The organism is Paenibacillus sp. YPG26 (genome assembly GCF_023704175.1).
In the GTDB taxonomy this organism is placed as follows: domain Bacteria; phylum Bacillota; class Bacilli; order Paenibacillales; family Paenibacillaceae; genus Fontibacillus.
On sequence record NZ_CP084530.1, the window covers coordinates 182,501 to 240,171 of the forward strand.

The following is a 57,671-nucleotide window of genomic DNA, read 5'->3' on the forward strand; positions in this document are numbered from 1 at the left end:
TAAAGTTGTTTGTCTTGCTGTAAATGCTGCTGAAGTCTCTGAGTCAGAGAGAGATTTAATTGAGTTGGTCATTGAAGCTGCACAGGAAGACAGAGACACACATGCCCTATCGCTCAAAGGGGATGAGCAAGAGCAGAATGCCCAGCTTGGCAGCTGGCTTCAAACCCAACTGGAGAATGGCAGCTTAGATGAGGAGATCCCTGATCCCATTGTTCTGAAGTCACGTTTAACCGGAACGATGGTGCCTTTTCTGCTTAGCTCCGAGAACCGGTCTCATGATAAAATTTCTTACGTCCAGTTAGATAAGCTGCTTCGCAGCTATTTTGACGGTAATGTAACTTTAGTTCCTTTGCAGGATAAAGAGTGGTTGATCCTTGTGGGGGAAGCCCTTCTGAACGGGTTTCGTGAAGAAAGCGACGAGGGACAGGATGCAGAGCGGGCTATGCTGTACGATCTGTGCCAGGGCATATATGAACTCGTCTCTAATGAGTGGGGGGGAACCTTGCATTTAGCTGTACTGGAGCCCATTATACCGGTTCAGGTACTGGTATCATCATTATCTCTGCTAAGAGAAACGCTGCAGCTTGGACGGTTGTTCCATTTTACAGAGCATATTCATCTGCCTTGGTCCTTACATTTGGAACGCCTCGTGTATAGTATCCCGGATGAACAGCGGCGTCGGTTTCTTGAACAGACCGTGCCGCATACGAGCTCCACGGTTTTTGCGGATAATGAGACATTATCGACACTGGAGACTTTCTTTCAGCTGGACTGTAATGTTAGTGAGACGGCCAAGCGGTTATACATTCACCGGAATACCCTGCTTTATCGTATGGATAAGATCAAACAAGAGACCGGCCTGGACGTTCGAAGCTTCCGTGATGCTGTTCTTATGAAGCTTACTCTATTATTGTATAAAGTGACGAAAAGAAAATAGCTTTTTTGTGCAGTTTGTGTATAGCGGTCACTAGGCCTATAGTTTAATATAAGAATATAAAATGTATCCGATTACATTCACTGTATGGATTGAGCTTAAGGACTTAACGTAATTATATTGGAGACCTTATGAATAGGTAATTCCGGTATGCAATCTTGAGTTCATTTCATATAATTATAAATTTTGCTTAGGGGGCAATTACTTATGGCTGGTGTACGCTTAGAACACATTTACAAGAAATATGCTGGAGCTGACAAGGCTACTGTTGTTGACGTTAACTTGGATATTAAGGACAAGGAATTCCTGGTACTGGTAGGTCCTTCCGGTTGCGGTAAGTCCACAACACTTCGTATGATTGCAGGTCTTGAAGAGATCTCTGAAGGTAAATTGTACATTGGTGACCGCGTTGTGAACGATGTGGCACCTAAAGACCGTGACATCGCGATGGTATTCCAATCCTACGCATTGTATCCACATATGAACGTATATCAAAATATGGCGTTTGGTCTGAAGCTTCGTAAAGTGAAAAAAGAAGAAATCGACCAACGTGTACGTGAAGCAGCAAAAATCCTTGATATTACTCACCTTCTTGAGCGCAAACCTAAAGCGTTGTCCGGTGGTCAGCGTCAACGTGTGGCCTTGGGTCGTGCGATTGTCCGTGATCCACAAGTCTTCCTTATGGATGAGCCTCTCTCCAACTTGGATGCTAAACTTCGTGGCCAAATGCGCGCGGAGATCACTAAGCTGGTTAAACGTCTTGAAACTACTTGTATCTACGTAACGCATGACCAAATCGAAGCAATGACGATGGGTGACCGTATCGTAGTTATGCAAGATGGCCTTATTCAACAAGCAGCTTCTCCTGAAGAGCTGTACAACCAACCGCGCAACATCTTTGTTGCTGGTTTCATTGGTTCCCCAACAATGAACTTTGTTACAGGTACTCTTGCTGAATCCAATGGAGCAGTTCGTTTCAAAGCTCCTGGTCTTGATGTTGAGTTCCCGCAAGGCAAAGCAGCGATCCTCAAAGAAAAAGGATACTTTGGCAAAGAAGTTATCATGGGTATTCGTCCTGAGGACATTCACGAAGAGCCTGTATTCCTTGAAGCTTCTCCGAACACAATCTTCAACGCAAGTGTATTCTTGACTGAGAATATCGGTCACGAGATGCAACTGCACTTGAACGGTGTTGGTAATGACACTGTAATCGCTCGTGTAGATGGACGTTCCAGAACACGTGAAGGTGACAAAGTTAAGCTTGCTATTGATATGAACAAAATTCATATCTTTGATAAAGAATCGGAATTGAACGTATTCTTCTCTTAAGAAGTATGATCAAGCCGAAACCGCCCTTCGGGGCGGTTTTTTTAATATGCAGGACTTTTCAAGTATGTACAATATTCAGGATTCTTAAATTAAGCGCAGATCATACGAGGGGCCACTTCATGTCTTCTGTCAAAGAGGGGGCAATGATTGATTTACCGGGCAATATCCATTACGATAAATACAGTGTGGAAGCATGAGTAAGCATTTACATTAGAAATATGATTAGCAGATGCAGCATGAGATAGCAATAGGGAACGTGATGTGGGCAGGTAGGAGCATAACGTAGGCGATACGCAACATGAGTATATAAGTTATTCTACCAGTAAGCAGCATGAGTAGCGGAAGAGTAAGAAGTGTGAGTAAGGATTGGGAGTACACAGTGTGAGTAAGAGAGTAAGGATTGGGAGTACACAGTGTGAGTAAGAGAGTAAGGATTGGGAGCACACAGTGTGAGTAAGAGAGCAAGGATTGAGAGTACACAGTGTGAGTATGCAGTAGGAGTAATCGGTACGAGTAAGAAGCATGAGTAAGCGGTATGAGTAAGAAGTAAAAAGTAATCGGTGGAAGTAAGATGTAAGAAGTAAGCATTTGAGAATAGAAGTAACCAGTAAGAAGTAAAAGGTTTGAGAGCAAGATCAAGGAGTTAAATATCTGCAGTGGATGGCCGACAGGTAGAAAGGGAGAGCACGTATGGCTAAAAAAGTAAAGGTATCGGAGCTCGTGAACCAATTTGGGCTAGAAGTACTTTCCGGTGAGCAAGGCTTAAAACGCACGATCACTGTGGATGATCTATACCGTCCTGGCTTGGAGCTGGCGGGATATTTCGAATATCACCCCTCAGAGCGGGTGCAGATTCTTGGTAAGACTGAACTGGCTTTTATTCATATGCTTCCAGAGAAGGAGCGCCGGGACCGGATTGAGAAGCTGTGTCTGAGTCCGATAACGCCCTGCATCATTATCACTCGGGGATTGGATGTACCTGAGGAGATGATTCAGATTGGTGAGGAAAAGGAGATCCCGATCCTCCGCAGCAATATGGCAACAACCATTTTGTCCAGCCGGATCACGGGGTTCCTTGAGCGTAAGCTTGCACCTACAGCAACGATTCATGGTGTCCTGGTTGATGTATATGGGGTGGGAATGCTCATCACGGGTTCGAGCGGTATTGGTAAAAGTGAGACAGCGCTTGAGCTTGTCAAACGTGGACACCGCCTGATTGCGGATGATGCTGTTGAGATTCGTCAGACTTCGGATAACCAGCTTCATGGAACAGCTCCTGAATTGATCCGCCATTTGCTGGAGATCCGCGGTGTCGGGATTATCAATGTGATGACCTTATTCGGTGCGGGTGCGATCCGGAATAACAAGAGGATTACGCTTGTGGTTCGTCTGGAAGCCTGGCAGCAGGAGAAGCAGTATGACCGTCTTGGACTGGATGAAGAGACCACCCGGATCATTGATACGGATGTGCCGCTTGCGACAATTCCGGTAAGACCGGGCCGTAACTTGGCCGTTATCATTGAAGTAGCGGCAATGAACTTCAGATTGAAGCGTATGGGTTATAACGCAGCCCTGCAGTTCACCACGAAGCTCACCGAGACCATTGCAGAAGATGTAGATGATTTGGACTAGGAGCGTGTAAGGATGGAGACGTTGTTATTAGATCCGGTCGCTTTCTCCATTGGGAGTCTTCAAATCCGGTGGTACGGCCTGATTCTTGGCGCGGCAGCTCTGATTGGCATGCTGCTTGCCATACGGGAAGGAAAGCGATTTGGTATTTCACCTGACTTTTTCATGGATCTCGTGCTGCTGGGGGTTCCCTCCGCGATTATTGGAGCACGGATTTACTTTGTGGCCTTCAAGTGGGAGGATTACAAGGATCATCCGCTGGATGTGTTCAAGATCTGGGAGGGCGGCATCGCCATATACGGGGCACTGATCGGTGCCATTATATGCGCGGTCATTTTTGTCCGCCGTAGAGGGTACAATTTCTGGCGGATCGCAGACATTTGCGCACCGGGACTAATTGTCGGCCAGCTTATAGGCAGATGGGGGAATTTCGTTAACCAGGAAGCTTATGGCGGCCCTACAACGGAGGCGTTCCTGCGGGATCATCTGCACCTTCCTTCTTTTATTGTAGAACAAATGAATGTACAGGGGACCTATCACCACCCTACCTTTTTATATGAGTCATTATGGAATTTGGTGGGTCTCCTTCTGCTATTCGTGCTGCGCCGTCAAAAGTTTCTTCGTGCGGGTGAACTGTTCCTGTCCTATTTCATCTGGTATTCCATCGGGCGTTTCTTCATTGAACGGGTACGGACGGACAGCTTGGCCTTCCAGGGCCCAGAATGGTTAGCGTCATTCATGGATGCTCTATGGGCACCCATGAGGGCGATGGGATTCGAGCCTGGCGCGCTGGATCCTGCGTATGGGAACATTAGAATCTCGCAGCTGCTGGCTGTTCTTATTACCGTGATAGCCATTATTCTGATCATATACCGCCGTAGAGCTGGTCTGGCTGCAGCCCGTTATAGTGATCCTATTATATCCACCAAGGCACCGGCTGAGGATCACCTACCGGAAGCGCCGCTTGAGGCTGAGCCTGGAGCACGCGGTGAATCTGCTTCACAGGGCAGAAAAAAAGACTAAAGCCTAGATAGAGATACAAAGCTAAGAATCAAGACGGAGGATAAGAAGGAGTAGCCAAAAAGATGATTGAAACTGTACTGTTTGATTTGGATGGAACGATTGTAAATACGAATGAGCTGATCATCACTTCATTCCTTCATGTAATGGATAAGCATTATCCTCAGCCTCCCTTTACCCGGGAGCAGATTATCCCCCACATGGGGCTGACGCTGGAGCAGCAGCTCCGGCAGTTCACAGGCAGAGATGATGTGGCTGAGCTTGTAACTGACTATAGAGCTTACAATGCGCTTCATCATGACGCGCTGGTCAGGGAGTTCCCGAATGTGCATAAGGTAATCTCCAGGCTTCACACGGAGGGAATTACACTTGGGGTCGTTACAACTAAGATGAGACCATCAACAATTCTGGCTCTGGAGACCTTCGATCTGTTGAAGTTCATGAAGGAGATTGTAACTTTGAATGACGTGGAGAATCCGAAGCCGCATCCGGAGCCGGTCCTTACGGCGATCGAGCGTCTTGGTGCGAATCCGGAGACAACACTCATGGTGGGCGACAGCCCGGCTGACCTGCAATCCGCACGCGCTGCTGGCGTCCGGTCCGCAGCGGTTGCTTGGTCACTCAAGGGTGCCGAAGTGCTGAAGAAGTATGACCCCGACTATATACTCAATGACATGACCGATTTATACGGCGTGCTTGGAATGGAGTCTGAAGGCTAGTGAGGAAGGTAACCCGTTACCCGGTAGAGGGGCCAAATGCGCTTTGGCAGCTGTACCGGACGGTAAGTCCTTGGAAAGGCATCTGGAATTTCATTGTGATTCAGCTAACCCGCTACTGTCCAATCCTGCCGCTGAAGAACTGGATGTATCGCCGGTTATTGCGGATGAGTGTGGGCGAGCAAACAGCCTTTGGGCTGATGGTTATGGTGGATGTGTTTTTTCCTGAGAAGATTACAATCGGACGTAATTCTGTAATTGGCTATAACACAACGATTCTGGCCCATGAGTATCTGATCAAAGAGTACCGCCTGGGTGACGTTGTCATTGGGGATGAGGTGCTGATTGGAGCCAACACAACGATTCTGCCTGGTGTCACTATAGGCGACGGAGCGGTGGTAGCCGCAGGCTCGGTTGTACATAAGGATGTTGAGGCTGGCAGCTTCGTGGGCGGGAATCCGCTGCGCGTGCTTAAGCGGAACAATCCGGAGGGGAATTGAGGTTGAACAGATGAGGGTACTGTCCTGGAGCGGACGGTACCCTCTTTTGGCATACATGAAGTTATGTGTGGAGCTAGAGATTATTGGATTGGGACAGATATGGGCTGCCGAATCTCTTGTCCCGGATAATGAGTGACAGGAATGGTGAGCGGCTGCGAGTAGGATTTGGTGCGTGCGAGCAGATGAAATCGTTTTGTGAAAAATAGGAGTAAATAGAAACACAGCCAATTGCTAAATAAAGCCTTTTACCGATATACTCAAAAGGGAAGTTTTGGGGAATAGATCTGGATTGACGCTATAATTGAAGTATGATAAACTATCCCATATTCTTTAATTTGGTAGCATGGTAGCACTGTACCATGATAAAGCATAAATGATGAAAGCTGATATGAGGTGAACAGGTTGTCTAAACCGAAGGGATTTGAAAAACCAGCCGGCGTCCGGGACTATCTGCCGTATGCGGTAGAACGTCTTCGTGCCATTGAGCGCAGTGTACTGGACTGCATGTCAGGCTGGGGATATCGTCAGATTATGACGCCTACAATGGAATATTACGATACGGTGGGTGTGGCCAGCTCCACATCGGATCAGAAGCTGTTCAAGCTGCTGAATAACAGGGGAACCACGATGGTGCTCCGTTCCGATATGACGGCGCCGATTGCGCGTGTGGTGTCCTCTTTATTGAAGGAAGAGCCGCTGCCGATTCGTCTGTCTTATCATGCGAATGTATACCGGGCGATCGAAGAAGAGGCCGGCCGGGAGTCGGAATTCTTCCAGACTGGTGTAGAGCTTGTGGGTGATGATTCACCCGAAGCGGATGCCGAGGTGGTGGCTCTTGCGGTAGCTTCCTTGCAGGCAGCCGGGGTAACCACCTTCAAGATTGCCCTTGGGCATGTCGGCTTCTTAAATGGGCTGCTGGAAGAAGCGGTGCCTGGTGATGAGGAAGCCCGCGAAGGGCTCAAGCAGGGGCTTCTCCGGCGGGATTACGTAGGTTACCGGGAATCCTTGTCGAAGCTTGCCGTCTCTGATGCGCAGAAGGAAGAACTGAAAGGCATCCTGCGTCTTCGCGGCGGCAAGGAGGTGTGCAGCGAGGCACGTGGTCTCAGCCAAAGCAAGTTGGCGCAAGACTCCATCGATCATCTGTGCAAGGTCTGGGAGGCGCTTGAGGACTACGGTGTGGCTGAGCACGTCCTGATCGATCTTACGATGATCGGGGACTTCTCTTATTACACAGGACTTATCTTCGAGGGTTATGCGGCAGAGCTTGGATTCCCGGTATGCAGCGGCGGTCGTTATGACAACCTGCTTCAGCAGTTCGGGCGTCCTGTTCCGGCAACGGGCTTTGCGCTTAAGACGAACCGGATTCTTGATGGTGTGAACGGAATCCAGGCTGTGCAAAAGCTGCCTGTTCTGGTGCAGTATAATGCTCAAGGACGGAAGTCAGCTCTTCAGGAAGCCGCACGGCTGCGTAGTGAAGGCAAGGCGGTTGTAACTCGGCATGTTCATACGGAAGACGAGCTGCGCACGGTGCAGGAGGCCGCGGAGAAGTACGCGGATATCGTAAATTTTGTGGATTAACAACAGGTTAGGATTGTTGGAGAGAGGCGGGCTGATCTCAATTGGCTGAAATTATAAAAGTAGCGATGCCGAAAGGCCGTATTTATAAAAAAGCATCAGCATTATTCCGGGAAGCGGGGCTGAACATCCCGCTGGACGTGGATGACACGCGCAAGCTGGTTATTCCGCTGCCGGAGGTAGGCATGGAGTTCATCCTGGCCAAGCCGGTCGATGTCCCGACCTACGTGGAGTATGGCGTAGCCGACATCGGGATTGTCGGCAAGGATGTGCTTATGGAAGAGAAGCGGGACGTGTATGAGCTGCTGGATCTCGGGATTGCCCGCTGCCGGATGTCTGTCATTGCCCTTCCGGACTGGAAGCCGGGCATTCAGCAGCGCGTGGCGACCAAGTATCCGAATGTGGCGTCCCAATATTTCAGGGAGCAGGGTCAGCAGGTGGAAGTCATCAAGCTGAACGGATCCATCGAGCTGGCTCCGCTGATTGGGCTAGCGGATCGGATTGTGGACATGGTAGAGACCGGACAGACGCTGCGGGAGAACGGACTTGTGGAGATGGAGAGTATCTTCGAGATCACCAGCCGCCTTGTGGCGAACCGGGTTAGCTACCGGATGAAGAATGCGGAGATTCAGCGTGTATGCGATGCCCTGCAAAAGGTTATAGGCGGGTAGGCGAGGAGTAACGAGGAGGATAAGCGGATGAGAATATTACCAGCACAGGAATTTGATCTGCGGCGTGAAGTGGAGTACGGCTCGCCTGAGCAGAACGAAGCTGTGAAGCAAATTGTATCTGATATCAAAAAAGAAGGCGATGCCGCGCTTCTGCGTTATACCGTGCGCTTTGACGGTATGAAGCTTGAGCCCGCGGACCTCAGAGTCACACGGGAAGAGCTGGAGGCGGCTTACGAGAAGGTTGAGCCTTCTTTTGTTAAAGCCATTGCCGCAGCTGCGGCTAACATTCGCGCCTTTCATCAGAAGGAGAAGCGGAATTCCTGGATGGACCTGCAGCCGGATGGCAGCATTCTGGGTCAGATTATTCGCCCGCTGAAGCGCGTAGGTGTGTATGTCCCTGGCGGTAAGGCAGCTTACCCTTCCTCGGTACTCATGAACGTCATCCCGGCCCAGGTTGCAGGTGTGCCGGAGATCGTGATGGTCACGCCGCCGGCTACAGGCGGCAAGGCGGGCATCGACCCGTATATTCTTGTGGCGGCCGCGGAAGCTGGCGTAAGCGAAATCTACCGGGTCGGCGGAGCCCAGGCGATCGCAGCCTTGGCCTACGGCACCGATACGATCGAGCCGGTGGACAAGATCTGCGGCCCGGGCAACATCTTCGTCGCGCTGGCGAAGCGCGAGGTGTACGGCGCTGTCGATATCGACAGCATGGCTGGTCCGAGCGAGATCGCCGTGCTGGCCGATGGCAGCGCGAACGCGGCCTATGTGGCCGCCGACCTGCTGTCCCAAGCCGAGCATGACGAGATGGCCTCGGCCATTCTCGTGACCACTTCGGCGGACTTTGCAGAGGCGTGCGCAGCTGAGGTGCAGCGCCAGCTGGCAGAGCTGCCGCGGCGGGAGATTGCCGCAGCTTCGATAGACAGCTATGGCGTGATCCTGGTGGTGGATTCCATAGAGGAGGGAATCCAGGTGATTAACCGGCTGGCGCCGGAGCATTTGGAGCTCATGATCGAGGAGCCGATGGCTTACCTGGGACTAGTGGAGAATGCCGGGGCGATCTTCCTGGGTCCGTACAGTTCGGAACCGGTAGGGGATTATTTTGCGGGACCGAATCATATTATTCCGACCAACGGCACAGCGAGATTCTCCTCGCCAGTGGATGTGGATGACTTCATTAAGAAATCCAGCATGATCTACTATAGCAAGCAGGCTCTCCTGGAGAATGGGGAGACCATTATGGAGCTGGCAAGACGGGAAGGGCTCGAGGGTCATGCCCGGGCCATCGAAATCCGGCTTCAGCAGGAAGCCAAGACAGATAGAAAGGCAGGCGAATAAATAATGACAACAGCAAACGAGTCAAACGGTGCACGTGCGCGCGAGGCGAGCATCAGCCGGAAGACGAATGAGACGGATATTAAGCTTAATTTTGCCGTAGACGGAACCGGGGAATCGCGCCTGGAGACAGATGTGCCGTTCCTTAACCACATGCTTGATCTGTTCACGAAGCACGGACAATTCAATCTGGCGGTCGATGCGAAGGGTGACATCGAAATTGACGATCACCATACCGTAGAGGATATCGGAATCTGTCTGGGTCATACGTTACGTGAAGCCTTAGGCGATAAAAGAGGCATCAAGCGGTATGCCAGCGTCTTCGTTCCGATGGACGAAGCGCTCGCGCAGGTTGTGATTGATATCAGCAACCGTCCGCACTTCGAGTATCGCGCGCAGTATCCATCGGCTCAGGTGGGCAGCTTTGACGTGGAGCTGGTGCAGGAGTTCCTGTGGAAGCTGGCGCTGGAAGCGCGGATTACGCTGCATGTTATTGTTCACTACGGACAGAACACGCACCATATGATAGAAGCGGTGTTCAAGGCGCTTGGACGCGCGCTGGACGAAGCGACCAGCCTGGACCCGCGCGTGACGGGCGTACCGTCAACGAAAGGGGTGCTGTAACCCGTGACCATCGCTATTGTCGATTATGGAATGGGCAATCTGCACAGTGTGAGCAAAGCTTGCGAGCGCCTTGGCTTTAGTACGGTGATTACCGGTGACCCTTCGGTTATCATGAATGCCAGCGGTGTGCTATTGCCAGGGGTTGGGGCCTTCGGCGATGCGATGGAGCACCTTCGTGAGAGCGGGCTGGATACTGTGGTGCGTGAGGTGGCTTCCAGCGGCAAGCCGCTGCTCGGTATCTGCCTCGGCATGCAGCTCCTCTTCGACACGAGCGAGGAGCACGGCGATCACCAGGGCCTTGGCTTACTGCCCGGCCGGGTTGTCCGGTTCTTAGGCGGCACCTATAAAGTGCCGCATATGGGCTGGAACAAGCTCGAGTATACGAATGCCTCGAGCCCGCTTTTTGATGGATTGGAAGAGGGGCACGTCTACTTCGTGCACTCTTATCATGCCCTCCCGGCACGCAAGGAGGACCTGCTTGCGGTAACGGACTATGAGCAGCCGGTGACCGCGATTGTGGGTCACGGGAATGTGTACGGCATGCAGTTTCACCCGGAGAAGAGCGGAGAGATGGGCATGTCGCTGCTCCGCAGCTTCCTTAAGCTTGCCGAGGGAGCGAAGCAGGTCTGATTGCTGATATGAAGGAAGCGGCTTAAGTCCAGGCGGCTTTGTTCCCAGGCGAGTCTGGGTGGAACAGCATGCAGCGCAGCAGGAATCAGAAGAGTCTATGCACTGCTGTGGAGCTCTTAAGAGCATACAGAGCCGCAGCAATTAGGCGACAGCACGCAGCGCAGCATTTTAGGGATGAAGATGAAGCAAGCTTAGCCGCCGCAGGGCGGCTTGCCTGCTTAAGGGCTGGAATGGCTGATATCCAGGCTGAGATTGATTGTAGAGTACGACCTTAGATGCCGGGAGGCCGGCCTTAGGCTTCTTATAGGCTGGCTGCGCAGGTTACGGACAAGGCATGAGAAATAGATGTGTTTAACCATATAGAGCAGGGGGAGAAGTAAATGTCTTCTTTTATCATTTATCCGGCTATTGATATCCGGGATGGCAAGTGTGTACGTCTGGTGCAGGGGGATTATGCCCGTGAGACGATCTATAACGACAATCCGGTAGAGGTTGCCAAGTCCTGGGAGGTTCAGGGCGGGGAATTCATCCACCTGGTGGATCTGGATGGGGCAAAAGCCGGGCATCCGGTGAATGACAAGCTGATCGGCGAGATCGCCCGCAGTGTGCAGGTTCCTGTGCAGGTAGGGGGCGGAATTCGTACATTAGCCGACGTGGAACGCCTGCTGGGTCTTGGCGTGAGCCGTCTGATTCTTGGAACTGCGGCGATTGAAGACCGTGAGTTCACGGAAAGCGTGCTCGGACAGTATGGAGACAAGGTCGCCATTGGAATTGACGCCCGTAATGGCTTCGTAGCTACACGCGGCTGGCTTGAGACCTCTGAGGTTCAGGCTGAGGTGCTGGCGAAGGAATTGGCGGCAAAAGGTGCCGAGACGTTCATCTTCACCGATATCTCCCGGGACGGCATGATGCAGGGGCCGAATGTAGAAGCGATCCGCGCGCTTGCTGAGGCATCCGGCCGAACGGTAATCGCCTCAGGCGGCGTCACTGTACAGGAAGATCTGATTAAGCTGGCGGCTCATGCAGATCAGGGCGTAGGCGGAGCGATTGTCGGCAAGGCTCTGTACACCGGCAGCGTGGATCTGGCCAAAGCCATCCAGGCACTGAAATCCTAACTATTAGGCGTATATACAGTATGAAAAAGGCCGTTCACTGGAGCACAGGCTGTATATACGCCGCGTAAGAACAAGGAACAAAATAACTGGTTCGCCTTGGTTCTTTTGACTATGCTGTAATTTGAATTTATATGATACCTAAGGGGCCTGAACTATCAGGCCTCAGAGGAAAGGAAGAGAAGTAATGCTTACTAAGCGGATTATACCTTGTCTGGATGTGAAGGACGGACGGGTAGTGAAGGGCGTTAATTTTGTGAACCTCCGGGATGCTGGAGATCCGGTAGAGCTCGCGGCGCTGTATGACCGGGAAGGTGCCGATGAGCTTGTGTTCCTGGACATCTCCGCTTCGAATGAAGGCCGGGCCACGATGATTGAAGTCGTTCGGCAGACTGCGGGCGAGATCTCGATCCCATTCACTGTGGGCGGCGGGATCTCCCATGTCGATGATATGAAGCGTATTCTTCGTGCGGGCGCGGACAAGATTGGCATTAACACGGCGGCAATCGTGAATCCGGCTCTGATCTCGGAGGGAGCGCGCCGCTTCGGTTCCCAGTGTATTGTTGTGGCTGTAGACGCCAAGTACAATGAGGCTTGGGGAGAATGGGAAGTGTACACGCACGGCGGGCGCAAGTCAACGGGTATCCGCGCACTGGAATGGGTGAAGGTTGCTGAGCTGCGCGGTGCAGGTGAAATTCTGCTGACCAGTATGGATGCGGACGGAACAAAGGACGGATTCGATCTGCCCCTCACCCAGGCGGTAAGCAGCCTGATCGGGATTCCGGTGATTGCCTCAGGCGGAGCCGGGAACAAAGAGCATTTCTATGATGTATTTACTGAAGGCAAGGCGGATGCTGCGCTTGCGGCTACGATTTTTCATTATAAGGAAATTGCTGTTCAGGATTTGAAGACAGATTTGAAAGTTAGAGGGGTGGAGATACGATGAGTCAATCTTTAGAACAACGGCTTCCTCTTGCCAAACTGCAAGAAGTGATCAAATGGGATGCCCAAGGGCTCGTGCCTGCTGTAGTGCAGGATGCGGACAGCAAAGATGTGCTTATGGTGGCGTACATGAACAGCGAATCACTCCAGAAGTCGATCGTAACGGGAGATACCTGGTTCTGGAGCCGCTCCCGCGAAGAGCTGTGGCACAAAGGTGCAACTTCAGGCAACACCCAGCGCATTACGGATCTTCGTTATGATTGTGACGGAGATACTCTACTTGTTCTGGTGAGACGCAGCGGACCAGCCTGCCATACGGGAGAGGATAACTGCTTCTATCGTTCGGCAGCCGGTGTGCAGAGCGCAGATGACGCTGTGGTCTCCACTGCTGCCTCCGCCAGCCGCTTCGAGGTGCTTGGTGAATTGGAGCAGATCATCAAGGACCGCCATGAGGAACGTCCAGAAGGCGCATATACTACGTATTTGTTCGAGAAGGGCATTGATAAGATTCTGAAAAAAGTCGGCGAAGAGGCCGCCGAAGCTATCATTGCCGCCAAGAATGGCGATAATGATGAGCTTCGTCTTGAAGTCAGCGATCTAATCTACCATTTACTCGTACTGCTGCGGGAGCGGAACCTTCCGCTGGACGATATTATGAGCGAGCTGGATCGCCGTCACGAGCGTCCACGCCGCGACTAGAGCGGGAGGAAAGCGCCGTGCTGATTGATTATCATACCCATCATGTCCGCTGCGGACATGCCGTGGGCGAGCTAGAGGAATATGTGCAGCGGGGCATAGAGATCGGCTTGTCCCAGCTCGGGCTCTCCGACCATATGCCGCTTCTGCATGTGAACCCTGCCGAGTATTACCCTGAGATGGCCATGGCTATGGAGGAGCTTCCCCGCTATGTGGAGGAATGCTTCCTGCTCAAGGAGAAGTACCGGGGGCAGATTGAGGTGCGTGTTGGCCTGGAAGGCGACTATATCGAAGGTTGGGAAGCCGACATTGAGCAGATTGTGAATGCTTACCCATGGGATTATGTGATCGGATCGGTTCATTTTCTCGGGGAATGGGACATCTCAGACTTCCGTCAGACACATAACTGGGATGGCAAGGACATCTTGTCCGTGTACAGACAGTATTATGATGCTGTACAGAAGGCCGCCCGAACCGGGTTCTACGATATTATGGGGCATCTTGATGTGATCAAGCGGTTCGGATACAAGCCGGCACCTGAGCTGGAGAATGAAGTGATTCAGCTGGAGAATGCGGCACTGGAAGCTGTTCGTGAAGCAGGCGTGGCCATGGAGCTTAATGCTTCAGGGCTGGCTAAAGCCTGTGCCGAGATGTTCCCCAGCCGACGCATGCTTGAACGCGCCTATGCAGCGGGAATTCCGCTGACTGTGGGCTCGGATGCCCATGATCCGAAGAAGCTGAGCGAGAATCTGGATCAAGCCCGCAGGACGCTGTATGAAGTTGGATTCCGTGAGCTGGCGACCTTTGAAGGCCGCCGCAGAACGATGATTCCGCTGGAGATATAATTACGATAAGAACAGGTTATGAGCCGCGCTGGAAAGAATGCAATCCTGAATAGGGTCATTCTCGCCAGCGCGGTTTTTTATGGACTGGTAGTGTAATAGAGAGGACTGCTTATTTCGGGCAGTTCGACTTTAGCCATAGCCTTAGCTAGTTCAGCGCTCCGGGGGTTCTCGGTGAAAGTATACTGGATGGGTAGACATTAATACTTCAGTAAATTCACTTGAGTTGCAGTGAAGTGCAGTGAAGTGCAGTGAAGTGCAGTGAAGTGAATTACAGTGAGCTACAGTGAGCTACAGTGAGCTACAGTGAATTACAGTGAGGTTAAAGTGAAAATACAGTTGCAGTTATGTAGGTTCGAGCTTGCGCACAGCGAAATGGGGGCTTAAATCATGTCACGCAGAATGATCAGGGAGATCAAACTAACCGATTATCATGATATTTATGAACTGAACCAGATCTTTAACCCGAATCTAGCTGCTTTTTCCAAAGAGAAAGTTAAGGAGAAGATTGAGAATATTACGAACAATACCAAAGATATAATCCTTGTATGTGAAGAGAATGGCGAAGTGATTGGCTATATTCACGGAAGTCCGTATGAATTGCTGTTCGCGGAACCCTTGGTGAATGTCCTTGGATTCGTGGTTAGAGAGAACAATCGCAATCAGGGGATAGGCGGTATGCTGATGGAGCGTCTTGAACAATGGGCGCGGGACTGTGGCTCTTCTGGGATCAAGCTGTTATCCCACCCCAGCCGGGTTCAGGCTCACAGGTTCTATGAGCGCCGGGGGTTCATATTTACCAAAGACCAGAAAAACTTCGTCAAATATTTCAAGTAACATCGCTACACCGAGATCCCAATCCACACTAGAACAGATACGATGGATAGGCCAAGCCATCCGGGATGCTTCCCTTTGGTACCGATTAAGACCAAGACCGCGCATACAAGCATAGAGGCTGCAATGGTGTGTTCAAGGACGGTGTATTGACCATCAGATACGGACTGCCGTGACAGCCAGAACAGGATATAGGCCATGGCCCATCCGAAAGCCGTCAGCGCATGCCAGCTGGCCCACAGGATGCGCACGTTCGATTCACTTAACAGGCTCCCTCCATTTGTCGGGATCGTCTTACCCTGTCTTAACTTGCGAAAAATTAAAACCTCGCCTAGCACCGTGTGAACGAGCCCCACGACAAAGGCTAGAATAGAAGCACTTAACAGGTATCCGTTCATGAGTTATCTCCTCCTATTTATTCAGGTTTGTTTGCTGATAGTCCTGTTATCCAACATACCTCATTTCACTTCTCCTGAATATAGGTCCTGTATAGACCGGCTGTAATCATGCGGCAAAGTCCTTCTTCCAATCCCTGCCTGTAATCATGTAAAATAGTTCCACAAGGGAGTGGATTCATGGTGAAGATCAAGGTACTGATTGCGGACGATAACTCGTTCATCCGGGAAGGCATGCGGATTATTCTGACTACGTTCGGGGACTTTGAAGTGGTTGCCACAGTGGGGGATGGCCAAGAGGCTGTAGACTACTGCAAAGCTCATGAGGTGGATATTGCGCTGCTGGATGTGCGAATGCCCAACATGAATGGAGTCGAGGCTACACGCCGGCTGACAGAAGAGACGAAGACGCGTCCTTTGATCCTGACTACATTTGATGATGATGAATACATACTGGATGCCATTCGCTATGGGGCGAAGGGTTATCTGCTCAAGAATAATGATCCCGAGCGGATTCGGGACGCGATCAAGAGTGTGCACAGCGGTAATAATGTGCTGCAGGATGTGGTGCTCGACAAGCTGAAGTCGTCGATGGACCTGCTGCGGCCAGAGAAAGAGAGACAGGCCGCCGGGGGACCCCAGACGGAAGCGCGGGCTGCCGGGAGTGCCCAGACGGGATCACGGGTCTCTGGAGACCTTCAGGCGGAAGCCGCTGCCGAGGCTCATCAGACGGGAGAGGCGCCCTTGAGCGGGAGGGGTTCTGCGCCGGCACTAGCATCGCCATCGCGCGTGAATGAATCAGGATCGCACGCGGGTGGGGCGCTGCCGTTCGACCGGAGTCCTTTTACCGATAGAGAGCTGGATGTGATGTCCAAGGTAGCTCAAGGCTTATCGAATAAGGAGATATCCAAGGAGCTGTTCATCTCCGAGGGGACAACGGCGAATTATATTACTTCAATTCTGAACAAGACTGCGCTGGAGCACAGAACCCAGATTGCCATCTATTACTTGACGGGCAGGGTCCGCTAGGCTGGGAAGGTTGTGATTCATGATGGAGCAGTGGACCGTCGGCAACAAGACGATTGTCCTGTTCTTTGTTATTTATGTGGCGTATTTCGGAACACCAACCCCTTCGCTATGGCTTATTCTGTATTTCTTGCTGTATCTGTCCATGAATCTGCTGCTGCATACAGTTGGGCACAGGCGGTACAAGCAGGGGATTATTCTGGTCATCCTCGCAGGTATTGTCTGGTGCTCGGTGCACGCGGATGTGCATTTCCTGCTTCTGCTTCCTTTCAGCATATATGAACTGGCCTCCTTCTACATACGCCGGAATATCTTCGTGCTTCCCGTAGTCCTGCTCCCGGCCATATTTCTTAGAGATTATGTCCTTATTGGTCTGTATATGTTCGTTGCGGTGCTCAGCTGCTTCAACTACATACGCATCCGTTATTATATGAATCTGGTGAATCAGCTGGAGGATCAGGCTGAGCTGCAGCGGACGGATCGGCAGCGGCTGGCGAGGATGCTGAGTGAGAATCAGGAGTTCCTCCGCACGTCGGAGTATACCACCAAGCTGGAGGAGAGGAACCGGCTCTCGCAGACGATTCACGACGGGATTGGACACGCTATGACCGGTGCGCTCATTCAGATGGAGGCGGCCAAGCGGCTGATCCGCTCTGATCCGGACAAGGCGGAAGAGCTGATCCAGAACGCAATTGGAATATCCTCCGAGGGGATTGAAGAGATCCGGCTCACCCTCAAAAATATAAAGCCGCCCACCGAGCAGCTGGGATTCAGCAGACTCAAGACTGCTGTCGAGAGCTTTAGTGCGCGTTCGGACCTTCATATCACCCTGGTTCATGAGGGGAACATGGGAGTGATAACTCCGCTGCAGTGGCGAATTATACAGGGTAATGTCACAGAGGCGCTCACCAATACAGCCAAGTATGCGCAGGCAACCGCCGTACATGTGGAGGTCCGGGTGCTGAACCGGCTGATTAAAGTGGTCGTCTCGGATAATGGGCGGGGCAACCTGAAGATTGTAAAAGGGCTTGGGCTGATCGGGATGGAAGAGCGGACCGCCGCCGTTCAGGGTACGGTCATTGCCGACGGTACCAAAGGCTTCAGTGTGACCACACTGCTGCCATTGGAACAGGCAGGTTCTGTTACATGAGACCCGGCACATGAGAATTCTCATGCTTAAGCGGGATTAGCCCAATCACCATAGACATGAACTTTCTCATATCCAAAGGATGAACTTATGCACTGACATAAGGGCATCCTTTTTCTTTATGATAGAGCCAGGAAGAACGGATGAGACACCTTCAAATTCTAAGGAGTGAACGGAAATGAACGTACTTGATATTCGCGGACTTACCAAGAAATTTGGCAATTTCATCGCGGTGGACAATATTTCCCTTAGCATCAGGGAAGGGGAGATCTTTGGCTTTCTCGGTGCCAATGGAGCCGGGAAAAGCACGACCATCAACATGATCGCCTCGCTGCTGCGTCCTTCAAGCGGAGAGATCCTCATTCTGGACCGGGACATTGCGAAGCAAAGCCGGTTCGCCAAGATGAATCTGGGAATTGTCCCGCAGGATCTGGCGATCTATGAGGATATGACTTCTTATGAGAATGTAAGTTTTTTTGCCGGGCTATATGGACTGAGGGGTACTGAGCTAAAGGACAGAACGGAAGAAGCGCTTCACTTTGTGGGCCTTGCCGATAAGGCCAGGAATTACCCGAAGGATTTCTCGGGAGGGATGAAGCGCCGCCTGAATATTGCCTGTGCGCTGGCCCATAAGCCCAAGCTGATTATTATGGATGAACCTACGGTCGGTATCGATCCTCAATCCCGCAACTATATTCTGAACTCTGTCCGTAAGCTTAATGAGGATGGATGCACCATTATCTACACGAGTCACTATATGGAGGAAGTAGAGGAGATCTGCTCACGCATCGCTATTGTGGATCATGGGAAGATCATTGCTGAAGGGACCAAGGAGCAGCTTACCGCGACCATTACAGATATGAAGGATATCCGGATTGAAGTGAAGTCACTCGGCGATGTGCCAGCAGACCAGCTCCGGTTGATTCCGGGTGTCCGTACCGTCCGGCTGGATGAGCATGAGCCCGTAATCAGAATTCATAGCGACGCGGCGGTGGACAATTTGAACCGGATATTGAAGGAACTGATTGCGAGCGGGGCAGAGATCCGTTCGGTTGAAGAGCAGGAGCCGAACCTGGAGACCGTGTTCCTGACATTGACTGGGCGCAACCTGCGGGACTAATAGGCATGGAGAGGAGGCTGAGCTAATCGAATGAATAATATAGTGAGCATAGCGGTTAAGGAAATCAAGCATGATTTCCGGGATAGACGCACTCTGCTGTTCATGCTGGCTTTTCCCATTGTGCTGATGCTGATTCTTGGTCTGGCTCTCACGAATGCTTTCAGCAGTAATGTACAGCTGGGTGAGATGAAGGTGCTCGTTAAGAACAGCAGTCATGATGGGCCCTTGACTGAGGCGTTCAGTGCCTTCACGAAAGAGATGAAGAAGTCGGATATTCATTTCGTGCCTATACAAGAAGGGGTTAACGGAATGGATGAGGTCAGGCAGAATCGGTATGACGGTTATATGGAGCTTACCAGCTCCGGAATTTCGTTGTACGGCAACAATCTGAGTGCTGTAGAGGGCAATGTGATTGAAGGTATGTTGAAGGCTTTCACCGATAAATTCAATGCGGTCTCCGCGGTTGCCAAGGTTGAACCGGCCAAGATCCAGCAGGTGTTCGCTCCTGGCGCAGCCGCTGATGGAGGTTATATCAAAGAGACCTCGATAGATGCGAACCGGCAGCCAGGCTCGATGGATTATTACGCAGTAGCCATGTCGGTCATGATTGGCCTATGGGGGGCGCTGTCAGCCGGAAGGCTGATTCGAAGCGAGATTGTGCAGGGTACGGCTCAGCGTCTTATCGCCTCTCCTGTGCGGCGCAGTGAGCTGTTCGCGGGTAAGGTGCTCGGCAGCATTGTGCAGAACTTTTTGTGCGTGCTGGTTGTCGTATTGTTCAGTAAATACGCTTTCGGGGCGTACTGGGGAGAGCACCTGGGCATTGCACTGATTATTCTGTTATCCGAAGTTATCATGTCTGTCAGTCTTGGACTTGGAGTGAGTTACTTGCTTAATGGAAAAGCGACTGCCGGTGTCCTGATGATGTTCGTGCAGCTGGCTTCTTTCTTCGGGGGTGCCTACTTCCCTGTCAGTGCTTCCGGCAGCGATGTGACAAGTTACCTTGTCTATCTGTCTCCCATCCGCTGGGCTAATCAGGCTCTGACAGAGCTGATCTATGAGCAGGGTTCGGTCTTCTCGGCCGCAGGGCCTGCCATCAGTCTTAATATGGGTCTGGCTGTGTTGATGCTGGCCCTGTCAGCGGTATTTATGCGGCGTAAGGAGGGATTGTAAGATGTGGAGAGATATTGTGTGGCTACTGCTTAGCACGTTGAAGAGAACATTCCGAAGACGGGTGAATTGGCTGCTGTTCTTCGGCCTTCCTGTAGCGGGAATTCTGATCTCGACCCTGATGTACGGAGGATCGGGCCAGAATGTGCTTCGCATTGGGATTGTGAATGAAGACAGCGGGCAGCGCATCGCGGCAGATACGGTTCAAATGGTGAAGGGGCTGAACCATATCAAGGTTGTGCAGGTGAGCGAGAGCGGGTTGAGGAGCGAGCTTGCCGCCGGCAGCCTGGATACAGGGATTATTCTGGGCTCGGGTTATTCACAAAGTATACGTGGCGGCAGTCCCGATCATATTACCATCCAGTCGGTAAAAGGAGCTTCTGTAACAGCTTATGTCAAAGCTATGCTCAATCAATATATCGACAATGTATCTTCAATCAGCAGAATAGCGGGCAAGGACTCCGGGAAGTTCGAGCAGCTCTATGCCGCGTTTCAGTCTGCGGAGTTCAAGCTTACAGCCAGCACGGTTCCGGATACCTCAAGCACCAAGCGAATGTCCTATCAATCGATTGGCTTCCTGATCATGTTCATGATGAACTCGGCGGTCGGCTTATCCGAGATCATTCTGCTCAACCGCGAGAATCGGACCTATTTCCGGATCCTGTCTTCTCCAATCAGCTCAAGAACCTATGTGATCTCGAATATTCTGGTCAATCTGTGCGTCATGCTGGCTCAGATTGTCGTAGCTGTATTCTTCCTGACTTATGTGTTCAAGTTAAGTGCCGGTATCCGTGTGGAATCTCTGCTGGTTATCCTGGGATTGTTCTCCCTGGTCTCGGTGGGAATCTCCCTGGTGGTCATAGCCTTCTCCAAGAACAGCGCCTCGGCGGGCGCGCTGCAGAATTTCATTGTAACCCCGACCTGCCTGCTCTCCGGCTGCTTCATTCCGCTTGAGATTATGCCAAATGCGGTTCGCCGGATCGCGGATTTCCTGCCCCAGAACTGGGTGCTTGAATCGATCGAGAAGCTCCAGACGGGTGCGGCACTAACTAGTGTCTGGTTCAATATGGTCCTCCTTCTGGCCTTTGCGGTGCTGTTCTTCCTGGTTGCCAGCTACAAGTTTGGACGGAATAACGATACACGGAACTTTGTATAGAAGATGGAAGTGGAAGCGGAATTCATCCTGAACTAGTAACTAATAATAATGCGATAACCTCAGGCTCTTTGCGGCTTGGGGTTATTTTCGCATATCCAGGTGTGAAATTCCCTCTAGCAGAGTGGGGTGGGAAGGTCTGCAAATTAAACACAGGGTGACTTTGGCGCGCGCCCATTTTATTGTATAATTACTTTTAGAAAGCGAATACACGTGACTGGTATCTAAGACAGCTGCAAGTTAAAGAGGAGGTTCTTATGCACAGCAGGCTGCAAATTTTTAGCGGATCATCCAATCCGAAGCTGGCGGCACAGATTTGTGAGCGGCTTGGCGTACAATTAGGCAAAATCAAGCTCTCCCGGTTCAAAAGTGGCGAGGTCTATGTTCACTATGAGGAGAGCATCCGGAATTCGGATGTCTTCATTGTACAGTCGCTGTCCCATCCGATTAACGAGCTGTTCGTAGAACTGCTGGTTATGATTGATGCAGCCAAACGGGCATCCGCCCGGACGATCAGCATTATTATGCCTTACTACGGATATGCCCGTCAGGAGCGCAAGTCCGCACCCCGGGAACCGATCTCGGCCAAAATGGTAGCAGATGTGCTGACAACCGCAGGTGCCACCCGTGTCGTGACGATTGACCTTCATGCTCCTGCCATACAAGGGTTCTTCAATATCCCGGTGGATCATCTGACTACCCTGGATGTTATGACTTCTTATCTGAAATCCAAAGCGATCCCGAATCCGGTCGTGGTCTCCCCGGATGCCGGACGCGCTTCCATGGCGGAGAAGCTGGCGAGCGGGCTGGATGCTCCTTTTGCCATGATGATCAAGAAGAGACCCGCGCATAATCAGTCGGTCATCACGCATGTCATCGGGGATGTCAAAGGTTATACTCCAATCATCATTGAAGATCTGATCGATACGGGATCAACCATTGTCAATGTGGTGGAGGGACTGAAGGAGCGCGGTGCAGAGGATGCGTACATCTGTGCGAGCCATGGGTTGTTCTCGGATAACGGGATGAAGCGGCTGGAGCATCCAAATATTCGGGAAGTGGTCGTTACGGATTCTATTGCCCTGCCGGAGGTGCATCCTGAGGGATTCAAGGTGCTGTCTGTTGCGCCCATGCTGTCACAAGCCATTCAGATTATACTCGATGGCGGCTCTATTGCCACCTTGTTCAAGGACCGCGGGATATAATATATCCGGCGTTTTCTTTTACCATGGGACGAAAGGCCTCTCTATGTTATAATATCTGAGAGACTTTTTAGGGATATTAGAAGGAGGTGCCTTGCTTGAAAGAGAAAAAACAGCACAACGGCGGTGTGCCCCGTAAAGTGGTGCCCATCCGCATGGATGCGGGCTTTTTCTTTGAGAGAGCCGTCTCTTCACTGGACCGCTATCATTACGACAAGGCATTGAAATATTTTCGCAAGGCTGTCGAATATGAACCGGAGAATCCGGTGAATCATTGCAATATGGCGGGTATATTGTCCGAGATGGGGGATTATGAAGGCTCCAACGCCGTGCTTTCCTCCATTCTGGAGAAGGTCGATCCTGCCATGACGGAGTGTTATTTCTATCTAGCGAACAATTACGCCAATATGGAGCAATTCGAAGCGGCTGAAGAAGCGCTTGTCACATATTTAGAGCAGGATGTCAGCGGTCAGTTCCTGACTGAGGCGGAAGAAATGATGGAACTGCTGCATTATGAACTGGAACGGCCGATGAAGCTGAGTTCCATTAAGTCACGGGAAGGCATGGTAGAGCACGAAAGTGCCCGCGCCCTGCTGGAAGAGGGAAAGTTCACCCAGGCTGTGAAGCTGCTGGAGGATATCCTGAGCAAGAATCCTGATTTCCTGGCTGCCCGTAACAATCTGGCTTTGGCCTACTATTACCTCGGTCTATTCAATAAAGCGCAGGGTACGATCGATGAGGTTCTGGAGCGTGAGCCGGGCAATCTGCATGGCCTGTGCAATCTGGCCATCTTCTATCAGCACCAGGGGGATGAGAAGCTTCTGGCTGAGCTGACGGGTCAGCTGCGCAACATTGTGCCTTTTCATCAGGAGCATGTATTCAAGCTTGCAACAACCATGGGTATTCTCGGGGAGCATGAGTCGGCTTACGGGCATTTCAAGCGGCTGATCAAGGATGAGGAGCTGAACTTCGATCCTTGTCTGTTCCATTACGCCGCGGTAGCTTCATATAATACCGGCCGCTATGCAGAGGCCCGGAAATATTGGCAGCAGGTACAGAAGCTGGACCCGGCTGTCGAGATTCCCCGCTTCTATCTGAGCCGGCTTGATGCACTGCATGAGAGCGGAGCACACTTCCAGGCCAGCTATCATTACCATCTTCCTTTTGAAGAGCAGTTCAAGCTGTGGGAGAAGCAGGATACGGGAATACCCTCGGGGCTGAAGGAAGATCCGCTGATCCGCTCATCGTTCTTCTGGGCACTCCGGCATGGGGATGCCAGAACCAAGCTGCAGGTTATCCAGGCATTCGGCAGTATTGGAGACCTGGAGGTCATTGAAGCGCTCCGGGCTTTCCTGATGGAGCCAGATGAAGAGAAATATCTGAAGAATATCGCGCTGTTCGTACTGCGAAGTCTGGGTGTGAAAGAGAGCATTCCAGTCCGTGATCAGGAAGGCATCAGCATGGCTGATCCGCAGGTGATCTCATCCGGACTTCCAGTGTGGGATGACCGCTGGCAGGCTGTCATTGATATAGCGGCACAGAACATGGATACCCGATACAACCTCCTGCAGCGGTATGATCTTGAGATTCTATGGATTGAGTTCCTGAGCCGTCAATATCCGAAGACACCGGTGATCACCACGGCGGCAGGCTGGGCAGCAGCGCTTGAATACCTGACAGCCAAGATGCACCGCCGGGCTATCACCTATGAAGAGGTGGCGCGCCGCTACGGAGTGTCGGTGTCCACAGCGAGTAAGTATGCGCGCCGCGTTGATGAAGTATGCGGCATCAAAGAGAAGATGAATGTCATTTTTCCTTCGGTCTAATCCATTTTTATATACATGATATAAGTTAGTATAACGGCATGTGGAATAAGGTCTTATGTTTATGCTATATATGCAAAAGGGTATAAGATTAGTTGAAGCAGGAGAAACCAATTCCAAGGAGGTTATCCATAATGTATAAATCAATCGTGATCGGAACCGGACCTTCCGGCTTGACGGCCGCTATCTATCTGGCCCGCGCCAACCTGAGCCCGCTTGTCATTGAAGGCCTTGAGCCTGGGGGTCAGCTTACAACGACTACCGAAGTGGAGAACTTCCCGGGGTTTCCGCAGGGAATACTTGGACCTGAGCTTATGGACAACATGCGTAAGCAGGCGGAACGCTTCGGCGCTGAATTCAGGAACGGCTGGGTGGAGGAAGTGGATTTCTCCAAGCGGCCATTCAAGATCAAGATTGCGGACCAGACGGAGACACTTGAAGCCGAGACCGTAATCATCTCGACCGGCGCATCGGCGAGATACCTTGGAATTCCAGGCGAACAGGAGAATGTCGGACGCGGAGTGAGCACCTGCGCCACATGTGACGGCTTCTTCTTCCGCGGGAAGAAGATTATTGTGGTCGGCGGCGGTGACTCCGCCATGGAGGAAGCGAGCTTCCTGACCCGATTCGCCTCGGAGGTTACCCTTGTGCACCGCCGCGATGAGCTTCGCGCGTCGAAGATCATGCAGGACCGGGCCCGGGACAACGAGAAGGTGAAGTGGGCGCTTAACCGCACTCCGCTTGAAGTGGTCACGGACGAGAAGGGTGTTCGCGGACTGAAGGTGCGTAACAATGAGGCCGGCCAGGAAGAGATCGTAGAAGCGGATGGCGTGTTCGTGGCAATTGGACACACCCCGAATACGAAGTTCCTTGGCAGCCAGATTGAGACTGACGAGCACGGTTACATTGTGGTTAAGCCGGGAACAACCGAGACGAACATTCCAGGCGTGTTCGCCTGCGGGGATGTGCAGGATACGAAGTACCGCCAGGCGATTACAGCCGCAGGCTCGGGCTGTATGGCCGCGATGGACTGCGAGAAGTTCCTTGAGGGCGCCATGGTGCACGACTGGAGCGAGACCCTGGATCAGTAAGATTATCTATATAGAGAGACCCTGTACCTTGGTAAGGTGCAGGGTCTCTTTGTCATGATGCCAGGCCATATGGCATTCTTTCACTAATTGAAGTTATCTGCTTGGCCCGTGCTAACCTTAGCCCGCTGCTTATTAAAGGCAGCCAGGCACCAGCTGTTGCGGAGGGCGGGGGATACCGGGTTAATCTGTATGCGCGATCGCACTGACTTCAATCAGCTGCTCGGGATAAGCAAGATAGGTTACACCGATAAGGCTTCCCGCAGGCCGATGATCTCCCACGTATTCCTTGAACAGCCGAACTACGGGCTCGAAGTGCTCCTGCGGGTTCGTTAGATAGACCTCCACATAAGCAAGGTTCGATTTCGTTACATTAAATTCAGCCAGCACACGGTCGAGATTGTCCAGCGTATGACGGATCTGTGCCTCGATATCGCCTTCACCTACGAAGGTACCCTCCTTATCGTGGGAGAACTGCCCCGATATGTAGATCGTGCCGTTCACACTGTAACCTTGGGTAATACCATGATCCCACAGATTGTGGTTGTATGTTTTAACTAAGCTCATGTTCACCATTCCTTTACTTCAAAGTAAGGTTAGTATAAACTGGGCTCAAATAAAGCGGTAGTACGCACTATTTTGATAGATACTACCCGAAAGGATAGTGTTAATATGAGTATGGCCGAATTTAAAGGTAAAGTTAAAAACATTCAGGATACCCCATTTGGTTACACCCTATCTGTGATTGGGGGAAAGTGGAAGATGGTCATCATGTACCTTTTGGCAGAAGGGCAAACCGTCCGATTCAATGATCTCAAGAGACAGATCGGCGCAATTACATATAAGACACTCAGTTCACAGCTTAAAGAGCTGGAAGCGGACGGTATGGTGATCCGGACAGAATATCCCCAGATTCCTCCCAAAGTCGAGTACAGCCTTACAGACAAAGCGATGAATCTTCTACCTGTGTTGGAAGGGCTTTGTGAGTGGGGGGTAAAGTACAGTAATATAGGCCCCCGCTAACGCAGCGTATAATTTAAATAGCCAAGGCCGTAGTCTTCTGACTACGGCCTTGGCTAGAATTGCTTAGCTATTTAATTGACTGTTGCGGTCGCTGATTCAGATTGCCGCCTGTGATTTGGTTCCTGGCCATAGACTTGTTTTTCGGATGATAAGGATCACCTTGAACACGCCAAGTCCAAGTAAGAGAATGGGGACAAAGAAGAGTGCGTGACCTAATCCAGGCAGGAATACTCGTATAACCGGCCAAGGCGCGGTAAACATCTTAGGCACGTATAGAAGTACGGCTAGAGGTATTAGTAGATTGAATAAAAGGATGCAGATCGTATTCCATGTCAGCCATAAGGCTGACGACTTATACTTGCTTCTCCACTTGAACATGACGTAGACCGACCGGATAATCAGAGCAAGCGTAATGAGCAGGAGGAGATCGGCAATCAAATAGGTTTTAGCGAATAGGGGAACGGTTGCATGCACAGGCTCCTGTCCTTGGAGTATATCACTGATGCCTACAGCAATACTGTCATAGGGGACTAGATAGTCCATCGCATTAACGAGTAGAACAATTCCATATTCTCCGTGCATAACGAGAATCGAGTAAGTGTTCTCGGTTGCTCCGGTATGAAAGGTCACTCCGTTCTTTAGACTCCAACCCATAGCGTAAGATGTACCGCCCCCCATGGAGACTGCAGGCTCGTGCATTTCATCAATCCCTTTAGCGGATAGGAGCTCAGAATGTTCGTATCTTCCCTGATTCATCTGGGCCACTAAGTAATGGGTTAGGTCCTCCGCACTCGAAATCAGATAACCGGAAGCAACAGTACCTGTATGAACGAGCTGCTGGCTAGGGATCATCAAGCCGAATAGGGATTGGTATCCAGTCGCGAGGTGGGCTTTGTTGGCTTCTTGCGGTGAAGTATAGGAAGCATTCATATGAAGCGGCTTGAAAATGTGAGCTTTCACGTATTCACTGTATGTCTCTCCGCTGACAGCCTCAATAATCCCGCTCAGAATATTGTAATTCAGATTGGAGTATTCGTAATTAGCGCCAGCTGGGCGAACAGGGGTTACACGGCTGAGGTCCTGCAGGTGCTCCTTGATGGTCTGGTCTCCTTCAGTCAGGCTGACCCTGCCATCGTACTCTGTGAGCCCACTTGTCTGATGCAGCAGATCTTCCACCCGTATGGACCTCGGAGCATCTGAGTCAGCTAACCGGAACCAGGGAAGATATTGATGCACGGGGGCGTTAAGATCTAGCCGGCCTGCCTCAGCAAGCTGCATGACGGCAAGGGCGGTAATGGATTTCGTAGTCGAACCGAGCACAAAAGAGGTCTGCGGGGTAACGGGCCCTTGATTAGGTCCCGCTATTCCGTAGCCTTTTAAGTAGACCGTCTTGGTGCCTTTAACAATGCCTAAGGAAGCCCCTGGAATATGGAGCCGGCTCATAACCGACTCCATGAACTTATCGATCTTGGCTGTATCCACCTTAGGATCTGCCTGGGCATGAACAGGTATGGGGGGAAGGCTCAAGCTAATAACCAACAGGAACATGGGCAGCAGCCGGAGCAACTGTCTATAGAAAGTTGTGATTTTGAATTTCAATAGAATGCCCCCTCTTAGATCTCCTGCCTGTTGAAATAGATGAGTCCTGCCGCCAGGAACAGAATAAAGCTGCCCACAACTGTAATCATCAGACTTTCAAAGGGCAGGTTGAACCCCAGAGGCCCGGCGGAGTCCGCATGTGCAGGCATCATAGCCTGGATAGGCTGCGCCCAAGGGTAGTACGGACGGATTTTGTCCGAATTCACAACCAGGATATTAGGCACGGTAAAAATCACATTAACCACCAGCGGTGCCGCAAAGCTAACCCAGCGCAGCGATACACCGAGCTGAAGCGCGGCGAGCGGCAGGCAGGCTACCCAGCCTCCAATGATGCTGCGGGTGATCATCCCCCAAGGGAAGGGCTCTGTCACACCGTGATAGAGAGCCGCGCCAACGAAGCTGCCCAGGAACAGCAGCTGGGTGAAAGCGAGCATAGCCGCCACGATCAGGAACTTGGCGAGGAAGACAGAGGTACGTGATACCGGAAGGGCCAGCAGCGCCTTCCATCCGCCGCCCACATGCTCGTAGCGGCATATGAATGAAGAGAATACACCGGTCAGAATCGGCATGAACAGCAGGGAGTGGAACAGGCACATCGTGGACAGGAGCAAAGGATAGGCCGGCATGTCCGGTTCAATCGTGGTCATGAATCCAACGAGCAGGGCCAGGGCAGGACTGATCAGAGCCAGCAGCCACAGATGAGACTTGGACATCTTAAGCCGTTCGGATGAGAGGACTCTAAGGAATATATTCAATTAATTCACGTCCTTCCGGTTGAAGTGCAGCAGCGCAAAGATCAGAATCAGCAGACTCAGAGCGAACCCGGCACCGAGAAAAGGAAGCTGATTGTCCGCTCTGTAGGCCAGCGCGGGCCAGTTCAGCGGGAACCACTCAGATAGACTGCCTGTGAATAAAGAGCAGATCGCAAGCGCTAACCCCAGCGTAACAGGCAGAGCCTGATTCTTGTAAGTTAAGGACAGATACAGCTGAAGAGCCAGCAGAGGCAGTGAGCCGATGAACGGATAGAAACCGATCTTCGCCAGGTCTGACCACGGCAGAGGGGAGCCGAACCCAAGGCATAGGCCGAGTACAGCGGTTCCGACCGACAGCAGCAGGCAGGCGACGGCCATTAGAATGAGGCTCAGCAGGAATTTGGAGATGAACACAGCCGTCCGCGAGATAGGCAGGGCCAGCAGCTGCTTCCAGGAGCTGAGCTGATGCTCGACTCCGGCCAGCATGGAGCTGACCAGAGTGCTGCCCATGAACAAAGCCAGGGGTACAAAGCCCATCATGTTGGTGATCAGCCCTTCCCATAGATGTCCCTGATACTGCTTGATCAGGTAGTCGTAGCGCAGCCCGAAGTTCAGTGCCTGCATGACCACAAGTCCAATGGGCGCGATGAAGATCAGGAACCAGATTCCCTTGCCGCGGATCTTGAGGAAGTCCGACGATAATGCGCGGCCAATCATAGGGACTTCACCTCCCCGATCACTTCCATGAAGATGTCCTCCAGGGACTTGTTCTTCTCCTCCACCCGGTAGATCAGGTGCCCGTTCTCTACAAGCCGCTTGACGAGTACAGCAACCTGGTTATCTTGAATTCCGTCAAAATAAAGCCGTCCATCCTGCACCGTCCCGGCAAGCCCATTGTCCTTGGCCAGCCAAAGCGCCGATTCCGGCTCGGACAGAGCGATGTTGATGCCACCTGCGGCCTTCTTCCTCAGATTGGCGATGGTGTCCTGGAACACCATCCGGCCTTCACGGATGATGCCAACCGTACCCGCCATTTGCTCGACTTCGCCAAGCAGATGGCTGGAGACGAGGACCGTGATGCCGTGCTCCTGGGGCATCCGCTTGATCAGCTCCCGGATCTCCTGGATACCGGACGGATCCAGTCCGTTTGTAGGCTCATCCAGAATGAGCAGCTCAGGTGAACCAAGCAGTGCGGAAGCAATGCCAAGACGCTGCTTCATGCCAAGGGAGTACCCTTTTACCGCGCGCTTCGCTTCCTTGGTCAGGGAGACGATTTCGAGAACCTCGTCAATCCGTGATTTAGGCACGTTCAGAATGCGGCGGATCGCCTCGAGATTCTCTATGGCGGTCAGATGACCGTAGTAGGATGGATACTCCACGAGAGATCCGACCCGGCGCAAAATATTGATTTTGTCCCGGTTAAGATCCTTCCCGAGAATCTCGACCGTTCCCTTCGTAGGGCGAATGAGCCCCAGCAGCATACGGATGGTTGTCGTCTTGCCGGCGCCATTGGGGCCAAGAAATCCGTAGATTTCGCCCTTTTTAATTTCAAGATTCAACCCGTCTACGGCGGCGCGTCCACGGTAGGTTTTTGTTAATCCACTAGTTTTGATCACATTATTATTCAATTTCTCTCACCTCGATAACCAGCATAGTCCCGCTAGTTTAAATGAGGGTCCCCACCAAGTTTAAAAATAGTTTAAAAAATAACAAAACCAGGACGTGCGTCTGCACATCCCGGTTCATAGGGTTCGATAGATTAGCGGCTTAAAGGTTGTATCCGCATTAGTGTCCCACTGCCGCTGCTCTCGATTTCCAGCCCCAAGGCCATCTCCTTAAGCAGCAGCTGGACAATGGACAGTCCAAGTCCGGCCCCTTTGCCGCCGCTGTCAGCCTGCATGCCGGGACCCCGGTCGGTGATAATCAGGGCCGGATGGCCGTGGTGCATCTCGGTATCCAGACCGATATAACCGCCTGACCCCGCATGGCGGACGATGTTCTGGAAGAGGTTATCGAGTACTCGCCGGAAGGCCTGTTCATCCACATTCCAGATCAGCGGGTCTCCCTCCAGGTTGATATCAGGAGCGAGCCCTTCCCTCTCCCACAAGGGGTACCAGGCCGCCGCGCTCTCCCGGACAATACGAAGCACATCCTGCGGCTTCCGGTGAATGGCATATTTGCCGCTGGTCAACAGATTATAAGAGAGCAGATGATCAATCAGGTGATCAAGGTCGCTCATCTTATCCTGCATTAAGGCAAGGGACTGCTTCCCCTGATCCGTAAGCTGTTCCTTCTTCAGCGAGTACAGATGGCTGCCTATAACGGTGAGAGGTGTCCTCAGATCATGGGACAGATTGCTGATCAGGCGCTTGCGCAGCTGCTCCTCCTCCTGCTCCCGCCTGCGGCTGTCGCCCAGCTGGTCGATCATGGCGTTGAACGACTGTTCAAGCAGCCCAATCTCGTCGGCCCGGCCGGTATGGATCTTCCTAGGAATGCCGTCTTCACCGGGAGCATGCATGGCCGATTCCAGTGTAAGCAGCCGTGTTCGGATTCTTCGGAAGAACAAGTACGAGATCCCGGCGAAAAAGCCGAATAGGAGCAGCAGCGTGATGGCGAATAAGCTTGGGTCGGAAGCAATACCGTTAAGTTCAAGGTAGCTTGGAGGTATTTCGATGGCCATGAACCCCTGCTGTCTGCTGGAATTCCCCCCGATAAAAGCGACAACGGCGAAATAATCCCTGTTCCCGGTGCTTGTCTTCATGTACTGAATGGTGTCTTCATTCGACCATTTGACCGGTCGTGACCCGGGAGGCAGCTGCAGCCGCGTCATCCCGCTATGATCTACCCAGAAGACGGAGGCGAAGGGATACTTCTGCTTGAACTGCTTCAGCTTCTGATCAATCTGATCAGGGGAGGCATCCGCAAGCTGCTCGGCCGCCGTATGCCAGTTGTCGGTCAGATATTCTCTTCGTACGAAATGCTTGTTCTCCACCGGATGCTTGTCGCTGACTACAGCACTCTTGATCAGCCACGACGCAACGAAGCTGAGTGGAATTACCACCGGTACGAACATAAGCGCCGCGAGTACGATTAATAAATACCGGGATAGCAGTGAACTTCGGAACTTAGGGAACCGCTGGAACTTCATGCCTTTACCCGGTACCCGATCCCGCGGATCGTCTCAAGGATTTGCGGCGCAGCAGGATCTAGCTCGATCTTCTCTCTTAAATAACGGATATGCACCATGAGTGTCTTGTCCCCGTCTAGATAGGGATCTCCCCATACCGCTTCATAGATTTGTTCCTTGGTCATCACCTGGCCCAGATGCCGGATGAGGTACATGAAGATCTGGAACTGCTTGCCGGTCAGGATAATCTCGCTGCCGGTCAGCTTGTTCTCCAGCCGGTTCTCCCGCTCGAATACCCGCAGATGTCCAATCTCCAAAGGCTGTCCACTCAGGGACCCGCTTCGGCGCACGAGCACTTCAATCCGCGCCGCGAGCTCATCCGGGTGGAACGGCTTCGTCAGATAGTCATCGGCGAACTGCAGCCCCTGCAGCTTGTCATCAATGGAGGAACGCGCCGAGAGCATCAGGATGGGCAGCTCCGGGTGGTTCCTCTTCAGACGCTGTCCAACGGTGAAGCCGTCAAGACCAGGCAGCATTACATCCAGAATAACCAGATGGCAGTCAGCTGCCGCTTCCACCGCGCCTTCGCCGCTCGTCAGCCATACCACCTCGTATCCCCTTTCCTGGAGGTCTTTGCAGACCCAGCTACCGATCTCCGTATCATCTTCGATATAAAGTATATGAATTGCCACGTTCCCTTTCCTTTCCGGCCGTGCCTTAATTTGAGTGCATTATACCATGAACTGCCAAACTGTAAGTAACTTAAGACGCAGAGAGGCCCAAATGCAGAGGAATCAGACGATCGCTTGCAAGGCATTCCGGCCGTGAGTGTGTCAATTTTCTCGACGCTTGTGACTTTAATCACAATAGGCTCCAACAGGGCGTGGTACTTTTAATTTGAGAAAAGTTCTCATTCCCGGAATGCCAGGAGACAGTGACGACTGCCTCGAGGCTTTCCCCTCATGGAGGTTATTCTATGAACAGCAAGTCCGTTAACTTTCAATCGACTTTATATGATCTGTGTACAGCAGATCCAGAGATTATAGACATTATGGTTGCTTTGGGCTTCGGGCAGATTGCCAAGCCCGGGATGCTGCAAAGTGCAGGAAGATTCATGACCATTCCCAAAGGGGCGGCGATGCGAAAGATTCCGCTTGAGGAGATCGTGCAGGCTTTCGAGGACAGAGGATACGAAGTTATAGCCTAGATAAATGAACTTAAAAAGATGGCATGAAAGGGAGGAGTTACGTCCGTCCCCATAATATGAACATTTTATTGAGGCTTAGATAGATATGAACGAGGAGGAGAATCATCATGAGCGAGCTTATTAACAATCGGGAGACACAAATTGCGGGCCAGTCCAAGCGTCAGGATATGCTCAAAGAGATTATCAAGGAGCTTCATCAGGGTAAAAGTGTGGATGAGGTCAAAGCCCGGTTCGAAGAGGCCGTAGGAGACGTAACTGTTGAGGAAATCTCCGCGATGGAGCATGCGTTAATGGAAGAGGAAGGTATCCCCGTCTCGGAAGTGCAGCGGTTATGCTCGGTGCATACGGCGATCTTCAAAGGCTCTATAGAAGAGATTCACCGTTCCTCAAAGCCGGAGGAGCAGCCGGGACATCCCGTGCACACCTTCAAGCTGGAGAACCGGGAGATTGAACGGCTGGTGAACTTCAAGCTTCAGCTGCATACGGACCGCTACCGCAAAGAAGCAGGCCCTGAAATTACACTCAAGCTGCTCGAAGACCTCAGCCTGCTGCTGGACCTCGATAAGCATTACAGCCGAAAGGAGAATCTGCTCTTCCCTTACCTGGAGAAATACGGGATCTTTGGGCCGACCAAAGTGATGTGGGGGGTAGATGACGGCATTCGCCTTATGATCAAAGAGACAAAGGCGATGCTTAGCGCGAATAGAGAGGAACCTGTAAATGTCCAGATTGTGGAGAGTCTGGAACGGATAATTACGGAAGTGAACGAGATGATCTTCAAGGAAGAGAACATTCTGCTTCCGATGGCGCTTGAGAAGCTGACCGAGGACGAATGGGTGAAGATCGCCCGCGAGAGCGATGAGATCGGCTTCTGCCTGACCGCTCCCGACCAGGAATGGAAGCCGGAGCGTGCCGCTGAGCCTGGTGAGGCCGTGGAGGAGGAAGCAGCTGGCACTCGGGACGGATTCGTCCGCTTTGAGACTGGCATTCTGTCTGTGGAACAGCTGGAGGCTGTAATGAATCACCTGCCGGTCGATCTTACCTTTATTGATGAGAACGATGTGGTTCGTTACTTCTCCCATGGCAAGGAGCGGATCTTCGCCCGGACCAAGGCCGTCATCGGCCGTACCGTCCAGAACTGCCACCCGCCGCAAAGCGTGCATGTGGTGAACGAGCTGCTGGCTGACTTCAAGGCCGGTCGCAAGGACGCGGAGGATTTCTGGATTCCGGTCAAAGACAAGTTTGTCTATATCCGCTATTTTGCGGTAAGAAGTGAGACCGGCCAGTATCTTGGCACCCTGGAGTTCACACAGAACATTGCACCGATTCGTGCGCTGGAAGGACAGAAACGGATTTTGTCATAACTTTGTTAGATATGCGGCTATATATTTGTGGACAGAACGCTCTGTGTACCCCTCTGGGGGAAGGAGCGTTTTTTGCATATCCTTTTCCAGATGAAAGGGGTTCCCTGCACAGCCATACGTTACCGTAAAAGCCTTGCTGACAAGGGGTTTGAGAAACTCTGCCTTCTCTTGACCGATAGGGAGGGTTCGCTTATAGTGGGTACGTAGGAGCAAACTATTTTATAGAGAAAAAGGTGGCTTGTAAAATGTCTGAACAAATCTACATTGGTGTCGATCTGGGCGGAACGGCAATTAAAGTCGGCATCTGTAACGAGGAAGGCCAGCTTCTTCATACGTATGAGGGACCGACAGAGGTGGAGAAGGGCGCGGATACCGTTGTCAACAATATTGAACGGTATGTACGTCTTATTGTCGAGCAATCTCCATACGAGTGGGATCAGCTGGTGGGTGTTGGCGCAGGGGTTGCCGGCTTTACGAATGTCCGTGACGGGATCATTATCTTGGCACCAAATTTAGGTTTGAAGGATGTTCATATCCGCAGCATTCTTGAGCAGCGGCTCGGCAAGCCAGTCCGTATAGATAACGATGCCAACGTGGCTGCGCTTGGGGAAGCCTGGGCGGGCGCTGGCAAAGGAGTAGGGAATTGTGTCTGCTACACGCTCGGTACGGGTGTTGGCGGAGGTATTATCATTAACGGATCTATATATCAAGGCTTCTCTGGCATGGCCGGTGAGCTGGGTCATATGGCCGTAGTTCCTGATCTGGAAGCGATTCAGTGCGGCTGCGGCAAGATCGGCTGCCTGGAGACGGTATCATCCGCTACCGGAGTCATTCGCATGGCGAAGGATGCTGTGGAGCGCGGGGATCGTACGACTCTATCCCAAGTAGAGAACATTATGGCCAAGGATGTGTTCGATGCAGCCAAGGACGGGGACGAGGCGGCAGTCCGCATCGTTAGCCGTGCAGCCTTTTACCTGGGCAAATCCATCGCTCAAGTGAGCGCGGTGCTTAATCCGCAGCGCTTCATTATTGGTGGCGGCGTGTCCAAGGCAGGCGATATTCTGTTCAACGAAGTCCGCAGCGTGTATGCCAAGTTAACACCAGAGCCTCTTCAAGAGGGCGTCGACATTGTCCCTGCAATTCTTGGCAATGATGCCGGAATGATCGGGGCGGCAGGCCTCTTCTTGCACTAAGTCGTTAAAGATTATTATAAAAGACGCAGTTAAAGAATTGACTTGAGGGTAAGGCGTAACGGAGGGGAAGCTTGGAACTGTAGGAGCGAAAGCGATCGCCTTTGTCTCCGGATTTCATCCGTCTTGCGGCATAAATCAAGAAATCTGGAGACAACAGCGGCCGAAAGTCCAAGCATTCTCCGTAGTTACGACTGTACACACAAAATGTGAACATTTTAAATGCGGCTTATATATAGAAAAGATTGTGAGGGAGGGAAATCAGATGACGAACAAGGAACAAACTTCGGTTGCGAACTTGATCATTATTACAGGCATGTCGGGTGCGGGGAAGTCGCTCGCTGTACGGAGCTTGGAGGACCTCGGTTTTTTCTGTGTAGATAACTTGCCCCCGGTGCTTATTCCCAAATTTGCCGAGCTGATTGAACAGTCTAACGGCAAGATTGCCAAGGTTGCGCTCGTCATTGACTTAAGGGGACGGGAGTTCTTCACGGCACTGTCGGAGTCTCTCAATTATATCAAAGATCATTTTACAATTAAGTGTGAGATCCTGTTCCTTGACGCCACCGATTCCGTACTGGTACAGCGTTACAAGGAAAGCCGCCGCAGGCATCCGCTGGCTCCGGAAGGGATGCCGCTAGATGGCATCAGATTGGAGCGCAAGATGCTGGAGGAGCTGAAGACCTCGGCTACTCAGGTGATAGATACCAGCAATATGAAGCCCGCCGTGCTGAAAGACAAGATTATATCCGGCTTCTCTCATCTGGAGAGCAGCAATTTATCTGTAAATATTACTTCGTTTGGATTTAAATACGGAATCCCGATCGATGCCGATTTGGTCTTCGATGTGCGTTTTCTCCCGAATCCGCATTATATTGAGCAGCTCCGTCCGAACACCGGACAGAACAGCGATGTATATGAGTATGTAATGAAATGGCCTGAGACCCAGTCCTTCCTGACCAAGCTGCTGGATATGCTTCATTTCCTGCTGCCGCAATATCATAAGGAAGGGAAGAGCCAGGTGATTATTGGTATCGGTTGTACCGGAGGCAAGCACCGCTCTGTTGCGATCGCTGAATATTTGGGCCGTATGCTCGGCACGAGCGAGACCGAGACGGTCCGCGTCAGCCACCGGGATTCCGATCGAGACCGGCATTAAGAGGTGAATGGAGAAGTGAAAGAGCGGTCTGCAAGTGAAAGAGTGCCGCGGATCGTGGTGATGGGCGGGGGAACCGGCCTGTCAGTCATGCTCCGCGGCCTGAAAGAGAAGCCTCTGGACATAACAGCAATTGTGACCGTGGCCGACGATGGGGGCAGCTCAGGCATCCTGAGAAGTGAGCTGCAGATGCCGCCGCCTGGTGACATCCGGAACGTGCTTACCGCGCTTGCCGATGTAGAGCCGCTGTTATACGATATGCTTAATTATCGTTTTACGACAGGGTCGGGACTAGCCGGACACAGCCTCGGGAATTTGATTCTAGCCGCAATGACCGATATATCAGGTGATTTCGTAACGGCCGTGCGTGAACTCAGCCGTGTATTTGCGGTTCGGGGACGGGTGCTGCCTGCGGCTCAGCACGCGGTTATTCTTCATGCTGAGATGGAGGATGGCAGTATTGTTACCGGTGAGTCGAAGATTCCTGAGGCCGGCGGCAAGATCAAGCGGATCTTTCTTGAGCCGGAGGAGGTGGAGCCGCTTCCTGAAGCGGTGGAAGCCATTCTTGAAGCTGATGCGATTCTAATCGGCCCCGGAAGCTTGTATACCAGCATTATTCCGAACCTGCTTGTGCCCAAGCTGGCCGAAGCTGTTCTGGCCAATAATGAGGCCATCAAGATCTTTGTCTGCAACGTGATGACCCAGCCCGGAGAGACGGACGGTTATGCCGTCAGCGACCACCTTGAGGCTGTATATGAGCATGTAGGGCATCACTTATTCGATTATGTCATTGTGAACGATGGCGAGATTCCTGAACAGGTACAGGACTTCTATGCCGAGAAAGGGTCCAAACCCGTTAAGGTCGACTGGGATGTCGTAACGGGCCGGGGCTACAAAATGATCGCGGACACCCTGGTGCTGTTCCGCAGATATTTGCGCCATGATGCTGACAAGCTCAGCCATCATATCTACCAGCTGGTGCATAACTGGAGTATAAGAAAGAGGTGAGTCCCTTGTCGTTTGCGGCACAAACCAAAAAAGAACTGACCATGATCGAAGCCGAGCCTTGCTGCGAGCAGGCCGAATTATCCGCCCTAATCCGGATGAACGGTTCCGTCTCGGTGTCGAACAAAAAAGTCATTCTGGACATTTCCACCGAAAACGCCGCGATAGCAAGACGGATTTATTCTTTGATCAAAAAGTATTTCGACGTTCATACGGAGCTGCTCGTGCGCAAAAAGATGCGTCTGAAGAAGAATAACGTATATATCGTGCGGATTCCCACATACGTACAGGAGATTCTGAACAAGCTCAAGATCGTATCCGAAGGGTTCATTTTCACGCCGGGGATTAACCCGGAGCTAACCCGGAAAAACTGTTGTAAGCGGGCTTACCTGAGAGGAGCCTTCATGGCTGGGGGATCGGTGAACAACCCGGAAGGCTCTTCCTACCACCTGGAGATTGCCTCCATGTATGAGGAGCACTGCCAGGCCCTGGTGGATCTGGCCAACCAGTTCCACTTGAATGCACGCTGCATCGAACGCAAGAAAGGCTTTATTTTCTATATCAAGGAAGGCGAGAAGATCATTGAACTTCTGAGCATTATCGGGGCCCATCAGGCCTTGTTCAAGTTCGAGGATGTACGGATTATGCGCGACATGCGCAATTCCGTGAATCGGATCGTCAATTGTGAGACGGCAAATCTCAATAAAACCATAGGCGCAGCCATTCGGCAGATTGATAATATCAAGCTGCTTCAGAGGGAGATCGGCCTGGAATCGCTGCCGGATAAGCTCAGGGAAGTGGCCGAGATCCGGCTGGCCCATCCGGATATGAACCTCAAGGAAGTCGGAGAGATGCTTAAAGGCACGGTCAGCAAGTCGGGTGTGAACCACCGTCTGCGCAAAATTGACGAGCTTGCCGAAAAAATTCGGGGAGTCTGAAGCCGAACACCTAGTGTGAGGACTAGCGCCTATGGTATACTGATTAAAATATATTACTACAAGAATGTGCAGAACTCTGCATGTTGATTATGTATAGGGGGTTAGGATTCATGGTCAAACATCCGGTAACCGTCCGTTTGAAAACGGGTCTTCACGCCAGACCTGCAGCGCTTTTTGTACAAGAAGCGAATAAATACTCGTCTGAATTGTTCGTGGAGAAGGATGACAAGAGGGTTAACGCGAAGAGCATCATGGGCATCATGAGCCTTGCCATCAGTACTGGGACGGAGATTTACATTAGCGCCGAGGGTGCGGACGCTGAGCAGGCTGCAAACGCTTTAGTCAGTCTGGTTAGCAAGGAAGAGCTGGAGAACCAATAATTTTGTAGTTGGACAAGCTTGCATGGAGAGAGGGGAACTGCCTGTTGAGGCGGATTGCCCTCTCTTTTTTTGCATAGGGGAAAATATATTTCAGATTGTCCGCACCCTTCTGCAACCTTGGAAGCCCGGGCTGCGTTTAGTAGTTAAATTTACCAATTTGGAGAAACTATTGGAGGCGGGTTAAACATGAAAATTTGGGTCAAATCGCTAGGTTCAGTACTTATCGCAGGAACACTGCTTGCAGGAGGGACGGCGGCAGGAGATCTGTTAAGCGGAGCTCCGCATGCCTATGCGGATGAAGCCGTGCAGCGCAATGTAGTTAATGTGGTTGGCAACGGGGAGATCTCGATCAAGCCGGATATTGCCTATCTGACGATTGGTGTGGAGGCCCAGGCGGCCACAGCTCAGGGAGCCCAGAAGGCTACAGCGGCCCAAATTGCGAAATTGACGAACCTTCTGAAGAATACCTGGAAGCTTGATGCGGCAGATATCCAGACCGCCAGCTTCTATGTTCAGCCTAACTATACTTACAGCGACAAGGAAGGACAGAAGCTCAAGGGCTATAACGCATCCCACTCTCTTCAGATCAAATACCGCCAGCTTGATAAGGTGGGTCAATTGCTCGATGACGCTGCCAAGAATGGGGCCAACCGCATTGACAATGTACGGTTCACTGTAGAGAACCCGGATCAGTTCCAGGAGCAGGTGATTAACAAAGCGCTTGCGAACGCGGAGCTCAAGGCAGGAATTATTGCCAAGGGTGTGAAGCGTGGGCTCGGAACTGTTCTTAGCGTCAGCCAAGGGGGCATTAGCAGCGCACCTGTATTTGAACAGAATTACCTGACTATGGATAAAGCTGCATCGAGTGAATCGGCGCCTGGCAGCTCGGTCGAACCTGGAGAGATCAAGTTGACGACATCACTGAGTGTACAATATGAGCTTAAATAGAATATTATAAATAAGGCGCCGTCCTCCTGATTTTTGGGAACGGCGTTTTTTTGTGTCGAGCAGAAAGTATCTATTGGGTCACCTGCAAAGTAACTGAATCAGCTTCTATGTAAAGTCCCACATTGCGGGCTTGTGTTGTTACAGATCAAGCCTACTCAGGCTTGGGGCCTACAAAGTTGTTGTACTAGCAAGGGAAACGAGGTATATTGAATATGCCAAAATAGATTGAGTCATAAGAGCCGTCCCTTGGGATATGGCTTTTTTTTTCAGATTATAGATGCTATGGAACGGTTGTATATACATAATAATTCATGATATAGGAGTTGATGCATATGATTGAACTGGTAGACGTCCAGAAGAATTTCGCCGGACAGGTTGTTGTGCATCCGCTGAACCTGACGATCAAGGAAGGTGAATTCCTGACCTTGCTCGGGCCCAGCGGCTGTGGGAAGACAACAATTCTGCGCATGATCGCAGGCTTTGAACATCCGACTGAGGGACGAATCCTTCTGGATGGTGCAGACTTGACCGCACTTCCGCCGAACCGCCGGGACCTTAATCTCGTATTTCAGCATTATGCGCTGTTCCCTCATATGACCGTAGAGGACAACATCGCCTTTGGCCTAAAAATGAAAAAGCTGCCGCAAGCCGAGATCAAGCAGCGGATTGAAGAAGCGGTAGCGATGACCCAGCTCACCCCGCTGACCAAGCGTTATCCGCATCAGCTGTCCGGGGGACAGCAGCAGCGGGTTGCCATAGCACGGGCAATTGCGAACAAGCCCAAAGTACTCCTGCTGGATGAGCCGCTGGGGGCCCTGGATCTTCAGCTGCGCAAAAATCTGCAATCAGAGCTGAAGCAGCTTCAGCGCAGTCTTGGCATTACGTTCGTATACGTCACACACGATCAGGAGGAAGCGATGATGCTGTCCGACCGGATCGTAATCATGAATAATGGGCAAGTAGAACAAGTTGGAACCCCGAGAGATATTTATGCCACTCCTGCTACCCTGTTCGCCGCAACTTTCGTGGGAGAGAACAACATATTCTCTCAAGATGGGCGGCTGTTCGCCGTTCGTCCCGAGAAGTTAAGAGCAGCCCGGGATGCGGGAGCCTCGAAGCGGACAGGGGTTGTTCAGGATGTCCTGTACCTGGGCAGCATTCATAAGATCGTTGTTCAGCTTGATGATGACCCCATGACAGTAACGATTGCGCTGGACTTTACGGATGAGCGCCCTTGGGAGATCGGTGAGAGACTTGGGGTGGATTGGAGTCCTCAGGACGAGGTGAACATCGGGGCATGAAGAGATCAGGGCTTACTTTAATTCCTGTAATACTTTGGTTAAGTCTCTTTCTGGTTATTCCCATGCTCATTGTGGTCTTTATTTCCTTTATGCAGCGGGATACAAATGGCAATCTGATCTATACCTTCTCCCTGGATGCCTACAAGATTTTCTTCGATTCGCTATATCTCGGAATCTATTGGGATACGATTGTGTTGTCCGTGGCAACCACGGCCATCTGCCTGCTGCTGAGTTATCCCCTGGCTTATTATATTGCCAGATCGGGACCCCGAATGCAGACCTGGGGACTTGCGCTTATTACGATTCCATTCTGGATCAATTTCCTGATTCGGACTTATGCTTGGGTGCTCCTGCTGCGGACGCAGGGTGTCGTTAACAGCTTATTTATGAATTTCGGGTGGATTTCGGAGCCTATGCAGATGCTGTATACCCAAGGAGCCGTTCTGCTGGGGATGGTCTATACCTTTATTCCTTTCATGGTGCTCCCTATATATGTAGCTATTGAACAGATGGACCGGAGATTACTGGAAGCTGCCAGTGATCTGGGGGCATCGCCTTGGCGGTCTTTCTGGCATATCACACTGCCTCAGACCAAGTCGGGTATTATTACAGGCGCGATCCTGGTCTACGTCTCAACCACAGGCATGTTTGTCGTAACGGATATTTTGGGCGGCGCCAAATCCGCCATGATCAGCAATATTATTCAGACCCAGTTCCTGGGGGCCCGCAACTGGCCATTTGGTGCTGCGTTATCTGTTATTTTTGTTATCACCTCGTTAATTCTAATTGCGCTTTTTAACAAAGCTATGACCTCCAAGGTTGAGACAGTGAAGGAGGGGCGGATATGAGAACCAAGCGGAGCCCGTGGCTCGGTCTGCACGCCTTGCTGATGATGGTCTTCATCTATGTGCCGATCCTGTTCATTATTCTGTTCTCCTTCAATGACTCCCGCTTGTCTGCAGAATGGCGGGGATTCACGCTCGACTGGTACGTATCGTTATTCGATAACGACCATGTTATGGATGCGCTGCAGAACAGCTTGATTGTGGCCATTATTTCTACTATTGCCGCTACACTGCTTGGAACATTGGCAGCCATGGCGGTTCGAAGAGCAGCCCGAAAGCTTAAGCTTGGGATGAATGGGCTGCTGTATTTACCCATCGTGATTCCGGATATCATTATGGGCCTATCCCTCCTGGTGCTGTTCAGGGTGCTCGGGGTTGATACAGGCAAGACAACCATCATCATTGCCCATATTACCTTCAGTATGTCGTATGTATATGTTGTGGTGTCCTCGCGGCTCGCGGGTATGGGCAAGCAGCTGGAAGAGGCGGCGCAGGATCTTGGGGCAAGCTCCTGGCAGATTTTCCGTTACGTGACCCTGCCTCAGATTACACCGGGCATTATCTCGGGGGCGCTGATCGCTTTTACAATGTCGCTGGACGATTTCATGGTCAGCTTCTTCGTATCCGGACCAAGCTCGACAACGCTGCCTATTTATATATATGGACAGGTTAAGCGAGGTATTTCCCCGGAAATTAACGCGCTATGTACAATATTAATTGTGGTAAGTGTAACACTGATCTTCCTCGCCCAGTATATGCTGAACAGAGGCAAGGGACAGAAGAAGCAGAAGATGCTGCCATTCTAGATGAATGATGAATTGAACGAGAGAGGAGATTATGAATTGAATAAAAAGTTGAAGCTGGTAACGCTGCTTCTGACCGCGATGCTTGTCATTATATCGCTGTCCGGCTGCGGCTCCAAGAAAGAAACGCTGAACATCTACAGCTGGGCCGATAACTTCGACCCGCAGGTGCTCAAAGATTTCGAAGACCAATATAATGTGAAGATTAACTATGATAACTTCGCCAATAATGAGGACCTGCTGGCCAAGATTAAAGCGGGCGGGGGCGGATATGACCTTATTCAGCCTTCGGACTACATGGTTGCGACCATGATCAAGGAGAACCTTCTTGCACCGCTGAATATAGGGAATATTCCGAATTTTGCGAACCTTACCGAGACGCTGAAGAACCCTCCTTTTGATCCGGGTAACAAGTATTCAATTGCTTATATGTCGGGGGTTACCGGTATTGCATACAACAAGAAGTATGTGAAGGAGACGATCACCAGCTGGGCGGATCTGTGGAACCCTAAGTACAAGGGCAAGGTTCTACTTCTGGATGATAACCGTGAAGTGATTGGCATGTCGCTCAAGAAGAACGGATCGTCCAACAGCTCAACAGACGAAGCGCAGATCAGGACCGCAGTAGATGATCTGAAGAAGCTGCTGCCAAGCGTGCTTGCCTTCGATACGGATACCATCAAGCAGAAAATGATTCAGGAAGAAGGCTGGATCGCCACGATGTGGTCGGGAGATGCTTCCTTTGCGGCGAAAGAGAATCCGGATATCGCCTATGTTGTGCCTAAGGAAGGCGGTACGATCTTCGCGGACAATTATGCGATACCCAAGGACTCCAAGAATCAGGAGCTTGCGGAGAAGTTCATCAACTATATGCTGGACCCGAAAGTCAGTGCGAAGAACTACGAGTCCATCGGCTATAGCGACCCGAATACGAAGGCTATGGAATTCCACAGCGAGACCTATCGCAATGACAAGATGATCAACCTGTCCGAAGATGAAATGAAGCGGACGGAATGGCTGAAGGATGTAGGAGAGACTTTGCAGGTGTACGACCGCTACTGGACAGAGCTTAAGAGCGGTCGTGAGTAGAGGATAGTTAAGGCTTATCCCTTGGCTTCTCGTCCTATTTGGCTTTGAGTTGCTAGAGCGATTAACGCTTCATTGATGATATGGACAGATAATATTGAGGGATTCTCCTTCCTTCAAGTCCACTGGCAAAGGATAGTTGGCCCATGTATATTTTTGGCACATTAAAAAACTTCGCTTTATTTAAAATGGGTTGGGAGTATCCATTCTAACTAAGCGAGGTTTCTTTTTAATTTTAAATTTGAAGGTCAAACCGTAACGGAGCAGTCGAATGATTCTGAGAAGCGTCAGCGTGCGGAAGAACATTCGAATGCGCAGTGGACAGGTTACCTTATTGATGTATTTCCGCACATGTTACCGGAGGACATCTTCCCGTTGCCCGCTCAGGCCTCTGTACATAAGATGAAGCATATCTAGGGGAGGGGATTCGGATGAGCTATATATATACGGCGATAGGGGATTCCTTGACAACGGGATTTGGAGCCTTGCCGGGCAACGGCTTTGTACCTGTCTACCGGAGAATGACGGAGAACGGGCTTAGAACACCAATTTACCTGAACAATCTGGGTGCCAATGGACTCGACTCCGAAGGGCTTGAGCAGCGGCTGCGGCACCACCCGGTATATCGGCAGGCGATTAGAGATGCGGACCTGATTACGCTGTCGATTGGGGGAAATGATCTGATCCATGCGGCCAGGGAGGTTCGAAGAAACCCTGCCAGGGAATCGTACATCTTGAATCAGTCATTGGCTGAGTGCAAGAGCAATTTCGGAAGTATAATACGAATGATTTATACCATCAAAGAGAGCAGCCGCAGCCCATATATTCTAAGGGTGGTTGGGCTCTACAATCCCTACCCACAGATAAGCGAGGCGAACTCGTGGGTGGGTTCATTCAACCGCTATGCGGCCCAATATTCAAGCAGAGTATATGGATTTGCGGATATCTTTTCAGCTTTTGCCGAGCGTGGTCGTGAACTGCTCTCTATCGATCAGGTTCATCCTAATGGGAAAGGCTACAGGATCATAGCCGAGCAGCTGAACGGACTGGGATATGGCTTTCTATAGATGGAGATATACAGATCAGGTGCAAGTAGGTATAGCTGTGGGGCATCCGCTACCTATACAGGGTGAGAGATGCCTTACACTTTGCCACGATAGGGACATGCTTAGAAAATTACATAGTGTTTAAGAAAATGTTACAGGCTGCACTGGAAAGAGAAGAAAGTGTAATGGGGTCTGTTACCTTTTGTTCTCTGAGGATAACTATACTGAGATGGAGTGAACTAAAGAGATGAATCAGTCCATATCAAAGTATGGCATGCCTGAATTTTCTTAGCTTAGAGAGGAGCGTAATAATGAATCGTAGTATGAAATGGAGTGCCGGCCTCCTGGCCGGAGCCTTGTTGTTAGGAGGAGCTGCGCTTCCAGCAGAAACGGGATATGCGGCTGGTACTCAAGCAGCAGCCAAGAAGGCCGAAGCAGCACAGGTGCGGGTGGGTCTGAAATGGAAAGGGGCCTTGTCTGCGCAGCAGGGTCTGCTCAGCGGCGGACGGGTGTATGTGCCGGTGACTTTCCTGCGTGACACAGTTGGACTGAAGCTATCCTATGACGCGGCTTCGCACGTCTACAGTCTGGGAGATGGTTACCGGAAGTTGAATCTGGCGGTCTCCCAATTCGGGGTTGATCCCAATGTTAACGGGTATTATTTGAGTGAAGGATACCAGGGGAAATTAATTAAGGGCCGTATCTATGTCCCATACAAATTACTTAATGACTATCTTGGCTACCAATCGGTCTGGGACGCCAAGGCCAAGCAGCTGTCCATAAGCCCGCGTACCGAGAATACAGTTACAATCAAGAATGTCAGCTTGGACAAGACCTTTAAGGGCGCTTCCTCCAAGTTAATCTATCCTCAGGTCAGCGGCCTGGCAAATGCGGCTGCCGAGAAGTCGATTAACGATGCGCTTCGAGCATCGATGGACCGCTTCGCTGCCCAGGCGGACAAGGATTTGAAGGAACGTTCCGCTCAGGACCGCGAATACGAATATGACAGCACTTATGTGGTTACTTTTAACGAGAAGGGTGTTCTTAGCCTGGTTCTGGTTCAAAGCTCTTACACAGGCGGCGCACATGGCTTCACGTTAACGGAAGGCCACACCTTCTCCCTGAAAGACGGCAAGGAGCTTGGACTCAGTGATCTGCTGGCAAGCAACCCAGGGTACAAGAAGCAGTTGAATTCAGACCTTGCCAAGAAGCTCAAGAACAACCCGGGTTATCTTGGCGGATTCAAAGGCCTGACTTCGGATCATAATTTCTATGTGAAGCCGAACACGCTGACCATCTACTTCTTGCCTTACGAATATACCGCCTATGCCGCGGGCACGATTGAGTATGACTACGGATTCAGTGAGCTGCTGCCTAAGGGTGCCAATCCATTTAAGTAACCAGATCCGTGTAAATGAGGAGGGTCCCGCCAAATGGCGGGGCTATTTTTGTAGAATTCATTTATCTATGTTCGTCAGAGCAATAGTGCAATACACACAAAAGCCCCTGTATCGCCAAATAGCGAATCAGGGGCTTGCTGAGTTCCGATCTTATACGCCTTGAGGACCCGTCTTCTCGATGACCTTATCGACAATACCGTAATCCTTGGCTTCGGCCGCGGTCATGAAGTAGTCGCGGTCCGTATCCTTCTCGATACGCTCCAGCGGCTGTCCTGTACGTTCAGCCAGGATTTTGTTCAGGGAATCACGCATCTTCAGAATGCGGCGGGCACGGATCTCAATATCCGTTGCTTGACCCTCAGCTCCGCCAAGCGGCTGGTGGATCATGATCTCACTGTTAGGCAGGGCGAAACGCTTGCCCTTCTCTCCCGCATTCAGCAGGAACGCACCCATAGATGCTGCCAGACCTACACAGATGGTAGATACATCGGATTTGATAAATTGCATGGTATCATAAATAGCCATACCGGCAGTAATCGATCCGCCTGGGCTGTTGATGTATAAATGAATATCTTTACCCGGGTCTTCGGCATCCAAGAACAGCATCTGCGCAATAATAGAGTTGGCAACCACATCATTTACCTGCGTACCGAGGAAAATAATACGGTCTTTAAGAAGTCTCGAGTAGATGTCATAAGCACGCTCACCGCGATTGCTTTGTTCGACAACCATAGGGATATAACTCATTAGAAAACCCTCCTTAATTATTGGTGGCAACACGGTAATTAGAAACATAATTTCCATCCCAAGCATACCTGGCATAATCCGAAGCATCCGGGGAGGACAAGCCATCTTGACTTATGTAAGAAAGGTGTCCCGGGAAAACGTTTCTTACTATGAATGAACCAAGTAAACAGCCAGAGCAAGATAAGCGCTGCTGTTAGTTCTATCCATAATAACCACATCATAAACAATTTCAAACATAAAGTCAAAGAAAGTCAAACTAATTATAAAAAAAAGGCCCACTTTTGGGTGGCTTTGGTTAAAGCTATATAGAGATGCTTATAAAATGGCGCGCCCGCGAGGAATTGAACCTCGATCTCAGGCTTCGGAGGCCTACGTCATATCCATTGGACCACGGGCGCACAATTAGAGTAGCAAAAATGATTATATGTTATCCCTTGTTAAATTGCAAGCTTAACTTAAGATAACATATGCTGATTATAATGGAACCTGACTGGCGAGGACTTTCCTATTCCGAGCTTTCAATAATAGGGCAAGCGGATTTCTGTATAAAGGGGACAAGCACTGTAAATTATACGTTCGTCAGACTTGCAACCTGAGGTAGAATTAGGTAGAATGTGAGTGGGACTTAAAAAGTTAACCCGGGACGTTTTAAGGCCAATGAATGATGAAGATGAGATGGATGAAAGCCAAGCAGGAGTGAAAGCATGCGAAACATATTGGAAATCCAAAAGCAGCTTTTGCCTGATCTCATGGATATTCTTAAGAAAAGATACACCATTCTTCATCAGATCAAGCTTGCTGGAGTGATTGGCCGCAGAACACTAGCCTCATCTTTGGATATGACTGAGCGAGTGCTGCGCGCCGAGACAGACTTGTTGAAAGCGCAAGGGCTGATTGAGATCGAGAATATGGGCATGTCGATCAGCGAAGCGGGTGTTCATCTGCTTGAGCTGTTAGAGCCACTCGTCAAAGAGCTGCTTGGTCTGGCTGCCTTGGAGGACAGAATCCGCAAGGGCTACGGCCTCCGCAAAGTTATTGTAGTGCCGGGAGATTGGGACGTATCTTCGGATACCAAGCAGGAGCTTGGACGCGCCGGAGCCAAAGCGCTCCTCAGCGTGATGGAAGAGAGAGATGTAGTTGCTGTCACAGGCGGAACCACACTCGCCTCCATTGCGGAGAAGCTGACCATGCCGGTGAATGCCCGGCTTAAGGACAGCTGGTTCGTGCCAGCACGGGGAGGACTCGGCGAGAGCCTTGAGATCCAAGCCAATACCATCGCTTCCGGAATGGCTAAGCGTGTGGGTGCAGGATATCGGCTGCTGCATGTGCCTGATCTGCTTGGTGAAGAGGCTTATCACTCTCTTGTAAATGACCCCAATACTCAAGAAATTGTAGCATTGATCCGCAAAGCAAGGATTGTCATCCACGGCATCGGAGATGCTATGGAAATGGCCCATCGGCGCAAGCTGGACTCCGCTATGCTTCAGGAGCTTCAAAACGAAGGTGCGCTGGCGGAATCATTTGGCTACTATTTCGATCAAGAAGGCAAGGTTGTTCACAAAATGCTTACGCTTGGACTGAGGCTTGAAGACATTACCTCGACCGAGGTTGTGATTGGAGTTGCAGGCGGCAAGAGTAAAGCGAAGGCCATTCATGCCGTGCTGCGGTTCGGACATGAGGATATTCTGGTGACAGACGAGGCAGCAGCGATGGAGATCGTCGCTTTGCTGGATCAGGAGAAGGCCGGATTGGATAATGAAGATTAACATGGGTTACTCACGACGGTTATTCACCGTCTTGAATAAATAAAAAACGAAATTTTGGGAGGAACTTATCAATGAGTGTAAAAGTTGGTATTAATGGATTTGGTCGTATCGGACGTCTTGCTTTCCGTCGTATTCAGAACGTGGAAGGTATTGAAGTAGTTGCTATCAATGACCTTACAGATGCTAAAATGCTGGCTCATTTGTTGAAATATGATACAACTCAAGGCAGATTCAATGGCGATGTTGAAGTTCATGACGGTTTCTTCAAAGTTAACGGCAAAGAAGTTAAAGTTCTTGCTAACCGTAACCCTGAAGAATTGCCATGGGGCGAGCTTGGCGTTGATATCGTTCTTGAATGTACTGGTTTCTTCACTTCCAAAGAGAAAGCAGAACTTCACCTTAAAGGCGGCGCTAAGAAAGTAGTAATCTCCGCTCCGGCTACAGGCGACATGAAGACGATCGTATACAACGTTAACCATGAGACTCTTGATGGTTCCGAGACTGTAATCTCCGGCGCATCTTGCACAACGAACTGCTTGGCTCCTATGGCTAAGACTTTGAACGATAAGTTCGGTATCGTTGAAGGCTTGATGACAACTATTCACGCTTACACTGGTGACCAGAACACTTTGGATGCTCCACATGCGAAAGGTGATTTCAGACGTGCTCGTGCAGCTGCTGAGAACATCATTCCTAACACAACTGGTGCTGCTAAAGCGATCGGTCTGGTTATCCCTGACCTTCAAGGCAAGCTTGATGGTGCTGCTCAGCGTGTTCCAGTTGCAACAGGTTCTTTGACTGAGCTTGTAACTGTTCTTGACAAAAAAGTAACTGTAGACGAAGTTAACGCAGCAATGAAAGCCGCTTCCGATCCAGAAACTTATGGTTACACTGAAGACGAAATCGTATCTTCCGATATCGTAGGTATCACTTACGGTTCCCTCTTCGATGCTACACAGACTAAAGTAATGACAGTTGGCGACAAGCAGCTCGTTAAAACAGTAGCTTGGTATGACAATGAAATGTCCTACACTGCACAATTGGTTCGTACTTTGGAGTTCTTTGCTAAGAAAGCTCAATAATATCCGCACAATTCAAATGTGATTTCCAAAGAGGAGCAACCTGAACCTAAGGACTCCTCTTTGGTTCATGCTAAATTATCCTATACTTAATATGGATTCAGATAAATATATAGAGACACAACCTTGCTTAAGAGACATATGACAGAGAATTAGTGGATATACAGCGATGAATTTTTAGGAGGAACATGGAGATGACCAAGAAAAGTGTACGTGACGTAGAAGTAAATGGTAAACGCGTATTTGTGCGTGTAGATTTCAACGTGCCGCTCGAGAACGGCAAGATCACGGACGATACCCGGATCCGGGAGACTCTTCCAACGATTAAATATTTGATTGAGAACGGGGCCAAAGTCATTCTGGCGAGCCACCTTGGACGTCCAAAGGGTGAATTCGTAGATTCCCTTCGTCTGACTCCTGCGGCAGAGCGCTTGTCCGAGCTGCTTGGCAAGCAAGTAGCTAAAGCGGATGAAGCTGTAGGCGACGCAGTTAAAGCTCAAGTAGACGCGCTCAACAATGGCGATGTGCTTGTGCTTGAGAACGTTCGTTTCTACCCAGGTGAAGAGAAGAACGATCCTGAATTAGCTAAGCAGTTCGCTGAGCTGGCAGACCTGTTCGTGAACGATGCATTCGGCGCCGCTCACCGTGCACATGCTTCCACCGAAGGTATCGCTCATCAAATCCCGGCTGTATCCGGTCTTCTGATGGAGAAGGAATTGGATGTATTGGGCAAAGCCATCTCTAACCCTGAGCGTCCTTTCACAGCTATCATCGGCGGATCCAAAGTTAAGGACAAGATCGATGTGATCGACAACCTTCTTAACATTGCGGATAACGTATTGATCGGTGGCGGGTTGACCTACACCTTCTTCAAGGCACAAGGTTATGAAATTGGACAATCCCTTCTGGATAAAGATAAACTTGATGTAGCTCTCGGATTCATCGAGAAAGCGAAGAAGCTTGGCAAGAACTTCATGCTTCCAGTGGATATTGTAATCTCTGATGACTTCAGTGCGGATGCTAATACCAGAGTTGTGGGCATTGATGAGATTCCTGCAGATTGGGAAGGCATTGACATTGGACCGAAGACACGTGAACTATATGCTGACGTGATCAAGAACTCCAAGCTGGTAGTATGGAACGGACCTATGGGCGTGTTCGAAATCGAGCCATTCTCTCATGGTACACGTCAAGTGGCTGAAGCTTGTGCGGCTACAGAAGGCTACACAATCATTGGCGGCGGAGACTCCGCAGCAGCAGCTGAGAAGTTCCACCTGGCTGACAAAATGGATCATATTTCTACAGGCGGCGGCGCTTCCCTTGAATTCATGGAAGGCAAGAAGCTTCCGGGCGTTGAAGCGTTGAACGATAAGTAATAGGTAATATCATATGGAATGAACTTCTACTTTAGTTCAGTCCGTACAATAAAGGAGTGAGCCTTTTTGAGAACACCAATTATTGCAGGGAACTGGAAGATGTTCAAAACCGTTTCCGAAGCAAAAACTTTCTTCGAAGACATTAAAGGTAAAGCGGAAGTAGAAGGTGTGGAAAGTGTGATCTGTGCACCTTACACCAACCTTCCAGCATTGGTGGAAGCAGCGAAGGGCACTTCAATCAAGATTGGCGCCCAGAACCTTCACTTCGAGGACGAAGGAGCCTTCACTGGCGAAATTAGTGGGGGAATGCTGAAGGAACTTGGCGTAGATTATGTAATTATCGGCCATTCCGAACGCCGTGCTTACTTCGGTGAGACCGATGAGATCGTGAACAAGAAAGTCCACGCCGCATTCAAACACGGCATTACTCCGATCCCTTGTGTGGGTGAGAAGCTAGAAGAACGTGAAGCAGGGCAGACTAAAGACGTGGTGAAGGTACAGACCGAAGCAGCTCTCCAAGGTCTGAGCGCTGAGCAAGCCGCTCAAGTTGTTATTGCTTACGAGCCGATCTGGGCGATCGGAACAGGCAAATCCTCCACATCCCAGGATGCGAACGAGGTTACTTCCTACATCCGTTCTATTGTTGCGGATCTCTACGATGAGTCTGTGGCATCCAAAGTGCGTATTCAATACGGCGGCAGTGTGAAGCCTGAGAACGTGAAGGAATATCTTGGTCAAAGCGATATCGACGGAGCGCTCGTTGGCGGTGCAAGCTTGCAGCCTGCTTCTTATATCGCACTTGTCGAGGGGGCCAAGTAAGATGTCAGCACCCAGACCTGTAGCACTCATCATCATGGACGGGTTCGGTCTTCGCGGTACAGATGAAGGCAACGCGGTCGCACAGGCGAACAAACCGAATTACGACAGATACCTCAAGATGTACCCGAACACGACACTTACCGCTTGCGGTGAGGCAGTAGGTCTGCCAGCCGGACAAATGGGTAACTCTGAAGTAGGGCATCTGAACATCGGTGCAGGCCGGATCGTATATCAGGATCTGACCCGGATCGACAAATCGATCCGTGAAGGTGAGTTCTTCACGAACGAGACCTTGGTTGAAGCTGTTAAATATGCGAAGACCAATGGGAAGAAGCTTCACTTGTACGGCTTGCTGTCCGATGGCGGTGTACACAGCCATATTGACCATATGTTAGCTATGCTGGATCTTGCCAAGAAGGAAGATCTGCATGAGGTGTATATCCATGCATTCCTGGATGGCCGCGACGTGGCTCCAGACAGTGCTAAGGGATTCCTGGAACGGTTGATCGCCAAGATTGAAGAAGTAGGCATCGGCAAAATCGCTACGGTTCAAGGACGCTATTATGCCATGGACCGCGACAAACGCTGGGAGCGTGTGGAGAAGTCTTACCGCGCCATCGTTTATGGCGATGGGCCTAAGTATACAGATCCGATTCAGGCGGTTACCGAATCTTATGAGAAGTCTGTGTTCGATGAGTTCGTTGAACCTACTGTTATTGTGGATGGTTCCGGCAATCCGGTAGGACTTGTGGAGTCCGGAGACTCCGTAGTCTTCCTGAACTTCCGTCCTGACCGTGCGATCCAGCTGTCTCAAGTATTCACGAACCTGGACTTCCAAGGCTTTGACCGTGGACCTAACTTCCCGATCGGCCTGCACTTTGTATGTCTGACTCTATTCAGCGAAACGGTTGGCGGATACGTAGCCTACGAGCCGAAGAACCTGGATAATACGTTAGGCGAAGTGCTTGTACAGCAAGGTAAGACTCAGCTTCGTATTGCTGAGACCGAGAAGTATCCGCACGTAACCTTCTTCTTCAGCGGCGGACGCGATGTTCAGCTTGAGGGCGAGACTCGCGTATTGATCAATTCCCCTAAGGTTGCTACCTATGACCTGAAGCCGGAGATGAGTGCTTATGAAGTGGCAGAAGCTGCTGTGAAGGAGATCGAATCGGATAAGCATGATGCCATTATCCTGAACTTTGCCAACCCGGATATGGTGGGTCACTCGGGTATGCTTGAGCCGACAATCAAAGCGGTTGAAGTTACAGATGAGTGTGTAGGCAAAGTCGTTGATGCTGTGCTCGCTAAAGGCGGAGTCACTATTATTATTGCTGACCACGGCAATGCGGATATGGTATTTGATGAGAACGGGCGTCCGTTCACCGCGCACACTACTAACCCGGTTCCGTTCATCGTGACATCGGAAGATGTGATTCTGCGTGAGAGCGGCATTCTTGCCGATGTGGCGCCAACGATTCTGGATCTGATGGGACTTCCGCAGCCTGCGGAGATGACCGGACAATCCATGATTGCCAGCCGTAAGAACAACTAAATTCATATAATAAAGGAGACTTTAACATGACAATTATTTCTGACGTATATGCACGCGAAGTCCTTGACTCCCGTGGTAACCCGACTGTAGAAGTTGAAGTATATCTTGAATCCGGCGCTATTGGCCGTGCGATCGTACCTTCCGGTGCATCCACAGGCGCACACGAAGCTGTAGAGCTTCGCGATGGCGACAAATCCCGTTACCTGGGTAAAGGCGTTCTGAAAGCAGTTGAGAACGTGAATGAGATCATCGCTCCAGAAGTAATCGGTATGGACGCTTTGGACCAACTCGGTATCGACAAATTGATGATCAGCCTTGATGGTACTGAGAACAAAGGCAAGCTGGGTGCGAACGCAATCCTGGCTGTATCCATGGCTGTTGCCCGTGCTGCTGCTGACGCTCTTGATCTGCCGCTGTATGTATACCTTGGCGGATTCAACGCGAAACAGCTTCCAGTTCCTATGATGAACATCGTTAACGGTGGTGCCCATGCGGACAACAACGTTGACGTACAAGAGTTCATGGTTCTTCCAGTAGGCGCGCCTACTTTCAAAGAAGCTCTTCGTACAGGTGCCGAGATCTTCCACAGCCTGAAATCTGTTCTTGGCAGCAAAGGCCTGAGCACAGCTGTAGGTGACGAAGGTGGATTCGCTCCTAACTTCTCTTCTAACGAAGAAGCACTTACAACAATTATCGAAGCGATCGAAAAAGCTGGTTACAAGCCAGGCGTTGACGTATTCCTGGGTATGGACGTAGCTTCCACTGAGTTCTTCAAGAACGGTAAATATGAGCTGGAAGGCGAAGGCAAATCCTACACTTCCGCTGAGTTCGTAGACCTTCTTGCTTCTTGGGTTGATAAATACCCAATCATCACTATTGAAGATGGCTGCTCTGAAGATGACTGGGAAGGTTGGAAGCTTCTTACCGAGAAGCTTGGCGACAAGATCCAATTGGTTGGTGACGACCTGTTCGTAACCAACACAGAGCGTCTTGCTAAAGGTATCGAAGATAACATCGGTAACTCTATCCTGATCAAAGTGAACCAAATCGGTACATTGACAGAGACTTTCGATGCGATCGAGCTTGCAAAACGTAACGGCTACACAGCTGTAATCTCCCACCGTTCCGGTGAGTCCGAAGACAGCACAATCGCGGATATCGCAGTAGCTACTAATGCTGGTCAGATCAAGACAGGTGCTCCTTCCCGTACTGACCGTATTGCGAAATACAACCAATTGCTTCGCATTGAAGATCAATTGGGTGAACTTGCTCAATACAACGGCTTGAAATCCTTCTACAACCTCAAAAACAAATAAGAAGCAAGATCACCTCTTACTTCTAGATATGCAAAAGACCTCAGAGCTGGCTGCCAGCTGTCTGAGGTCTTTTGTCTGTATTACCCTATATGCTGTATGTATGTGTCTGTCTGTGCTAATTAGGTAGCAGTGCATGTCGCTAGTTGATTGAGCTTCTTGAATTCCTGAATCAGCTCCCGCTGTAGGCTCTTAGACAGCTGGTGAGACCGCAGTCCTTGAACCGCACCCTCAAGCGCATAGAGCATATGCAGGCTGGCAGAGCTGTCATGCCGGCGAATCCGGGCGTAAGCTTCCCGGCTGCCCAGCTGTATAAGCTGAAACGGCGTCTTGATGCCACTGGCGATCAGCTTCCCTTCAAGGACTTGACCGATGTTAGGCAGATCAGAGAGCTTGGTCATCGGCCTGCTCTCAGTTATGTGGTTTGTTTTGCAATCACTCATCAGACAACCTCCTAAGATGTGGTAACAAATTTCATATCATTATATGGGATAGCAGCTAAGCTTGGCGTGACGTAATTCACAGTTATGCATGGTAATTATGAGAGTATCCTTCGTAGACCTAGAATTATCGTGAGGTCGGCAGTGTGAGAGGGAAGTAGAGAGGGTACGCAGGCTGGCTGAGAATGCCGAGGGTTCCTGTATGATCTCCCGCGCGGCAGCGGGAAATGTGAAGCTGTCTACGGTGCCGGAGATCCAGGTGGCAGCAACCTGAAGACAAGGTTACGGTCGATCCGTAGTTGTGTTCACGATTAAGCTATGGTACACTATAAATGCTGTTTATGTGTACATATTAATTCAATTATCATATAGATGGTGATCACGCTTAGGAGGTGGATTGAATGGAAATCTTTTTGAAAGTGCTGCTCATTATTTTTTCCATCGGTTTGGTTACAGTAGTTCTTTTGCAAAAGGGAAAGAGCGCGGGGCTTTCCGGTGCCATCTCCGGGGGCGCTGAGCACCTTTTCGGTAAAGCAAAGGCACGCGGTATGGAACTGGTTCTGGAACGTTTGACTGTGGTGATGGCTACTGGATTCTTTATTTTATCAGTTGTCGTAGCTGTTGTGCTTAAGTAGGAATAGCCTGGATATATCTACAATGATAAGGCTCTCGTTTTCTTTAATGGAAACGGGGGCTTTTTTGTGTATATCTGCGTGTTCAGGGTAATCTAACAGTATATTCGTCCTCTATGGTGAGGGGGAATGACCGATTTTGCGGGAAACGGATGCAGTCGGTTGATTTCGTGTATACTAGGGTATATACAAGAAGGGTAATTAAGGAAGATTACGACAGCTTGTGTACAAGCCATCCCGAGGTGAAACGATGATAACGGAATCAGATTTATTAAATTTTATGCGGGAGACCGCCTATAAACCCATGACCTACCAAGAGCTGGAGAAGCATTTCGGCATAGAAAGCGCTGCTGACTTCAAGGAATTCCTCAAGCTTCTGAACCAGTTGGAGGGAGAAGGGAAGATTCTCCTGACCGAGACCAACCGTTATGGAGTACCAGAGCGGATGAGTCTGCTGCGCGGCCGTCTTCAGGTGCATGCCAAAGGGTTCGCTTTTCTGATTCCCGAGAACCGGGAGCATCCCGATGTATATATTCATGCCAATGATTTGAAGAGCGCGATGAATGGAGATATCGTGCTTGGCAGAGTGACGTCCAAGAGCGCCGGAGGCGGCAAGCTTGAGGGTGAAGTTGTGCGTATTGTTCAGCGTGCCGTGACTCAAGTCGTCGGTGTGTTCCAGAACAATGAGGTATATGGCTTTGTCATTGCCGATGATAAGCGGATTAATAAAGATATTTTCATACCGAAAGGCGCATTTAATGGGGCCGCGGACGGAGAGAAAGTTGTAGTTCGCATCGTTCGTTATCCGGAAGGACGCTCCGCGGCAGAAGGCGAGATTATTGAAATATTGGGTCATAAGGATGACCCTGGCGTAGATATTCTGTCGATTATCCGTAAGCATCAGCTGCCGGAAGCTTTCCCGGAGGAAGTGCTGGCAGAGGCGCTGGACGCTCCAGACGTCATCGAGGAAGATGAGATCCGCAAGCAGAACCGCCGTGATCTGCGCGATAAGATTATTGTGACGATTGACGGGGAAGATGCGAAGGATCTTGATGACGCGGTGAATGTGGAGAAGCTGCCTAATGGGCATTTCCGGCTCGGGGTTCACATTGCCGATGTGGGCTATTATGTAAGGGAGAACTCCAAGCTGGATCAGGAGGCCTATAACCGGGGCTGTAGTGTCTATTTGGTGGATCGTGTTATTCCCATGCTGCCGCATCGGCTGTCTAACGGAATATGCAGCTTGAATCCGAAGGTGGACCGGTTCACG

At 50.8% G+C, this 57,671-nt stretch carries 57 protein-coding genes and 1 tRNA gene (2 of these 58 running past the window's edge); 47 read left to right on the forward strand and 11 right to left on the reverse strand.

From position 1 onward, the window contains the following. The 16 genes from LDO05_RS00965 to LDO05_RS01040 all read left to right on the forward strand — a co-directional run. Positions 1-937, forward strand: partial view of a PucR family transcriptional regulator gene (locus LDO05_RS00965; protein WP_251377035.1) — the 3' portion only. 185 nt of this gene lie to the left of the window's left edge; 937 of the gene's 1,122 nt are visible here — the last part of the coding sequence; the start codon falls outside the window, past its left edge; it ends in the stop codon at positions 935-937. Positions 938-1,141: 204 nt separating this feature from the next. Then, positions 1,142-2,263 (forward strand): ABC transporter ATP-binding protein, encoded by a 1,122-nt coding sequence (locus LDO05_RS00970; RefSeq protein WP_251377036.1) that lies wholly within the window; start codon positions 1,142-1,144, stop codon positions 2,261-2,263. Positions 2,264-2,953: 690 nt separating this feature from the next. Further along, entirely contained in the window at positions 2,954-3,895 is a 942-nt protein-coding gene (gene hprK / locus LDO05_RS00975) for an HPr(Ser) kinase/phosphatase (RefSeq protein WP_251377037.1), read from the forward strand. Between the two features lie 12 nt (positions 3,896-3,907). Then, on the forward strand, positions 3,908-4,915 hold the full coding sequence (gene lgt / locus LDO05_RS00980; protein ID WP_251377038.1) for a prolipoprotein diacylglyceryl transferase: 1,008 nt from the start codon (positions 3,908-3,910) through the stop codon (positions 4,913-4,915). Between the two features lie 62 nt (positions 4,916-4,977). Then, positions 4,978-5,631, forward strand: a complete 654-nt coding sequence (ppaX, locus tag LDO05_RS00985; protein ID WP_251377039.1) for a pyrophosphatase PpaX — start codon at positions 4,978-4,980, stop codon at positions 5,629-5,631. Beyond that, positions 5,631-6,128, forward strand: coding sequence for an acyltransferase (locus tag LDO05_RS00990; RefSeq protein ID WP_251377040.1), 498 nt, complete (start codon positions 5,631-5,633; stop codon positions 6,126-6,128). The genes ppaX and LDO05_RS00990 overlap by 1 nt, the downstream gene beginning before the upstream one ends. Positions 6,129-6,530: 402 nt before the next feature. Then, a complete protein-coding gene (locus tag LDO05_RS00995) occupies positions 6,531-7,706 on the forward strand; it encodes an ATP phosphoribosyltransferase regulatory subunit (protein ID WP_251377041.1) in 1,176 nt (391 codons plus the stop codon). A 41-nt stretch (positions 7,707-7,747) separates the two neighbouring features. Next, positions 7,748-8,374: an ATP phosphoribosyltransferase gene (gene hisG / locus LDO05_RS01000; protein WP_251377042.1), complete on the forward strand. Its 627-nt coding sequence runs from the start codon at positions 7,748-7,750 to the stop codon at positions 8,372-8,374. Between the two features lie 27 nt (positions 8,375-8,401). Beyond that, entirely contained in the window at positions 8,402-9,709 is a 1,308-nt protein-coding gene (hisD, locus tag LDO05_RS01005) for a histidinol dehydrogenase (protein WP_251377043.1), read from the forward strand. A gap of 3 nt (positions 9,710-9,712) precedes the next feature. Further along, a complete protein-coding gene (gene hisB / locus LDO05_RS01010) occupies positions 9,713-10,330 on the forward strand; it encodes an imidazoleglycerol-phosphate dehydratase HisB (RefSeq protein ID WP_251377044.1) in 618 nt (205 codons plus the stop codon). 3 nt (positions 10,331-10,333) lie between these two features. Then, positions 10,334-10,960 (forward strand): imidazole glycerol phosphate synthase subunit HisH, encoded by a 627-nt coding sequence (gene hisH, locus LDO05_RS01015; protein WP_251377045.1) that lies wholly within the window; start codon positions 10,334-10,336, stop codon positions 10,958-10,960. A 380-nt stretch (positions 10,961-11,340) separates the two neighbouring features. After that, positions 11,341-12,075, forward strand: coding sequence for a 1-(5-phosphoribosyl)-5-[(5-phosphoribosylamino)methylideneamino]imidazole-4-carboxamide isomerase (hisA, locus tag LDO05_RS01020; RefSeq protein ID WP_251377046.1), 735 nt, complete (start codon positions 11,341-11,343; stop codon positions 12,073-12,075). A 184-nt stretch (positions 12,076-12,259) separates the two neighbouring features. Then, positions 12,260-13,018: an imidazole glycerol phosphate synthase subunit HisF gene (gene hisF, locus LDO05_RS01025; RefSeq protein ID WP_251377047.1), complete on the forward strand. Its 759-nt coding sequence runs from the start codon at positions 12,260-12,262 to the stop codon at positions 13,016-13,018. Next, a complete protein-coding gene (hisIE, locus tag LDO05_RS01030) occupies positions 13,015-13,713 on the forward strand; it encodes a bifunctional phosphoribosyl-AMP cyclohydrolase/phosphoribosyl-ATP diphosphatase HisIE (RefSeq protein ID WP_251377048.1) in 699 nt (232 codons plus the stop codon). The genes hisF and hisIE overlap by 4 nt, the downstream gene beginning before the upstream one ends. 17 nt (positions 13,714-13,730) lie before the next feature. Then, the gene (gene hisJ / locus LDO05_RS01035) at positions 13,731-14,555 is read left to right on the forward strand and encodes a histidinol-phosphatase HisJ (protein WP_251377049.1); all 825 of its coding nucleotides are present in this window, start codon (positions 13,731-13,733) and stop codon (positions 14,553-14,555) included. 387 nt (positions 14,556-14,942) lie between these two features. Beyond that, positions 14,943-15,389 (forward strand): GNAT family N-acetyltransferase, encoded by a 447-nt coding sequence (locus LDO05_RS01040; protein ID WP_251377050.1) that lies wholly within the window; start codon positions 14,943-14,945, stop codon positions 15,387-15,389. Between the two features lie 5 nt (positions 15,390-15,394). Here LDO05_RS01040 and LDO05_RS01045 read toward each other — a convergent pair whose 3' ends face one another. Next, positions 15,395-15,784 carry a hypothetical protein gene (locus tag LDO05_RS01045; RefSeq protein ID WP_251377051.1) on the reverse strand — a complete coding sequence of 130 codons (390 nt, stop codon included), beginning with the start codon at positions 15,782-15,784 and terminating at the stop codon, positions 15,395-15,397. 180 nt (positions 15,785-15,964) lie between these two features. Between LDO05_RS01045 and LDO05_RS01050 the strand changes: the two genes are divergently transcribed. The 8 genes from LDO05_RS01050 (at position 15,965) to trxB (ending at position 25,510) form a co-directional block, all read left to right on the forward strand. Further along, entirely contained in the window at positions 15,965-16,810 is an 846-nt protein-coding gene (locus LDO05_RS01050) for a response regulator transcription factor (protein ID WP_251378564.1), read from the forward strand. Between the two features lie 19 nt (positions 16,811-16,829). Next, a complete protein-coding gene (locus LDO05_RS01055) occupies positions 16,830-17,957 on the forward strand; it encodes a sensor histidine kinase (RefSeq protein WP_251377052.1) in 1,128 nt (375 codons plus the stop codon). A 175-nt stretch (positions 17,958-18,132) separates the two neighbouring features. Then, positions 18,133-19,074: an ABC transporter ATP-binding protein gene (locus tag LDO05_RS01060; protein WP_251377053.1), complete on the forward strand. Its 942-nt coding sequence runs from the start codon at positions 18,133-18,135 to the stop codon at positions 19,072-19,074. Between the two features lie 30 nt (positions 19,075-19,104). Further along, a complete protein-coding gene (locus LDO05_RS01065) occupies positions 19,105-20,244 on the forward strand; it encodes an ABC transporter permease (protein ID WP_251377054.1) in 1,140 nt (379 codons plus the stop codon). Between the two features lies 1 nt (position 20,245). Next, positions 20,246-21,397, forward strand: coding sequence for an ABC transporter permease (locus LDO05_RS01070; RefSeq protein ID WP_251377055.1), 1,152 nt, complete (start codon positions 20,246-20,248; stop codon positions 21,395-21,397). Positions 21,398-21,651: 254 nt separating this feature from the next. After that, positions 21,652-22,599 (forward strand): ribose-phosphate diphosphokinase, encoded by a 948-nt coding sequence (locus tag LDO05_RS01075; RefSeq protein WP_251377056.1) that lies wholly within the window; start codon positions 21,652-21,654, stop codon positions 22,597-22,599. Positions 22,600-22,694: 95 nt separating this feature from the next. Continuing rightward, on the forward strand, positions 22,695-24,422 hold the full coding sequence (locus LDO05_RS01080; RefSeq protein WP_481857007.1) for a tetratricopeptide repeat protein: 1,728 nt from the start codon (positions 22,695-22,697) through the stop codon (positions 24,420-24,422). Between the two features lie 131 nt (positions 24,423-24,553). After that, on the forward strand, positions 24,554-25,510 hold the full coding sequence (gene trxB, locus LDO05_RS01085; protein WP_251377057.1) for a thioredoxin-disulfide reductase: 957 nt from the start codon (positions 24,554-24,556) through the stop codon (positions 25,508-25,510). A gap of 180 nt (positions 25,511-25,690) precedes the next feature. Here trxB and LDO05_RS01090 read toward each other — a convergent pair whose 3' ends face one another. After that, positions 25,691-26,074 (reverse strand): RidA family protein, encoded by a 384-nt coding sequence (locus LDO05_RS01090; protein ID WP_251377058.1) that lies wholly within the window; start codon positions 26,072-26,074, stop codon positions 25,691-25,693. Between the two features lie 105 nt (positions 26,075-26,179). Here LDO05_RS01090 and LDO05_RS01095 point away from each other — a divergent pair, with 105 nt between their 5' ends. Then, complete coding sequence (locus LDO05_RS01095) at positions 26,180-26,530, forward strand: winged helix-turn-helix transcriptional regulator (RefSeq protein ID WP_251377059.1); 351 nt, start codon at positions 26,180-26,182, stop codon at positions 26,528-26,530. Positions 26,531-26,626: 96 nt separating this feature from the next. On the opposite strand, the gene LDO05_RS01100 is transcribed toward LDO05_RS01095, so the two are convergent. The 6 genes from LDO05_RS01100 to LDO05_RS01125 all read right to left on the reverse strand — a co-directional run bounded on the left by LDO05_RS01100 (position 26,627) and on the right by LDO05_RS01125 (position 32,700). Further along, positions 26,627-28,129 carry a serine hydrolase domain-containing protein gene (locus tag LDO05_RS01100; RefSeq protein ID WP_251377060.1) on the reverse strand — a complete coding sequence of 501 codons (1,503 nt, stop codon included), beginning with the start codon at positions 28,127-28,129 and terminating at the stop codon, positions 26,627-26,629. A 14-nt stretch (positions 28,130-28,143) separates the two neighbouring features. Further along, positions 28,144-28,884, reverse strand: coding sequence for an ABC transporter permease (locus tag LDO05_RS01105; protein ID WP_251377061.1), 741 nt, complete (start codon positions 28,882-28,884; stop codon positions 28,144-28,146). Further along, on the reverse strand, positions 28,885-29,598 hold the full coding sequence (locus LDO05_RS01110; protein ID WP_251377062.1) for an ABC transporter permease: 714 nt from the start codon (positions 29,596-29,598) through the stop codon (positions 28,885-28,887). After that, the gene (locus LDO05_RS01115; RefSeq protein WP_251377063.1) at positions 29,595-30,509 is read right to left on the reverse strand and encodes an ABC transporter ATP-binding protein; all 915 of its coding nucleotides are present in this window, start codon (positions 30,507-30,509) and stop codon (positions 29,595-29,597) included. Before LDO05_RS01115 ends, LDO05_RS01110 begins: the two co-directional genes overlap by 4 nt. A gap of 131 nt (positions 30,510-30,640) precedes the next feature. Further along, entirely contained in the window at positions 30,641-32,029 is a 1,389-nt protein-coding gene (locus LDO05_RS01120) for a HAMP domain-containing sensor histidine kinase (protein ID WP_251377064.1), read from the reverse strand. Beyond that, positions 32,026-32,700 (reverse strand): response regulator transcription factor, encoded by a 675-nt coding sequence (locus tag LDO05_RS01125; protein ID WP_251377065.1) that lies wholly within the window; start codon positions 32,698-32,700, stop codon positions 32,026-32,028. The genes LDO05_RS01120 and LDO05_RS01125 overlap by 4 nt, the downstream gene beginning before the upstream one ends. A 284-nt stretch (positions 32,701-32,984) precedes the next feature. Between LDO05_RS01125 and LDO05_RS01130 the strand changes: the two genes are divergently transcribed. The 14 genes from LDO05_RS01130 to LDO05_RS01195 all read left to right on the forward strand — a co-directional run bounded on the left by LDO05_RS01130 (position 32,985) and on the right by LDO05_RS01195 (position 46,677). After that, positions 32,985-33,215 (forward strand): DUF1858 domain-containing protein, encoded by a 231-nt coding sequence (locus LDO05_RS01130; protein WP_251377066.1) that lies wholly within the window; start codon positions 32,985-32,987, stop codon positions 33,213-33,215. A gap of 107 nt (positions 33,216-33,322) precedes the next feature. Then, positions 33,323-34,579 (forward strand): DUF438 domain-containing protein, encoded by a 1,257-nt coding sequence (locus LDO05_RS01135; protein ID WP_251377067.1) that lies wholly within the window; start codon positions 33,323-33,325, stop codon positions 34,577-34,579. 245 nt (positions 34,580-34,824) lie between these two features. Next, the gene (locus LDO05_RS01140) at positions 34,825-35,772 is read left to right on the forward strand and encodes an ROK family glucokinase (protein ID WP_251377068.1); all 948 of its coding nucleotides are present in this window, start codon (positions 34,825-34,827) and stop codon (positions 35,770-35,772) included. A gap of 262 nt (positions 35,773-36,034) precedes the next feature. After that, positions 36,035-36,928 carry an RNase adapter RapZ gene (gene rapZ / locus LDO05_RS01145; RefSeq protein WP_251377069.1) on the forward strand — a complete coding sequence of 298 codons (894 nt, stop codon included), beginning with the start codon at positions 36,035-36,037 and terminating at the stop codon, positions 36,926-36,928. A 60-nt stretch (positions 36,929-36,988) separates the two neighbouring features. Next, the gene (locus LDO05_RS01150; protein WP_251378566.1) at positions 36,989-37,933 is read left to right on the forward strand and encodes a gluconeogenesis factor YvcK family protein; all 945 of its coding nucleotides are present in this window, start codon (positions 36,989-36,991) and stop codon (positions 37,931-37,933) included. A gap of 5 nt (positions 37,934-37,938) precedes the next feature. Further along, on the forward strand, positions 37,939-38,868 hold the full coding sequence (gene whiA / locus LDO05_RS01155; RefSeq protein WP_251377070.1) for a DNA-binding protein WhiA: 930 nt from the start codon (positions 37,939-37,941) through the stop codon (positions 38,866-38,868). Positions 38,869-38,978: 110 nt separating this feature from the next. After that, positions 38,979-39,248 (forward strand): HPr family phosphocarrier protein, encoded by a 270-nt coding sequence (locus tag LDO05_RS01160; protein ID WP_251377071.1) that lies wholly within the window; start codon positions 38,979-38,981, stop codon positions 39,246-39,248. 186 nt (positions 39,249-39,434) lie between these two features. Continuing rightward, a complete protein-coding gene (locus tag LDO05_RS01165) occupies positions 39,435-40,196 on the forward strand; it encodes an SIMPL domain-containing protein (protein WP_251377072.1) in 762 nt (253 codons plus the stop codon). 326 nt (positions 40,197-40,522) lie between these two features. Then, on the forward strand, positions 40,523-41,497 hold the full coding sequence (locus tag LDO05_RS01170) for an ABC transporter ATP-binding protein (protein ID WP_276575530.1): 975 nt from the start codon (positions 40,523-40,525) through the stop codon (positions 41,495-41,497). Continuing rightward, complete coding sequence (locus tag LDO05_RS01175; protein WP_251377074.1) at positions 41,494-42,345, forward strand: ABC transporter permease; 852 nt, start codon at positions 41,494-41,496, stop codon at positions 42,343-42,345. Before LDO05_RS01170 ends, LDO05_RS01175 begins: the two co-directional genes overlap by 4 nt. Continuing rightward, positions 42,342-43,148 (forward strand): ABC transporter permease, encoded by an 807-nt coding sequence (locus LDO05_RS01180; RefSeq protein ID WP_251377075.1) that lies wholly within the window; start codon positions 42,342-42,344, stop codon positions 43,146-43,148. Before LDO05_RS01175 ends, LDO05_RS01180 begins: the two co-directional genes overlap by 4 nt. Positions 43,149-43,226: 78 nt before the next feature. Further along, positions 43,227-44,234 carry a polyamine ABC transporter substrate-binding protein gene (locus tag LDO05_RS01185; protein WP_251378567.1) on the forward strand — a complete coding sequence of 336 codons (1,008 nt, stop codon included), beginning with the start codon at positions 43,227-43,229 and terminating at the stop codon, positions 44,232-44,234. A gap of 428 nt (positions 44,235-44,662) precedes the next feature. Next, positions 44,663-45,298: a GDSL-type esterase/lipase family protein gene (locus tag LDO05_RS01190; RefSeq protein WP_251377076.1), complete on the forward strand. Its 636-nt coding sequence runs from the start codon at positions 44,663-44,665 to the stop codon at positions 45,296-45,298. Between the two features lie 290 nt (positions 45,299-45,588). After that, the gene (locus LDO05_RS01195; RefSeq protein WP_251377077.1) at positions 45,589-46,677 is read left to right on the forward strand and encodes a PdaC/SigV domain-containing protein; all 1,089 of its coding nucleotides are present in this window, start codon (positions 45,589-45,591) and stop codon (positions 46,675-46,677) included. 150 nt (positions 46,678-46,827) lie between these two features. On the opposite strand, the gene clpP is transcribed toward LDO05_RS01195, so the two are convergent. Both clpP and LDO05_RS01205 read right to left on the reverse strand, forming a co-directional pair. Beyond that, positions 46,828-47,424, reverse strand: coding sequence for an ATP-dependent Clp endopeptidase proteolytic subunit ClpP (gene clpP / locus LDO05_RS01200; protein ID WP_251377078.1), 597 nt, complete (start codon positions 47,422-47,424; stop codon positions 46,828-46,830). 323 nt (positions 47,425-47,747) lie between these two features. Beyond that, positions 47,748-47,822: transfer RNA gene (locus tag LDO05_RS01205), tRNA-Arg, on the reverse strand. 306 nt (positions 47,823-48,128) lie between these two features. On the opposite strand from LDO05_RS01205, the gene LDO05_RS01210 reads away from it, so the two are divergent. From LDO05_RS01210 to eno, 6 genes are all read left to right on the forward strand, one after another. Beyond that, the gene (locus LDO05_RS01210; RefSeq protein WP_251377079.1) at positions 48,129-49,190 is read left to right on the forward strand and encodes a sugar-binding transcriptional regulator; all 1,062 of its coding nucleotides are present in this window, start codon (positions 48,129-48,131) and stop codon (positions 49,188-49,190) included. Positions 49,191-49,261: 71 nt separating this feature from the next. Continuing rightward, positions 49,262-50,272: a type I glyceraldehyde-3-phosphate dehydrogenase gene (gene gap / locus LDO05_RS01215; RefSeq protein ID WP_251377080.1), complete on the forward strand. Its 1,011-nt coding sequence runs from the start codon at positions 49,262-49,264 to the stop codon at positions 50,270-50,272. A 191-nt stretch (positions 50,273-50,463) separates the two neighbouring features. Further along, the gene (locus LDO05_RS01220; protein WP_251377081.1) at positions 50,464-51,645 is read left to right on the forward strand and encodes a phosphoglycerate kinase; all 1,182 of its coding nucleotides are present in this window, start codon (positions 50,464-50,466) and stop codon (positions 51,643-51,645) included. Between the two features lie 66 nt (positions 51,646-51,711). Further along, on the forward strand, positions 51,712-52,464 hold the full coding sequence (gene tpiA / locus LDO05_RS01225; protein ID WP_251377082.1) for a triose-phosphate isomerase: 753 nt from the start codon (positions 51,712-51,714) through the stop codon (positions 52,462-52,464). Between the two features lies 1 nt (position 52,465). Next, complete coding sequence (gene gpmI / locus LDO05_RS01230; RefSeq protein ID WP_251377083.1) at positions 52,466-54,016, forward strand: 2,3-bisphosphoglycerate-independent phosphoglycerate mutase; 1,551 nt, start codon at positions 52,466-52,468, stop codon at positions 54,014-54,016. 26 nt (positions 54,017-54,042) lie between these two features. Then, entirely contained in the window at positions 54,043-55,332 is a 1,290-nt protein-coding gene (gene eno / locus LDO05_RS01235; protein WP_251377084.1) for a phosphopyruvate hydratase, read from the forward strand. A gap of 119 nt (positions 55,333-55,451) precedes the next feature. Here eno and LDO05_RS01240 read toward each other — a convergent pair whose 3' ends face one another. Then, positions 55,452-55,772: a TfoX/Sxy family protein gene (locus LDO05_RS01240; RefSeq protein ID WP_251377085.1), complete on the reverse strand. Its 321-nt coding sequence runs from the start codon at positions 55,770-55,772 to the stop codon at positions 55,452-55,454. Between the two features lie 398 nt (positions 55,773-56,170). On the opposite strand from LDO05_RS01240, the gene secG reads away from it, so the two are divergent. Both secG and rnr read left to right on the forward strand, forming a co-directional pair. Then, the gene (secG, locus tag LDO05_RS01245; RefSeq protein WP_251377086.1) at positions 56,171-56,404 is read left to right on the forward strand and encodes a preprotein translocase subunit SecG; all 234 of its coding nucleotides are present in this window, start codon (positions 56,171-56,173) and stop codon (positions 56,402-56,404) included. 247 nt (positions 56,405-56,651) lie between these two features. Beyond that, on the forward strand, positions 56,652-57,671 hold the beginning of the coding sequence (rnr, locus tag LDO05_RS01250) for a ribonuclease R (RefSeq protein WP_251377087.1). The gene runs 1,653 nt beyond the window's last position; only the first 1,020 of its 2,673 coding nucleotides appear in the window; the start codon lies at positions 56,652-56,654; its stop codon lies off the right edge, out of view.

Coding starts and splice junctions, on each gene's coding strand:
- LDO05_RS01150 (WP_251378566.1), top strand. CDS start 36,989: ATGGGCGGGGGAACCGGCCTGTCAGTCATGCTCCGCGGCCTGAAAGAG.
- rapZ (WP_251377069.1), top strand. CDS start 36,035: ATGACGAACAAGGAACAAACTTCGGTTGCGAACTTGATCATTATTACA.
- LDO05_RS01040 (WP_251377050.1), top strand. CDS start 14,943: ATGTCACGCAGAATGATCAGGGAGATCAAACTAACCGATTATCATGAT.
- LDO05_RS01075 (WP_251377056.1), top strand. CDS start 21,652: ATGCACAGCAGGCTGCAAATTTTTAGCGGATCATCCAATCCGAAGCTG.
- LDO05_RS01065 (WP_251377054.1), top strand. CDS start 19,105: ATGAATAATATAGTGAGCATAGCGGTTAAGGAAATCAAGCATGATTTC.
- LDO05_RS01185 (WP_251378567.1), top strand. CDS start 43,227: ATGCTTGTCATTATATCGCTGTCCGGCTGCGGCTCCAAGAAAGAAACG.
- gpmI (WP_251377083.1), top strand. CDS start 52,466: ATGTCAGCACCCAGACCTGTAGCACTCATCATCATGGACGGGTTCGGT.
- LDO05_RS01055 (WP_251377052.1), top strand. CDS start 16,830: ATGATGGAGCAGTGGACCGTCGGCAACAAGACGATTGTCCTGTTCTTT.
- LDO05_RS01090 (WP_251377058.1), bottom strand. CDS start 26,074: ATGAGCTTAGTTAAAACATACAACCACAATCTGTGGGATCATGGTATT.
- LDO05_RS01240 (WP_251377085.1), bottom strand. CDS start 55,772: ATGAGTGATTGCAAAACAAACCACATAACTGAGAGCAGGCCGATGACC.
- LDO05_RS01045 (WP_251377051.1), bottom strand. CDS start 15,784: ATGAACGGATACCTGTTAAGTGCTTCTATTCTAGCCTTTGTCGTGGGG.
- LDO05_RS00970 (WP_251377036.1), top strand. CDS start 1,142: ATGGCTGGTGTACGCTTAGAACACATTTACAAGAAATATGCTGGAGCT.
- LDO05_RS01210 (WP_251377079.1), top strand. CDS start 48,129: ATGCGAAACATATTGGAAATCCAAAAGCAGCTTTTGCCTGATCTCATG.
- lgt (WP_251377038.1), top strand. CDS start 3,908: ATGGAGACGTTGTTATTAGATCCGGTCGCTTTCTCCATTGGGAGTCTT.
- hisF (WP_251377047.1), top strand. CDS start 12,260: ATGCTTACTAAGCGGATTATACCTTGTCTGGATGTGAAGGACGGACGG.
- hisA (WP_251377046.1), top strand. CDS start 11,341: ATGTCTTCTTTTATCATTTATCCGGCTATTGATATCCGGGATGGCAAG.
- LDO05_RS01220 (WP_251377081.1), top strand. CDS start 50,464: ATGACCAAGAAAAGTGTACGTGACGTAGAAGTAAATGGTAAACGCGTA.
- hisB (WP_251377044.1), top strand. CDS start 9,713: ATGACAACAGCAAACGAGTCAAACGGTGCACGTGCGCGCGAGGCGAGC.
- LDO05_RS01170 (WP_276575530.1), top strand. CDS start 40,523: ATGCATATGATTGAACTGGTAGACGTCCAGAAGAATTTCGCCGGACAG.
- clpP (WP_251377078.1), bottom strand. CDS start 47,424: ATGAGTTATATCCCTATGGTTGTCGAACAAAGCAATCGCGGTGAGCGT.
- gap (WP_251377080.1), top strand. CDS start 49,262: ATGAGTGTAAAAGTTGGTATTAATGGATTTGGTCGTATCGGACGTCTT.
- LDO05_RS01175 (WP_251377074.1), top strand. CDS start 41,494: ATGAAGAGATCAGGGCTTACTTTAATTCCTGTAATACTTTGGTTAAGT.
- LDO05_RS01110 (WP_251377062.1), bottom strand. CDS start 29,598: ATGATTGGCCGCGCATTATCGTCGGACTTCCTCAAGATCCGCGGCAAG.
- LDO05_RS01130 (WP_251377066.1), top strand. CDS start 32,985: ATGAACAGCAAGTCCGTTAACTTTCAATCGACTTTATATGATCTGTGT.
- LDO05_RS01160 (WP_251377071.1), top strand. CDS start 38,979: ATGGTCAAACATCCGGTAACCGTCCGTTTGAAAACGGGTCTTCACGCC.
- LDO05_RS01195 (WP_251377077.1), top strand. CDS start 45,589: ATGAATCGTAGTATGAAATGGAGTGCCGGCCTCCTGGCCGGAGCCTTG.
- secG (WP_251377086.1), top strand. CDS start 56,171: ATGGAAATCTTTTTGAAAGTGCTGCTCATTATTTTTTCCATCGGTTTG.
- LDO05_RS01060 (WP_251377053.1), top strand. CDS start 18,133: ATGAACGTACTTGATATTCGCGGACTTACCAAGAAATTTGGCAATTTC.
- trxB (WP_251377057.1), top strand. CDS start 24,554: ATGTATAAATCAATCGTGATCGGAACCGGACCTTCCGGCTTGACGGCC.
- ppaX (WP_251377039.1), top strand. CDS start 4,978: ATGATTGAAACTGTACTGTTTGATTTGGATGGAACGATTGTAAATACG.
- eno (WP_251377084.1), top strand. CDS start 54,043: ATGACAATTATTTCTGACGTATATGCACGCGAAGTCCTTGACTCCCGT.
- LDO05_RS01180 (WP_251377075.1), top strand. CDS start 42,342: ATGAGAACCAAGCGGAGCCCGTGGCTCGGTCTGCACGCCTTGCTGATG.
- LDO05_RS01135 (WP_251377067.1), top strand. CDS start 33,323: ATGAGCGAGCTTATTAACAATCGGGAGACACAAATTGCGGGCCAGTCC.
- hisIE (WP_251377048.1), top strand. CDS start 13,015: ATGAGTCAATCTTTAGAACAACGGCTTCCTCTTGCCAAACTGCAAGAA.
- hisD (WP_251377043.1), top strand. CDS start 8,402: ATGAGAATATTACCAGCACAGGAATTTGATCTGCGGCGTGAAGTGGAG.
- hprK (WP_251377037.1), top strand. CDS start 2,954: ATGGCTAAAAAAGTAAAGGTATCGGAGCTCGTGAACCAATTTGGGCTA.
- LDO05_RS01165 (WP_251377072.1), top strand. CDS start 39,435: ATGAAAATTTGGGTCAAATCGCTAGGTTCAGTACTTATCGCAGGAACA.
- LDO05_RS01140 (WP_251377068.1), top strand. CDS start 34,825: ATGTCTGAACAAATCTACATTGGTGTCGATCTGGGCGGAACGGCAATT.
- LDO05_RS01095 (WP_251377059.1), top strand. CDS start 26,180: ATGAGTATGGCCGAATTTAAAGGTAAAGTTAAAAACATTCAGGATACC.
- LDO05_RS01070 (WP_251377055.1), top strand. CDS start 20,246: ATGTGGAGAGATATTGTGTGGCTACTGCTTAGCACGTTGAAGAGAACA.
- LDO05_RS01120 (WP_251377064.1), bottom strand. CDS start 32,029: ATGAAGTTCCAGCGGTTCCCTAAGTTCCGAAGTTCACTGCTATCCCGG.
- LDO05_RS01190 (WP_251377076.1), top strand. CDS start 44,663: ATGAGCTATATATATACGGCGATAGGGGATTCCTTGACAACGGGATTT.